The sequence below is a fragment of the Allobosea sp. UNC402CLCol genome (assembly GCF_000745475.1).
Lineage (GTDB): Bacteria > Pseudomonadota > Alphaproteobacteria > Rhizobiales > Beijerinckiaceae > Allobosea > Allobosea spartocytisi.
The window spans coordinates 1-54057 of record NZ_JQJJ01000004.1 but is presented as its reverse complement, the minus strand read 5'-3'; the positions used below and the strand labels follow the sequence as shown (position 1 = coordinate 54057).

The following is a 54057-nucleotide window of genomic DNA, read 5'->3' as shown; positions in this document are numbered from 1 at the left end:
CGAAAAGTGGAAACCACTTTTCGGAGGAATCCGATGCGATAACAAATGGATGGATCACGGTTATCGCGTCCGGCAGGACGCGCGGCGATCCAGGGAGAAGCAGAATGGCCGTCGTGCCGGACGCAAGCATGCGCATCGTCATCGCCGGTGGCGGCATCGCCGGATTGAGTCTGGCGCTCGCCTTGAAGCAGGCGCTCGGAGCGGGCTTCGCGGTGGTGCTGGCCGATCCGGGGTTGAACGCCGCTCCCAAGCCCGACAACCGCGCCTATGCGGTGGCGGCGGGCGCCCGCTCGATGCTGGAGACGCTCGGCGTCTGGGAAGCGGTCTCCGGCCACGCCCAGGCGATGATGGAGATGGTGATCTCGGACAGCCGGACGAACGATGCCGTCCGGCCCGTCTTCCTCACCTTCGACGGCGAGGTCGAGCCCGGCCAGCCTTTCGCTCATATGGTCGAGAATGCCGCGCTGGTGGCGGAGCTGAAGGCCGCCTGCGAGCGGGCCGGGGTCGATCTGAGGCCGGTCGGCGTGCGCGGTTTCGCCGTCGAGGACGAGGCTGTCGCGATCACCTTCGCCGATGGTGCCGAGGACAAGGCGGCGCTGCTGGTTGCGGCCGATGGCGCCCGCTCGCGGCTGCGCGAGCAGGCCGGGATCGGCTGGGTCGGCTGGAATTATCCGCAATCCGGCATCGTCGCGACGATCGGCCATGAGCGGCCGCATCACGGCAGGGCGGTCGAGCACTTCCTGCCTTCGGGGCCCTTCGCCATCCTGCCACTCACGGACGGCGGCAGGCTCGGCCACCGCTCCTCGATCGTCTGGACGGAAAGGACCGGGAACGTCGCGCCGCTGCTGTCGCTCGATGCGCAGGACATGTTGGCCGAGATCGAGATGCGCTTCGGGCTCGAGCTCGGCGAGATCACGCTGGAGAGCCCGGTGAGCGCTCATCCGCTCGGCTTCGGCGTGGCGCGGCGCTTCGTCGACCGGCGGTTCGCGCTGCTGGGCGATGCCGCCCATCTCATCCACCCGATCGCGGGACAGGGGCTCAATCTCGGGCTGAAGGATGTCGCGGCGCTGGCAGAGGTCATCGTCGATGCCGCGCGCCTCGGGCTCGATGCCGGCGCGCTCGACGTGCTCGAGGATTACGAGACGGCGCGCCGCTTCGACACGGTCGCGATGGGTGCGGTGACGGACGGGCTCAACCGGCTGTTTTCGAACGATGCGACGCCGCTGCGGCTGGCGCGCGATCTCGGGCTCGGGCTGGTCGATCGGCTGCCGGGGCTGAAGCGCTTCTTCATCCGCGAGGCCGCCGGTGTCGCCGGTGCGCCGCCGCGGCTGTTGCGGGGCGAGACGCTCTGAGCGCGCCCGCTCAGCCTGGCCAGCCCTCATCAGGCCAGTCGCGCGCGGTGTGAATGACGCGCAGGATCGCGACGACCTCGCGGCCGCGCTGGAGCGCGAGCGAATAGGCCAGGATGTAGGGCAGGCGGGGAACCAGTTTCTCGTAGACGCCACTCACGCGTCCCGGCCGTCCGGTCGCGAAATCACCGAGCTCGTTCCCGGCCTGCTCGATTGCATCGACGACCCGCTCAGCCGCGTCGGGGTTGTCTTCGGCGATGTATCGAAGGATATCGAGGTAGTCGCGTCTGGCATCGTCCGACCAGATGACGGGCCTCATCCTCGGCCGGCCTTCCTCAGCCTCGCATCCGCGACGATTTGGCGAGCGTCGGCGGTGACCTGGTCGTGCGCGACGACCCGTCCGGCCTCGACGTCGCCCAAGCCCCGTTTGATCCCCTCGATGATCTCAAGCTCGCGGTCGACATAGGCTGACACCGCCTCGCCCGCGAGGAAGGATTTGCTGCGCCGGGTGTCGGTCGCGATTCGCTCCAGCTTGCGCTTCGTCTCGGCCGAAACCCGAATCGTCATCGTTTCCGTCGCGGCCATCGTTCCTACTCCTGTGTTGTCGTGTGTACATCTTAACACAAGGGAGAGGAGCTAGCGACACAGCTTCAATCCTCCAGCGGGCGAGCCTCTTCCGGCAGCATGATCGGGATGCCGTCGCGGATCGGGTAGGCGAGCTTCGCGGCGCGGCTGATCAGTTCTTGCCTCGCCGCGTCGTATTCCAGCGTGCTCTTGGTCAGCGGGCAGACCAGGATCTCGAGCAGCTTGGGATCGACGCGGGTGGTCGTGTCGGTTTCGTTGGTCATGCGGCTTCCTTAGCTCTTGCGCGGCAGATCGGCCAGCATCCCGGCCGCGACCATCAGCTTCGGCAGGGTGAGGCCCGAGGTGGCGATGGCGTTGATCGTGCTGCGGGTGCGCTCGACATCCTGGCCGCGCTCGGCGAGCCAGCTTTCGAGCGAGCCCTTGCCGCCATCCGAGGAGGCGATCTCCTGCGTCATCTGCGCATGGGCGTCGTCGAGCGTCTCCACGGCCCGTTCGCGGGCGAGACGCTCATAGTCGTCCGTCGCCGGCACCGCCGCCGCGGCCGCCTCGAGATTCGAGAGGCCGAAGAAGGCATCGACGCCGAAATGGATGCGGGCGACATCGCCGATCTTGCGCTTGCTGCGTTCGGCGATGTCGACGATATCCGTCGCCTGGGCGAGCGAGGGCAGGCTGGCGACACGGGTGGCGAGCGCCTCGGGCACGCCCTCGGAGGAGAGGACGGCGATGCGGGCGAGCCGCGCCTGGGCGGCGGCTTCCGGCAGCAGCGCATCGAGCTCGGCCGAGAGATCGGTAACACCCCTGGCGTAATGCGCGATGGTCTGCTCGATCGTGCCGGGCTTGGCCGCGCCGCGCCGCAGGAACCAGCCCATGCGGTCGATGACGAGCTCCTGCGCGGCGGCATAGAGGCCGAGCTGGGTCTTTCCGGGAATCTTCGCATCGAGCGTGTCGATCTCGCTGTTGAGGCCGATGAGATCGAACGAATCGCGCGCGATCGCGTAGGCGGCGGCGATGGCCGGGACCTCCGAACGGGTCAGCGCCGCCAGGATCGGGACCAGCGCCGGCCCGCCGCGATTGACGATGGCGTTGGCGAGCTGGGTCGCGACGATCTCGCGGCGCAGCCTGTGGCCGGCGATCTCGTCCGGATAGGCGTCGCGCAGCGCCTTCGGGAAATAGCGGACCAGTTCGGTGGCGAGATAGGGGTCATCAGGCACGCTCGATTCGAGCAGCGCGTCGTGCAGCGCGAGCTTGGCATAGGCCAGCAGCACGGAGAGTTCCGGCCGCGTCAGCCCCTCGCCGCGCTTCTCGCGCTCGACGAGTTGGGCGTCGCTCGGCAGGAACTCGACGCCGCGGTCGAGCCGGCCGTCCTGCTCCAGCGTCTGCATCAGGAAGCGCAGGCCGGGCGTCGCAGCCACGCCCTTGGCCTCGGTGAGCGAGAGCGCCAGCGTCTGCAGGTAGTTGTTGCGCAGGACGAGCAATCCGACCTCGTCGGTCATCGCGGCGAGCAGCTCGTTGCGCTTCTCCTCCTTGAGGCGGCCGTCCTTCACCGGGTTGGCGAGCGCGATCTTGATGTTGACCTCGACGTCCGAGGTGTTGACGCCGGCGGAGTTGTCGATCGCGTCGGTGTTGAGCTTCACGCCCTTGCGCGCCGCCTCGATGCGGCCGCGCTGGGTCACGCCGAGATTGGCGCCCTCGCCGATGACGCGGGCCCGGAGATCGTTGCCGGCGATGCGGATCGCGTCGTTGGCGCGGTCGCCGACCTGGGCGTCACTCTCGTCCGTGGCGCGGATATAGGTGCCGATGCCGCCGAACCAGAGCAGGTCGACGCGGCTTTTCAGGATCGCGGTCATCAGCTCGGGCGGCGAGACCTCCTTCTTGTCGAGGTCGAGCAGCGCCCGGATCTCGGCCGAGAGAGGGATGCTCTTGGCCTGGCGCGAGAAGATGCCGCCGCCCTTCGAGATCAGGCTCTTGTCGTAGTCCTGCCAGGACGAGCGCGGCAGGGCGAAGAGGCGCTGGCGCTCGGCCAGCGAGCTGGCCGGATCGGGATCGGGATCAAGGAAGATGTCGCGGTGGTCGAAGGCAGCGACGAGCTTGATCTCGGGGGAGAGCAGCATGCCGTTGCCGAAGACGTCGCCCGACATGTCGCCGACGCCGGCGACGGTGAAGGGCGTGGTCTGGATGTCGACATCGACCTCGCGGAAATGGCGCTTGACCGCTTCCCAGGCGCCGCGCGCCGTGATGCCCATGCCCTTGTGGTCATAGCCTTGAGAGCCGCCGGAGGCGAAGGCGTCGCCGAGCCAGTGATGCTTCTCCAGCGAGATCGCGTTGGCGGTGTCGGAGAAGGTCGCCGTGCCCTTGTCGGCGGCGACGACGAGATAGGGGTCGTCGCCGTCATGGCGCACCGTGTCCGGCGGCGGCACGATGGTCTCGCCGTCGAGATTGTCGGTGAGCTCGAGCAGGTTGCGGACGAAGATGCGGTAGCTCTCGGTGCCCTCGGCCAGCCAGGCGGCGCGGTCGGACGCCGGCGGGAGCTGCTTCGGCACGAAGCCGCCCTTGGCGCCGACCGGGACGATCACCGCGTTCTTGACCTGCTGCGCCTTGACCAGGCCGAGCACCTCGGTGCGGAAATCCTGCGGCCGGTCGGACCAGCGCAGGCCGCCGCGCGCGACCTTGCCGAAGCGCAGATGAATGCCCTCGACGCGCGGCGAATAGACGAAGATCTCGTAGAGCGGGCGCGGCAGCGGCAGGCCGTCGACCTGAGCGCAGTCGAATTTGAAGGTGATGGTGCCGCGTGGCTGGCCGTCCGGACCGATCTGGAAGAAGTTGGTGCGCAGCGCGGCATCGACCAGATTGACCAGACGGCGCAGGATGCGGTCCTCGTCGAGGCTGGTGACGGCGTCGAGCGCGCCCTCGATTTCGGCGCGCTTCTGCGCCATGCGCTGCTCGCGCTCCTCCGGCTTGATGCGCGGATCGAACTTAGCGGTGAAATAGCCGACGAGATCGGCGGCGATGCCGGGGTGGCGCGTCAGCGCATCGGCGATGTAGCCCTGCGCATAGGGCGCGCCGACCTGCCGGAGATAGCGCCCGAAGGCGCGCAGCAGCGCGGCTTCCCGCCAGCCGAGGCCGGCGGCGAGCACGAGCTGGTCGAAGCGGTCCGATTCGGCCAGTCCACGGAACTGCGCCATCAGCGCGGCTTCGATGGTCGGGTCGAGATGCTCGATGTCGATCTCGCCGTCGTCGGCGCGCTCCAGCGTCATGTCGTGGAGCCAGACGCGGACGTCCTCGCCCGCGCCGCCATTGCCCTGTGGCAGGACGTTGTAGGTCCGCTCGTTGACGACGCGGAAGCCCATATTCTCCAGCAGCGGGACGCGAGCCGAAAGCGAGATCGCGCCCCCGCGCGAGAACACCTTGAGATTGGCGCGCGTCGCCGCGTCACCCTCGCGGCGGTAGAGATTGACGGCGCGCGGACGCTCGGCCGAGAGCTGCTGCAGCATCTCGATGTCGATCAGTGCATCTGTGGCGGAGAAGCGCTCGCGATAGGCGGCGCCGAAGGCGGCGGCGTAGCGCTCGGCGAGCGCGCGGGCGGCGGGCCCGGCCTTCTCCTGGTCGAGGACGTCCTTCAGCCCGTCGCTCCAGGTGCGGACGATCGCGCCGATGCCGGCTTCGAGCGTGGCGCGGTCGATCCGGGGCGTTTTCCCCTCGTCGCGGCCGATGATGTAATGGGTGCGCGAGAGCGGCCCTTCCGGATAGGCGGGATAGGCGGCCGAGATCCGCCCGTTATAGACGCGGGCGAGGAACTCGCCGACGCGCAGGCGGACATTGGTGTCGTAGCGGTCCTTCGGGATGAAGACGAGGATCGAGACGAAGCGGTCGAACTCATCGACACGGGCGAGCGCCCGGATGCGCGGCCGCTCGGTGAGCTGCAGGATGTCGAGCGCGAACTGCTCCAGCGTCGGCACGTCGATCTGGAAGAGCTCGTCGCGCGGATAGGCATCGAGCACATTGAGCAGGGCGCGGCCGGAATAGCTCGCCGGGTCGAAGCCGATATTCTTGGCGACGCGGGCGACTTTGAGGCGCAGATAGGGGATGGCGCGGGCCGAACCGGTATAGGCGTTCGAGGTCAGCAGGCCGACGATGCGCAATTCGCCATCGAGCCGCCCTTCCGGCGTGAAAAGCTTGACGCCGACATAGTCGAGATGGACGCGCCGGTGGACGCGGCTCTTGACGTTGGCCTTGGTGATGATGAGCGCTTGCGGCCGGGCCAGGAAGGCGCGGATCTCGGGCGTGGTCGTCACCAGCTCGCGGCCGCGGCGCAGCACCTTGACGGCGGGGTCGCGCAGGATGCCGAGGCCGGAGCCCTCGATTGGGTCGGCGGCGACGTCGCCGCCGGGGAAACGATAGGCCCGCGCGCCGAGCAGGGTGAAATTGTCGCCGGCGATCCATTCGAGGAATTGCAGCGCCTCGGCGATTTCGTCCTCGGGCAGCGGCGGCGGATTCGCGCGATAGGCCTGGATGACCTCGGTGATGCGCCCGCGCATCGCCGCCCAGTCGTCGACCGCGAGGCCGACATCGGCATAGACCTGGCCGAGCCCATGCTCGAGACGCTGGCGCGCCTCCGCCGAATCGATCCGATCGAGATGGATATGGATCAGGCTCTCGCGACGGGTTCCTTCCGGCGCCCTGCCTGCCGCCTCGCCGGCGAGCGAGACGAATCGGCCCTTGGCGTCGCGGGCCACGGCCAGGATCGGGTGGGCGACGAGGCGCGGCTCGTAGCCCTGGTCCTGCAATTCCGCCAGCGTCGAATCGAGCAGGAACGGCTTGTTGTCGTTGACGACCTCGAGGATCGTGATCTGGTGCTTGCGGCCATCCGCCTCGAACTCGTCGTCGCGGAAGCGCAGATTGATCGTCTCGGGCTCGCGCGGTTCGGTGAGGTGCTCATAGGCAGCCGCTGCCGCGCGGGCGAGCAGCTCCGGCGGCAGGATTTCGAGATCCTCGGCGACGGAACGGCCGTAGAGCAACCTTGGAAATTCGGCGGGCATGGGCGATTTCAGCCCGGCGGCAGCAGCTTCAATGGCGGCAACCGCCGCGGCCGTGGCATTCGTGACCCGCTTGCCCATGCTCAACCCCCGTTGTTTTGCCGCAGCGATGACATAGGCTGCACGGCCTTTCAACTTTGCCTTGCCCAACAAAGCGGCAAAATTGCTGTTCCCGGACCAAGACAGGACGCACCATGGCGACGAAGCATGACAAACCAAAGGTCGGAGAGGAACCTGCGAAGCAGGATGCTCCGCCGGCCGTGATGGCGCTCTCTCTCGATCCGGGCGCGCTTTCGGCGGAGAATCAAGCTTATTTCGAGAAATGCCAGGAAAAGCTCGGCTTCGTGCCGAATGTGCTGGCGTCCTATGCCCATGACGACGCCAAGCTCTCGGCCTTCGCCGCCTTCTACAACGACCTGATGCTGGCGCCCTCGGGGCTCTCGAAGCTGGAGCGCGAGATGATCGCGGTGGCGGTGTCGAGCGTGAACCGCTGCTATTACTGCCTCACCGCCCATGGTGCCGCGGTGCGCCAGCTCTCGGGCGACCCCGTGCTCGGCGAGCTGATGGTGATGAACTACCGCGCGGCCGCGCTTTCCAGGCGCCATCGCGCCATGCTGGATTTCGCGGTGAAGCTGACCGAGACGCCACATCTGATCGGCGAGGAGGATCGCGCAGGGCTGCGCGAAGCCGGCTTCAGCGAGCGCGACATCTGGGACATCGGCGCGGTGGCGGCCTTCTACAACATGTCGAACCGGATGGCCTCGGCGGTCGATATGCGCCCGAATGCGGACTATCACCGGCAGGCGCGCTGAGGCCCAAAAGAAAACGGCCGGCGCAATGCCAGCCGCTAGTTGGCCTCGACCCGATGGCCCGGCTCCACCGGAACTCCGGGGGGCTGGGGGCTGACAAGCCGGGGCTCAGCAGAACCGGGCCGTCGAGGCAACGACCGTAATTGAGCGGCGCAACTTGGCGGGTCGTTGGCGCGTTGACGGCGAAATTGCGGCATTGCTGACGAAGCCGCGAGGAGCGGCGGCGGGCGATCTCCGCTGCCGGTGCGGTGTCCCTTGCCAGCTCGCTATCGCGGGCGCATCATCGCGGCATGTCGAGTTCGCGTTTCATCCACCGGAGCGGGGAGGCGCCATGAGCGAAAGCGAAACGCCACAATCGCGGCCGGCCGACGCCGTCGTGACTTTTCCGGCGCCGGCACGGCCCACCACCGTCACCTTCGATCGACGCGAGCTTTCCGAACTGCTCAATCTCTATGGCCGCATGGTCGCGGCCGGTGAGTGGCGCGACTACGCCATCGATTTCCTGAAAGATAAGGCGCAGTTCTCGGTCTTCCGCCGTTCCTCCGAAATGCCGCTCTACCGCATCGTGAAGGACCCGGCGCTGGCGCGCCGGCAGGGAGCCTATTCGGTGGTGGCGGCGACGGGGCTGATCCTGAAGCGCGGCTCGGAATTGTCGCGCGTGCTCAGGGTGCTCGACAGGCAGCTCAGCATCGTGAACTGAGGTCAGAAGCCCGGCGGCGAGCGGTCGGCCTCGCCGAGCTCCTTCTGCATCAGCATCTGGTCGAGCCAGCGGCCATGCTTGAAGCCGACCTTCTCGGCGACCCCGATCAGCCGGAAACCCGCCTTCTCATGCAGGCGCCGCGAGCCGATCGAGGCGCCGGTGCCGTCGCCGATGACGGCGATCATCTGGCGGAAGCCACGCTGCGTGCATTCGGCGATCAACGCATCGAGCAGCAGGCTGCCGATCCCGAGCCCCTGCGCGGCGGGCGCGAGGTAGATCGAGTTCTCGACAGTGGCGCGATAGGCCGGGCGGGGGCGGTAGGCCCCGGCATAGGCATAGCCGAGCAGGGCGCCATCGCGCTCGGCGGCGAGATAGGGATAACCGCCGGCCAGGGTCGCTTCGAGGCGGCGCAGCATCTCGGCCTCGCCCGGCGGGTCGAGCTCCCAGGAGGCGGTGCCGTTGCACACCGCATGGGCGTAGATGGCCGCGATGGCGGGAATGTCGACAGGGGCGGCGGGGCGGATCGAAGGCAGTGTCATGCCTGCAGATTGAGCAACGGCCGTGCCAAAACAAATGCCCCGGCCTTGCGGCCGGGGCATGTCGGCTCCGTGGAAGGAGCAGGTCCGTCTCGCTCGCTTACTCGCGGTTGCCGAGCAGCGAGAGCAGGAACTGGAACATGTTGACGAAGTTCAGGTACAGCGACAGCGCGCCGTTGACCGAAAGCTTCGCGGCTTCCTCGGGGTTCATGTCCGAGGAGAGGTACATCTCCTTCAGACGCTGGGTGTCCCAGGCGGTGAGGCCGGCGAAGATGCCGACGCCGACCAGCGAGATCACGAAGCCGAGCCCGCTCGAGGCGAGGAAGATGTTCACGAGCGAGGCCAGGATCAGGCCAATCAGGCCCATGACCAGGAACGAGCCCATGCCCGACAGCGACTTGCTGGTGGTGTAGCCGTAGAGGCTGAGGCCGCCGAAGGCCGCCGCCGTGATGAAGAACACCTGCACCACCGAGGCGCCTGTGTAGCGGATCAGCAGCGTCGACATCGAGATGCCCATGACCGCCGCGAAGGCGAAGAACATGGAACGGGCCGAGGAGGCCGACATCCGGTCGATCCGGAACGAGAAGAAGAAGATGAAGGCCAGCGGCGCGAGCGCGAACACCCACATCAGCGGCGTGCCGTACATCAGCTGGCCGAAGGAGGTGAGATAGGTGTTGCCGATACGCGCGACGGCGTTGGCCTGGTCGGTGACGGCCATCTTGTTGACGCCCAGCGCGAACAGCGCCGAGATCGCCAGACCGATCACCATGTTGTTGTAGACGCCGAGCATGAACGAGCGCAGGCCCTGATCCATCTCGACGGCGCTGGTCTGCTGTGCGCGGCCGGCACCCCAGACTGGAGCATTGCGGTCGAAGTTGCTCATCGAGCGAGTTTCCCCTGACGTAGTTTCGGACGACGGAAGGCACGCAATGCCACCCGTCCTCGCGCACAATCATCGCGATGGAGGGAATATGAGGGGGTTTCGCCTTCCTTACAAGAGCCGGCCATGGTTAAGGCCGGTTCGAGCATAGAAGTTCGGCCGGCGCCGCATGCAGAATTACAGGATTTTAATGTCTATCCCGGTGATGGTTCGGTCAGTCATCATAAATTCCTGAGATGAGAAGCCGGCGCTTTCGACAGTATTTTTATCGTACCGACGAGCCCGAACAGGACGGTAACCACGATGGCGGCAGTCGCAGCCAGTAAAGCACCGGTCGGATCACTGACGAATTCGATGCGCATCACTTGCGTGACGACACCCCAGCCGGCCGCAGTACCCGCGACAACGCCGAACAGCGCCGCGACCAGTCCGATGGCGGCGTATTCAAGGGCGTACGACGAAAGTATAAAGCGACGGGTCGCGCCGAGGGTCTTCAGGATCATCGCGTCATAGAGCCGCGCCCTCTGTCCGGCCGCCAGCGCGCCACCCAGAACCAGCAGGCTGGCGGCGATGGCGAGGCCCGAGGCGCCGCGGATCGCGGTGGCGAGCTGTTCGACGATGGTGTTGACCGCCTCCAGCGCATCCTTGACCCGGACGGCGGTGACGGCCGGGAACTCGGTTGCGAGCCGGCGCATCAGAGCGGGGTCGCCGGAGCCGTTGCCATTCGGGGCCGCGGTGATGGTGGCGAGATCGGTATGCGGAGCGCCCGCGAAGGTGTTGGGCGAGAACACCATGACGAAATTGATGCCGAAGGAACGCCAGTCGATGCTGCGGAAGTTGGCGACGCGGGCGGTGATGCTGCGCCCGAGCACGTTGACGGTGAGCCGGTCACCGATCTTGAGGCCGATGCCGGCGGCGTTCTGCGCGTCGAAGGACACCAGCGGCTCGCCCTTGTAGTCGGCCGGCCACCATTCTCCCGCTGCGATCTTCGAGCCCTCGGGAAGGCCCGCCGCATAGGTAATGCCGCGGTCGCCATCGAGCACCCAGGCGGATTGCTCGCTCGCCTTGACGTCCTCGGCGCGGGTGTCGTTCACCGCCAGGATGCGCCCGCGCATCATCGGCACGCGCTCGACGGTGGCGCCGGGTCTTTCCTGTGCGAGGAAGGCGTCGAAGCGGGTGGAATCGCGGCTGGGGATGTCGAGGAAGAAGAAGCTCGGCGCCTTGGCCGGCAGCGCGCCGGTGAGCTGGCGCGTCAGGCTGACATCGATGAAGGCGAGGGCCGAGAGCAGGGCGACGCCGAGGCCGAGCGAAAGCACCAGCGACGGGGTCAGGGCGCCCGGGCGATGGCTGTTGGCGAGCGCCATCCGGAGCGACGGGCTGCGCGGACGGGGCAGGCGGCGGGCGAGCGCCATCAGTCCGACCGAGACTCCGCGCAAGAGCACGAAGACGCCGAACATGACGCCGATATAGATCAGCGCGATGCGCCGGTCATAGGCAAAGCCGAGCGCGACGCCGACCAATCCGGCCAGCGCCAGCAGGCAGAGAACAAGGTAGATCGCGCGCGGACGACGCGGATCGGGCTCGACCTGGTCGCGGAACAGGGCCGAGACCGGCACGTCATGGGCGCGGCCGAGCGGGATGATGGCGAAGACCAGGGCCGTCAGCAGGCCGTAAAGCGCGGCGATGGCGAGCTCTCCAGGCGCCAGCGTCGGCTCGAAGGGCACGGGCAGGATGCTTTGCAGCAGGGCGCCGAGCGCGAAGGGGGCGGCAGCGCCGAGCACGAGGCCGATCGCCGTGCCGATGGCCGCGACGAGCATCACCTCGGTCAGATGGATCGCGACGACGCGTCCGCCGGTGGCGCCGACGGCTTTCATGGTGGCGAAGTCGAGCTTCTTGGCCTCGACGAAGCGGCGCACCGCATTGGCGACGCCGACGCCGCCGACCAAGAGGGCGGTGAGGCCGACCAGCGTCAGAAACTGGGTGAAGCGTTCGAGGTTGCGCTGGAAGCTCGGCGCGGCATTGGCGCGGGAACGGATCTCCCAGCCGGCGTCGCGCTGCTGCGTGCCGGCATCCGCGATCAGCCTGTCGAGATCGGCGTCGCCCGATGCCGCTTCGGGCAACTGGAGGCGGTAGGTCCAGCGGATCAGGCTGCCGGGCTGGATCAGGCCGGTGGCGCGCAGCGCGTCCTGCGAGATGAGGAGGCGCGGGCCGAAACCGACGCCAGCGGCGATCTTGTCGGGTTCGGAGACGAGATTGGCGCGGAGCTGGATCTTCGCGCCGCCGACCGTGACGGTGTCGCCGGGCTTGAGGTCGAGCCGGCCGAACAGGATGGGGTCGGCGACTGCGCCATAGGTGCCGTCGCGCTCGCCGAGCAGGCCGGCGATCGGCTGCCGAGGGTCGGTCTCGACCGTGCCGATGCTGGGATAACCGGCATCGACGGCCTTGATCTCGACAAGGGCCGCGCCCTTCTCGCCGGCATTGGCCATGGCGCGCATGGTGGCGATGGTCGAGACCGTGCCGCGCGCCGTCAGGAAGGCGAGCTCCTGCGGTGTCGCCTCGCGCTGGATCAGGCTGAAGGAGGCGTCGCCGCCGAGGATGCGCCTTCCCTCGCGCGCCAGCCCCTCGGTGAGGCCGCGCGAGGCGGAGGCGACGGCGGCGATGGTCATGACGCCCAGCGCCAGGCAGGCGATGAAGACGCCGAAGCCGCGCAGGCCGGCGCGCAGATCGCGCAGGGCCAGGCGCAGCGACAGGCCGAAGCCGAGGGAGGAGCGGGCGGGCGGGCCGCCGAGCGGCTTGACGGGCGCGTGCATCGTCAGATGTCCGCCATCGCGTCTTCTTGCTCGATCACGCCGGAGCGCAGGCGGACGGTGTGGTCGCAAAGCGCCGCGAGCGAGAGGTCATGGGTGACGAGCACGAGGGTGGCGCCGCGCTCGCGCTTCAGGGCGAAGATCAGGTCGACGATGGAGCGGCCGGTCGCCTCGTCCAGATTGCCGGTCGGTTCGTCGGCGACGAGGATCGCCGGATCGGGCGCGACGGCCCGCGCGATGGCGACGCGCTGCTGCTCGCCACCGGAAAGCTGCGCCGGATAATGGTCCATGCGGTGGCCGAGGCCGACATTGCGGAGTTCGGCCTCGGCGCGGGCGAAGGCGTCGGGGGTGCCGGCAAGCTCGAGCGGCAGCGCCACGTTCTCACGCGCCGTCATGGTCGGGACGAGATGGAAGGACTGGAAGACGATGCCGATGCGCCGGCCGCGGAAGACCGCGAGCCCGTCCTCGTCGAGCTGGCCGAGATCCTGCCCGGCGACCTTGACGATGCCGGAATCGGGGCGCTCCAGCCCGGCCATGGTCATCAGCAGGGTCGACTTGCCGGAGCCGGAAGGGCCGACGAGGCCGGACGCCTCGCCATCGGGCAGCGACACCGAGACGCCTTTCAGGATATGGACGCGAGCGGCTCCGCGCCCCAAACTTAAATGCACATCCTGCAACTCGATCGCCGGGGCGGCCTTTTCGCTCATCACGCCATGATCCTGACTTACGCTTCCATCGCCGTCCCGGCCGGGACCTCGTCGCGGCCCCTGCGGAGCCGTGAGGTGCCGAGGCGGGGCTTGCGCCGATATGGGCGCGGTTTCGCAGTTGTCCAATCGCTTGCGGCGATTTTCACGCTGATCGCCCTCACCTTGATGGTGGCTGCTCCGATGGCCTTCGCCCAGACCGCGACCCCGGTTCCTCCGGCCGGAAAGACGCTCAAGCTCGTTGCGTTCGGCGATTCGCTCTCGGCCGGCTACAACCTGCCGGGCAGCGCCGCCTTCCCTGCCGTTCTGGAGCAAGCGCTGCGCCAGAAGGGCATCGCTGTCGAAATCGTGAATGCCGGCGTTTCCGGCGACACGACGCAGGGCGGGTTGGAGCGGCTCGACTGGTCGGTGCCCGATGGGACCGATGGCGTCATCCTCGAACTGGGCGCCAACGATGCCCTGCGCGGTGTCGATCCGGCCCAGACGCGGCAAGCGCTGGAGGCGATGATCGCGCGCTTGAAGGAGCGTGGCATCCCCGTGATGCTCGCTGGCATGTATGCGCCGCGCAATCTCGGCACGGATTATGCCAAGCGCTTCGATGCGATCTATCCGGAGCTTGCGGAAAAGCACGCTCTGGTGCTTTACCCCTTCTTCCTGGAGGGCATCGCGGGCGACCGCGCGCTGAACCAGGCGGACGGGCTCCATCCCACGGTCGAAGGCGTCAAGGTCATCGTCCGCAACATCCTGCCGACGGTCGAGCGCTTCATCGCGACGCTGCCGGCCAGATCCTGATCCGTTCCCGGTTCCAGCGGGACGAATCCCCAAGCCTTTTTCCACGCCGCCCGCCGGCACCGTTTCCGGAGTTGCTTTGCCATGGACTACCGCCGCCTCGGACGCACCGATCTCAAGGTCTCGGTGATCTGCCTGGGAACCATGACCTGGGGGGAGCAGAATACGGAGGCCGAAGGCCACGCCCAGATGGACTACGCTGTCGAGCAGGGCGTCAATTTCTTCGATACCGCCGAGCTCTATTCGATACCGCCGAAACCGGAAACGCAGGGCTCGACCGAGCGGATCATCGGCAGCTGGTTCAAGGCGCGCGGGAACCGCGACAAGATCATCCTGGCCTCGAAGATCTGCGGGCGCGGCGGCAATAGCTGGTTCCGCGACGACCAGAGCCCGACACGCGTCACCCGCAAGCAGATCATGGAGGCGGTCGACAAGAGCCTCGCGCGGCTGCAGACCGATTATATCGACCTCTACCAGATCCATTTTCCCGAGCGGCCGATGCCCTGGGGCTCGAACCCGACGCGCTTCTCGCATGCGGCCTATGAGAAGCCGGCCGACGAGACCTCGATTCCCGAGCAGCTCGACGCCTTCGCCGAGGTGGTGAAGGCCGGCAAGATCCGCCATCTCGGCCTCTCCAACGAGAGCGCCTGGGGCACCATGCGCTTCGTCGCCGATTCGGAGGTTCGCGGCACGCCGCGCGTCCATTCGATCCAGAACGCCTACAACCTGCTCAACCGCACCTTCGAGACGGCGCTGGCCGAGGTCGCGATCCGCGAGGATGTCGGGCTGCTCGCCTATTCGCCGCTGGCGCAGGGCTACCTCACCGGCAAATATCTCGACGGCGCCCGCCCGGCCGGGGCGCGCACGACGCTGTTCAACCGTGGCCAGCGCTATGAGGGGGCCGGCGCCGAGGATGCGATCAAGCGCTACATCGCGCTGGCGCGCGAAGCCGGACTCGATCCGGCGCAGATGGCGCTCGCCTTCGTCAATTCGCGCGATTTCGTGACGGCGAACATTATCGGCGCGACCTCGATGGAGCAGCTCAGGACCGACATCGCCTCGATCGACGTCAAGCTGACGCCCGAGATCGAAGCGAAGATCGACGCGATCCACCAGCTCGTCGGCAATCCCTGCCCCTGATTTTCAAAATATCGCGTCATTCCGGGCGAAGCGTAGACCCGGAATCCATCGTAGGGCGTGACACCCTCCGATGGATTCCGGATGGGCGCCGCTGACGCGGCTTGTCCGGAATGACGGTGCGCGGGAACGGCTTGCGCGATGCAGGTGAAAAGCGGTTCCCTTGAGCCGGCTTCCCGCCTACCGTCTCGCCAGAGTCACAATCGCTTGGCAGGAATCGACTCATGCCGAGGCTGTTCATCGCTCTGGAAATCCCCGCCGATGTCGCATCCGAGCTGACGCTGCATCGCGGCGGCCTGTCGGGCGCGCGCTGGATCGAGCCGCCCGACTACCATGTCACGCTGCGTTTCCTCGGCGATGTCGACCGGCGCATGGCGAATGATGTCGACCATATGCTGCCCGATCTCGGCGCCTATCCCTTCGAGGTGACGCTCGATGCGCTCGGCTCTTTCGGCGGCGACAAGCCGCGGGCGGTCTTCGCCCGGGTGGTGCCGACCAAGGCGTTGACCGAGCTCCAGGGCGATGTCGAGCGGCAGATGCGCCGGCTCGGCATGCCCGCCGAGGGGCGCAAATTCGTGCCGCATGTCACGCTGGCGCGGCTGCGCGATACATCACCGGTCGAACTTGCGCATTATCTCAGCCTGCATCCGATCATCAGGCCGATCAGCTTTACGGCGCGCCGCGTCGCGCTGATGTCCTCGCGCGATTCGACCGGTGGCGGGCCCTATGTGCTGGAGGCCGCCTATCCGCTCGGCCCGTCCTATCCCAATCGCCTGCCGAGGGAGGTCCAGCGGCGATGACGAGACCGAAACGACTGAGTCCCGAGGCTCAGGCGGAGGCGCTGGCGACCCTGACCGGCTGGAAGCTGGCGCAGGGACGCGAGGCGATCAGCAAGCGCTTCGTCTTTCGCGATTTCAGCGAGGCCTTCGGCTGGATGACGCGGGTCGCGCTGCTGGCCGAGGCGGCGAATCACCATCCCGAATGGTCGAATGTCTACCGGACGGTGGACGTGACGCTCGCGACGCATGATGCCGGCGGCCTGACCGAGCTCGACGTCAAGCTGGCGCGGGCCATCGACGCGCTGGGGAATTGAGCGGGCTCAGCCACTCCAACCGCAAGCCTTCAGCGCCGCCAGCATATGCGGCGGTGGCGGCGCCTCGACATGGATGGGCTCGCGCTTGCGGTAGAGCGGCACGGTGATCGCGCGGGCGTGGAGCTGAAGGCCGGGCCCGCCCTCGCGCGGCGCGCTGCCGTAGATTTCATCGCCGAGCATCGGCCAGCCGGAAGCCTGGCAGTGGACGCGCAGCTGATGGGTGCGTCCGGTCAGCGGCTCCATGGCGAGCCAGGCCAGCGGACCGCCTTCGCCTTGCCCACGCCCGAGCACGCGATAGCGCGTCTGCGAGGGCAGGCCGGCGGGATCGACCTTCATCCACCAGCCACGCTCGGGCGAGCGACGGGCCAGCGGCAAATCGATCAGCCCTTCGTCAGCCTTCGGCTCGCCCTGCACGATCGCCCAATAGGTCTTGTCGATCCGGCCGTCGCGAAACATCTGGTTGAGCTCGGCCATGGCGCGGGGATGGCGGCCGAGGACGAGGCAACCGGAGGTGTCCTTGTCGAGCCGATGCGCCGCTTCCGGTTTGCGCGGCAGACCGAAGCGGAGCTGGTCGAGATAATCGGTCAGCACGGGTATGATGCGGCGCTTCGCTTGCGGGCCGCGATGCGAAGGCAGCCCGGCAGGCTTGTCGATGACGAGCATCATGGCGTCGCGATAGAGCAGCGGCACCGGTAGCGCGGCGGCGTCCTGCCCCGAGGCTTGCGAATTTTCTGGTTGAAGCGGCTGCGCCATGGCATTGCGCTAGCGAAGCCGGCCCGGCGGCGCAACTGAAGATGCCCGCCGAACCGTAGACAGGATGGCGATGAGCGAGACTGAGCCCAAGAAACGCGGCTTCTTTTCGAGGCTGTTCGGACGCGAGGAAGAGCAGGCCGCCCCGGGACCGACCTCCGAGCCGGTGATCGAGCGGATTGTTGAGCCGATCGAGGAATCGAAGCCGGACGTCGAAGAGGTTGCTCCCACGACGGCTGTCGAGGCGGAAGCGCTTGTCGCCGATGCGCCGGCCCCTGAGCCTGTCGCACCGCCTGGTCCGGTTGAGGAGGTTACGCCTGTCGAGCCGGAGCCGGAACCCGTCGCTATCGTTGTTCCGCCGTCCGAGCCCGTTGCCGCTCCCGAACCTGCTCCCATCCCGGTGCAGCCACCGAAGCGGAGCTGGTGGCGGCGGCTGACGGAGGGGCTGTCGCGCACCTCCTCGGCACTGACGACGGGGATCACCGACCTCTTCACCAAGCGTAAGCTCGATGCCGGCACGCTCGAGGATCTCGAGGACATCCTGATCCAGGCCGATCTCGGCCTCGCCACCTCCGGGCGGATCGCGAAAGCCGTCGGCGAAGGCCGCTACGACAAGCAGATCGATCCGGCCGAGGTGAAGGCGATCCTGGCGCGCGAGGTCGAGGCGATCCTGATGCCGGTCGCCCATCCGCTGGCGGTCGACGCCACGAAAAAGCCGTTCGTGATCCTGATGGTCGGCGTGAATGGCTCGGGCAAGACCACCACGATCGGCAAGCTCGCGGCGAAATTCCGCACGGAGGGCAAATCCGTGATGCTGGCGGCCGGAGATACCTTCCGCGCGGCCGCGATCGAGCAATTGCGCGTCTGGGGTGAACGCACCGGGGCCGAGGTCGTGTTCGGCCAGCAGGGGGCGGATGCGTCGGGCCTCGCCTTCGAGGCGCTGCAGAAGGCGAAAGCCAACGGCACCGATGTGCTCCTCGTCGACACCGCCGGGCGATTGCAGAACAAGCAGGGGCTGATGGACGAGCTCGCCAAGGTCGTGCGCGTCATTCGCAAGCAGGATGCGAACGCGCCGCATGCGGCACTGCTCGTGCTCGACGCCACGGTTGGCCAGAACGCGATTTCGCAGGTGGAAGCTTTCCGCGAGACGGCCGGCGTGACCGGCCTCGTCATGACCAAGCTCGACGGTACGGCGCGCGGCGGCATCCTGGTGGCGTTGGCGGCGCAGTTCGGCCTGCCGGTGCATTTCATCGGCGTCGGCGAAGGCGTCGAGGATCTGGAGCCGTTTTCGGCGCGCGATTTCGCCCGCGCCGTGGCGGGATTGGGAGAAGCGGCGTGAGCGATGGCGCAAGCGAAACCACCCGGCCGATTCCGGTGGAGGCCAAGGGCAGGCCGGTCAGCCCGCTTCTGAAGCTCGCGCTGGAGTTCGGGCCGCTCGCGATCTTCTTCTTCGCGAATTCCTATGGCGACCGGCTGTTCCATGTCGCCGAGGACCGGCGCATCTTCGTTGCGACCGGCATCTTCATCGTCGCGTCGCTGGTGGCGCTGGTGCTGTCGCGGGTGCTGATGGGCTATCTGCCGCGCATGGCGATCGTGAACGCGATCGTCGTCACCGTCTTCGGCGGGCTGACGCTGGCGCTGGACGACGCCTTCTTCATCAAGGTCAAGCCGACCATCGTGAACGCGCTGTTCGGCTGCGTGCTGCTCGGCGGCCTCTTTTTCGGCAAGTCGCTCCTGTCGCTGGTGCTGGAGACGGTGTTGCAGCTCGACGCGGAGGGCTGGCGCAAGCTGACCTTCCGCTGGGGCCTGTTCTTCTTCGTGCTGGCCGCGCTGAACGAGGCGGTCTGGCGCACGCAGACCCAGGATTTCTGGGTCGCCTTCAAGGTCTGGGGCGTGATGCCGCTGACCATGATCTTCGCGCTGGCGCAGACGCCCTTGATCCTGAAGCACGAGATCAAGCCGGCGAAGACCGAGGAATAGGCCGGATTTCGCTTGCTCTCACGCGAGTCATCCCAGGCGGAGCGAAGCGCAGACCCGGGATCGATTCCGGAACGGTTCAGGCATGGATCCCAGATCGGCGCCGCTTCGCGGCTTGTCCGGGATGACGGCGGCGTTTTTGAGAGGTACTTGCCATTTGGCAAAATTCTCTCCATTTTATGCCAAATGGAGAGAGATGCCATGAGCGCCCTGCTGCGCATCGAGACCGCCCAGCGCGATTTCGTTCCTGACCCGATCAGCGATGACGAGGCGGGCGCGATGTTCCGCGCCGCCGTCAACCTGTTCCGGCTCTGGCGGATCACCGACGACGAGGCGGCCGTTCTGATCGACCTGCCGGTGCGGACCTATGCCCGCTGGAAAGCCGGCGGCGTGGGCCGCATCTCGCGTGATGGCAAGGCGCGGCTCTCGAACCTGATGGGCATCCACAAGGCGCTCCGGCTGATCTTCGCCGAGCCGCAGCGCGGCTATGACTGGATCAAGCGCCCCAACCGCGATTTCGGCGGAAAATCGGCGCTCGACATCATGCTGGGCGGAGAACTGACCGACCTGATGCGGGTGCGCCGCCTGCTCGATGCCGAGCGGGGCGGCTGGTGATCGATCCGGCTGATCTGCCGGTCGCGCAGGTTGAATGGCGCGGTGCGGTCCGGATCATCCGCAGCATCTTCCCGCCGATCGACCTGTTCGAGGATATCGCCGATCCCGCCGACTGGCCGCTGCTGATCGCGGCCGAGCAGAAGACCAATCCGCGCCTGATGGAGACGATCGGCAATCTCGATCTCGTGCCGCCCGAACGGCGCATCTCCGGGCCGGGGGCGAGCTGGCTGATGGCGCCCTTCACCCATGTCAGCCCGGACCGGCCGAGCCGCTTCAGCGCTGGCGGCTTCGGCGTGCTCTATGCCGGCGACCGCTTCGAGGTCGCTTTGCTGGAAACGGTGCATCATCACGCCCGCTTCATGCTGGCGACAGCGCAGCCGCCGGGCTGGACCTCGCAGTTCCGCGAGATCGTGCTCGATATCGATGCCGGATTGCATGATCTGCGCGGGCTGGGCGAGGCGGCGGCGGCGCTGCTCGATCCGGCCGATTATGCGCAGAGCCAGTTGCTCGGCGAACGCCTGAGGGATGCCGGCTCGGAAGGGGTGGTCTATCCGAGCGTGCGCTGTCCGGGCGGCGAATGCGCCGGCCTGTTCTATCCCGATGGCGCGAGCCATCCGGTGCAGGGCCGGCATCTCGACTATCACTGGAATGGCGAGCGGGTGGACCTCTACCGGGACCGCGGCGCCGGCGAGGTCTACCGCATCGTTTGAGGCCTATTTCGGCGCGAGCCGGATCGCGCCGTCGAGGCGGATCGCGGTGCCGTTCAGCATGTCGTTCTCGACGATGCTGCGGGCGAGCGCGGCGTATTCCTCCGGCTTGCCGAGGCGCGAGGGATGCGGCACCGAAACGGCGAGCGAGGCCTTGGCCTCCTCGGGGAGCCCCGCGAACATCGGCGTCTCGAACAGGCCGGGCATGATGGTGACGATGCGGATGCCGACCGAGGCGAGGTCGCGTGCGATCGGCAGCGTCATGCCGGCGACGCCGGCCTTCGAGGCGGCATAGGCGGCCTGGCCGATCTGGCCATCCTCCGCCGCGACGGAGGCCGTGCAGATGATGACGCCGCGTCCGCCATCGGCCGTGATCGGCTCGAGCGCGGCCAGCGCCGCGGCGGATTTGGCGATGACCCGGAAGGTGCCGACGAGGTTGATCGCGACCGCCTTCTCGAAGGTCGCGGTGTCGTGGGCGACGAGCTCGCCGGTGTCGCGCTTCTTCGAGACGACGCGGCGGCCGGGCGCGATGCCGGCGCAATTGACGATGATGCGGGCGACGCCATGGGCGGCGCGGGCCTTGGCCAGCGCCTCGTCGACCGAAGCCTCGCTGGTGACGTCGCAGGGGCAGAAGACCCCGCCGATCTCCTTCGCGACCGCCTCGCCGCGCTCGGCGTTGAGGTCGAGCAACGCGACCTTGACGCCCTGGCCCGCCAGCATGCGCGCGGTCGCCTCGCCGAGGCCGGAGGCGCCGCCGGTGACGATGGCGGCGAGGGAGGAATCGAGTTTCATGGCGCGTTTCCCATCAATCCTGGTTCTGGAGCCGGTTTAGAGGGCGTTTCCTCCTGTTCCAAGCGGGTTTTCCGGCAGGCCTCTTGTGCAGGATTGCGACGGGGCCATCTTTCGACATGGCGCGCCGGTTGGGAGCGCGCGATCATCGGCGTCATCCGACGCCAAGGAGAAAGACAGGGATGAGCGAGGGGTTCAGCGCAAGCTTCAGCCGCGAGGAGATGGAGGCGATCCGCAAGAGCCTGCGTGACGAAGCGAGGTTCGGCGCCGATTTCATGGCCCGCCTCAAGCGCGTCGCGAAGCGTATTCCGTTCACCGAGGATCTGCTGGCGGCGTGGTTCTGCACACGCGATCCGCAGACGCCGCGGCGTGTCAAGCTGACGCTGCTCGCAGCGCTCGGCTATTTCGTGCTGCCGCTGGATGCGATTCCCGACTTCATGCCGCTGATCGGCTTCACCGACGATGCGGCGGTGATCGCCGCGGCCATCGCGGCCGTGGCGGGCTCGATCAAGCCCGAGCATCGCGAGAGGGCGAAAACGGCGATGGCTGATCTCTGAGCGCTTCAGAACGTCAGCACGACCTTGCCCTTGGCCTGGCGGTTGCCGATCAGCGCATAGGCTTCCGTCCAGCGCTCAACGGGAATCGCGGCATGGACATGGGCGCGGATATGGCCGGCTGCCGCCCAGTCCAGCAGGCGCTCCATGTTGCGGCGATGCGCGGCCGGTTCGCGGGTGACGAATTCGCCCCAGAAGACGCCGCGCAGGTCGCAGCCCTTCAGCAGCAGCAGGTTGAGCGGGATTTTGGGAATCGTACCCCCGGCGAAGCCGACGACGAGATAGCGACCCTCCCAGGCCATCGACCGCAGCGCCGGCTCGGCCAGATCGCCGCCGACCGTGTCGTAGAGCACGTCGACGCCGCGTCCCGCCGTCACCCGCTTCAGGGCGGCGCGGATGTCGTTCGTGCCGTAGTCGATCTCTTCCTGCGCGCCGTGTTCGCGGGCGAGCGCGAGCTTGTCGGCCGATGAGGCGCAGGCGATGACATGGGCGCCGAGCAGCGCCCCGATCTCGACGGCGGCGAGGCCGGCGCCGCCGGAGGCGCCGAGGATCGCCAGCGTCTCGCCTGCCTTCAGCCCGGCGCGCTGGATCAGCCCGTGCATCGCCGTGCCATAGGTGACGAAGAGGCCGGCGGCCTGTGCGTCGGAGAGCTTCTCCGGTACGCGAATCAGCGCTTCGGCCGACACCGCGACCTTCTCACGTGCCGCGCCATGGCCCAGCCAGGCCGCGACGCGCTCGCCGATTTGCCAACCGGTGACGCCCTCGCCGATGGCGGCGATGGTGCCGGCGCATTCCGCCGAGGGGGAGAAGGGCAGGGCCAGCTTGGTCTGGTAGCGGTTCTGGATGATCAGCGTGTCGAAGAAGTTCAGCGCCGCCGCCGTGACGGCGACGACGACCTCTCCGGGAGCGGGTATCGGCTCCGGCAGGTCGCGGATCGCCAGTTCCTCGGCCGGGCCGTGATGTTCGCAGAGCAGGGCTTTCATCGTCTGTCCGTCGCCGTCCTTCGGGAGGCGCGATGGTGCCATGGCGCGCTGCCCGGCGGAACAGATCGGCGCCTCCGGTCCATTCGCATTTTCGCCAGGATCGTGACACTCTATGCCGCCAGCGACCGCGAGGCCGCCTGATCAGCAGGTGGTAAACGCGGTATTAAGAATTTTAGTGACTGATGGCGGTCCATGATCAGCTTGCTCCCTTCCTCCCGCGCTCGTGGCCGTCTTCGTCTCGCAATCATGCTTCCGCTCGTCGGAAGCATGACGCTGATGGCCGGGTCAGTGCTGGCCCAGCCGGCAAAGCCGAAGCCGGCCACTCCGAAGCCAGCCGCGGCGGCGGCCGCGGCCGCTCCGGCCAGTGCCGGCCAGGGCCAGGCCATGCTGCTCGAAACCGCCGGAAAATGGCAGGCCTTCTCCTCGCAGCAGGGCCGCACCAAGGTCTGCTACGCCCTCTCCAAGGCCGAGAGCCGCATGCCGGCCAATCTCAAGGATGTCGAGGGGCTCCTCTTCGTCTCCAGCCGCCCGGCCGAGGGCGTGCGCAACGAGATCAGCTTCGTCATGAATTTCGACGTCAAGGAAGGCGTCGAGCATCAGGCGATCATCGGCAATGAGCGTTTCGCTTTGGTGGCCAAGGGCAAGAACATGTGGCTGAAAAATCCGGCGGAGGAGCCGCGGATGCTCGATGCGCTGCGCCGTGGCGCGGGCCTCGAGATCAAGGCTACGTCCAAGCGTGGCAATCCGACCGCCGACAAGTACTCGCTCTCGGGCATGTCCCAGGCGGTGAAGCGGGCCGAGGACGCCTGCAAGTAAGGCGCGCGGCGGGAGATTTCCGCTTTTCGCGCATCTGTGCTAGGGAGCGGCGAAATTCCGCGCCTTCACTCATGGGCGACGACAGAGCTCCGATGACCGTGTCCGTTCCTGAAACTGCCGCCCCGGCGGCCGAACCTGTTTTGCGGCGCCCCTCGCTGGTGGGGCGCACGCGCGCCGGCCTGGCCGAGGCGCTGTCCGAGATCGGCGTTCCCGAGAAGGAGCGGCGCATGCGCGTCGGCCAGCTCTGGAACTGGATCTACCATTACGGCGTGCGCGATTTCGACGCGATGACGACGATCGGCAAGGGGCTGCGGGCCGAACTCGCCCAGCACTTCTCGCTCGATCTGCCGGAGGTCACCGCCGAGCAGGTCTCGACCGACGGCACCCGCAAATGGCTGCTGCGCATGCCCTCCACCGGCCCGCGCGACCGCGGCGCCGAGATCGAATGCGTCTATATCCCCGAGGTCGACCGCGGCACGCTCTGCGTTTCCAGCCAGGTCGGCTGCACGCTGACCTGCACCTTCTGCCATACCGGTACGCAGCGTCTGGTGCGCAATCTGACGACCGAGGAGATCGTGGCGCAGCTCATGGTGGCGCGCGACCGGCTCGGCGATTTCCCGAATCGCAAGCCGCCGGAGGGCGCCTTCGTCCCGAACGATGGCGGGCGCTTCATCTCCAACATCGTCTTCATGGGCATGGGCGAGCCGCTCTATAATTTCGACGGGGTGCGCGACGCCATCGACGTGATCTCGGACGATCAGGGGCTTTCGCTCGGGCGCCGGCGCATCACCGTCTCGACCTCGGGCGTGGTGCCGCAGATCGGCCCGCTCGGCGACGAGATGGGCACGATGCTGGCGATCTCGCTGCATGCGGTACGCGACGAATTGCGCAACGAGCTGGTGCCGCTCAACAAGAAATACCCGATCAAGGATCTGCTCGAGGCCTGCCGGAACTATCCCGGCCTGTCGAACGCGAAGCGGATCACCTTCGAATACGTCATGCTCAAGGGCGTGAACGATTCCGATGCCGAGGCGCGCGAACTGGTGCGGCTGCTCAAGGGCATCCCGGCCAAGATCAACCTGATCCCGTTCAATCCCTGGCCCGGCACCAAATACGAATGCTCGGACTGGGACCGGATCGAGCGCTTTTCGGAGATCGTCTTCCGCGCCGGCTATGCCTCGCCGGTGCGCACGCCGCGTGGGCGCGACATCCTCGCCGCCTGCGGCCAGCTCAAGAGCGAGACCGAGAAGCTCTCCGCCCGCGCCCGGCTGATGCTGGAGCAGGACGAGGCCAACGTCGCCGCGCCGGCCGTGGCTGCGGAATAGGCCGGCTTGATGCTGCGCTGGCTGCTGCTGATCCCCTTCGCCTGCCTCGTCGCCATGGGGGCGGGGCTGTTCTTCCTGACGGCGGCCAGCGTCGCATCGCCGGCCGTGGCGCTGCTGATCGGCGGTGGCATCGAACGCCTGCTCGACATCCTATTCGGCCTGGCGGAAAGCGGCGTCGATCCGACACCGGCGGCGCAGGCGGCGTTTGCCCTGATCGCGCGGCTGGGCCTTGCGATCATCGTCGCGCCGGTCGTGCTGGTGGCGGTCGGTTCGGAGCTGTTCAGATTGCGCAGCCTGCTGGTTCAGAGCGGGCTCACCGGCCTGCTCGCGGCGCTCTTGCCGCTGGCCATGCTGAGGCTTTCGCGCACGCCGAGCCCGGCCGAGCTGCAGATCATCTCCGGGCTCTTCCTGGTCGGTGCAGCGACGGGCTTCATCTACTGGCTGATCGCCGGGCGCGAGGCCGGCGGCGACAGGCGCCCCGCCGACCCCGTATCTCGGTAATCGTCAGAGGCCGAGGGCCTTGCGCAGCTCGGCCTTGGCGGCGGCGAATTCGGTCTGGAAGTCCTGCTGTTCCATGATCCGCGCCGCGATGACCGAACCGGCGATGCGGCCGGCCTCGATGTCCGAGCGGTAGTGGATGCCGCCGATGATGCGGTTCTCGCCATAGAACCAGGCGCGGTTCATGATCTCCACGCGCTTCTCCGGCACCATGTTCGACAGGACGATGCCCATCAGCGTGCCGACCGTGGTGTGACCGGACGGATAGGCGCCGGAGTTCGAGATCTTCACCACCGGCTTGACCAGCGGGCTGAGCTGATGCGGGCGCGGGCGCTTCCACGAGTCCTTGGCCGGATCGACGACGGCGCCTTCGGTCGCGACGACGCGATCGAAGAAGGCCGAGAAGACCGGCAGCGCTTCCGGCTTGAAGGCGGGGCCCATCACGTCGGCGAAGCGCCAGACATTCTCCTCGGCGTCGGCCTTGGCCTTGGCCTCCATCTCCGGCGTGCGGGTGACCTGCAGCGTCAGCACCTCGCCGAGCTCGGCCTTGGTCTGCACGGAATCATCGGCCGGCGGCGGCTTGAGGAACAGCTGGAGATCGACGGATTTGGCGGATGTGAACGGCGCGGCGTCCTCGGCCTGGGCCGGCGAGAAGGCGAGCGTGGCGGCAGTCAGAAGGGCGAGTGCGAAATGGCGCATGGTGGCGGTCCCTGGTTGGCTGGGGAGGGACGCGCCGAGAATATGACAGCGTGATGAACCCGCTCAGTCTCCGATCGCCACGCCCTCGCGCCGGCCGTCGGCACCGCCGACGAACCCTTCCGGCGTCTTGACGATCACCTGCGTGCCGGAGGTCATCTCCATGAGCTGGACCTTGTGGCCTTTCGCCTCCAGAGCCGCCTTCCAGGCTTCCGCCTCGGTGCCCGCCTCCAGCTCGGTCGGGCCGTTGCGGCTGCCGAAATTGCCGAAATCGGCGGCAGCTTGAGGGTCCATGCGCCAGTCGAGCAAGGCGACCAACGTCTTGGCGACGAATTCGATGATCTGGCTGCCGCCGGGAGAACCCGCGACCGCGTAAAGCCGGCCGAAGGCGTCGAAGACCAGGGTGGGCGCCATGGAGGAACGTGGGCGCTTGCCGGGCTCGACCCGGTTGGCGACCGGCTTGCCGTCCTCGTCCGGCGCGAAGTTGAAATCGGTCAGTTCGTTGTTGAGCAGGAAGCCGGCCTTCGTCATCAGATGCGAGCCGAAGCCGCCCTCGATGGTCGTCGTCATCGCGACGGCGTTGCCGGCCGCATCCACCACCGAGATATGGCTGGTGCCATGCTCGATGCCCTCGGAGGGGGCGAGCAAGCCGGCGCGCCGATGCGGCGGATCGCCAGCCTGCGCCCGGCCCAGGGAACGCTCCGGGCTGATCAGGGCAGCGCGCGAGCGGATATAGTCGCGGTCGATCAGGCCGCGCACCGGCACGGCGAGAAAAGCGGGGTCGGCGAGATAGAGGTTGCGATCGGCGAAGGCGAGCCGGCTCGCCTCGCTCAGCCAATGGGCGGCCTCGGGGCCCGGCCCCATCCGCCTGAGATCGACGCGCTCGAGCATGCCGAGGATCTGCTGGACGGCGACGGCGCCCGAGCTCGGCGGCCCCATGCCGCAGAGCCGCCAGACGCGGTAGGCACCGCAGACCGGCTCGCGCTCCTCGACCTTGTAGGCCGTGAGATCCGCAAGCGTCATGTCGCCGGGATTGCCCGGATGCTCCGCTATGGTGGCGACGATGTCCTCGGCGATCGGGCCCTTGTAGAGCGCATCCGCGCCCTGCGCCGCGATGGCGCGCAATGTTTCGGCGAAGGCCGGGTTCTTCAGGATCGTGCCGACGGCTTTGGGCTGTCCGTCCGCCTCGTAGAAATAGGCGGCGGCGCGCGGATTTTTGGGGAGATCCTTGTCGCCGGCGAGGAGGCCGTTGAGGCGCGGCGATATCGCAAAGCCCTCCTCCGCGAGCTTGAGTGCGGGAGCGACCAGATCGGCCCAGGGCAATTTGCCCCAGCGCCGATGCGCCTCCTCCAGCAGCCTGAGCGTGCCGGGCACGCCGACCGAGCGGCCGCCGATCACGGCCTCCCGAAACGGCATCGGCTTGCCGTCCTTCATGAAGCGGTCGGGCTTTGCGGCGGCGGGCGCCGTCTCGCGGCCGTCGAGCGTCGTCACCTTGCGGTCGAACTCGCCCCAATGAACGAAGAACGCGCCGCCGCCGATGCCTGAGCTCTGCGGCTCGACCAGATTGAGCACGAGCTGGATGGCGATGGCGGCGTCGGTGGCGCTGCCGCCGGCGCGCAGGATGTCGCGCCCGGCCGAAGCCGCGAGCGGATTGGCCGCGGCCGCCATGAACTGCCGCGCGGTCGTCTCGACCCTGGCGATCCGACCGGTCCCCGCCTCCGGCGCGGGGGCGAGAGGCTGCGCGATCGCGATCTGCGCGGCGAAAAGCGCGGCTGGCAAGACGGTCAGTCGGGCGAAGCGCATGCAAGCCTCCGGCGGGGTTCGGCCCAACATAGGCCATTCGCCGCGCCCTGGCAGCTTTGACCGGAGCGGCGCGACAGGTAAGGTCCGAATCGACACCATTGCAACGCTGCCAAAAGGGGTTTTCGGCATGACGTTCTCCGCCCAGCTTCGCCGTCCGCTGGCCTGGTTCGCGCTCGGCCTTCTCGGCATCGCGCTCGCCGGCTGCGGCTACAACAACGTGCCGACGCTGGAAGAGAAGGCGAAGGCCGCCTGGTCAGAGGTGCAGAACCAGTATCAGCGCCGCGCCGACCTGATTCCCAATCTCGTCGAGACGGTGAAGGGTTACGCCGCGCAGGAGCGCGAGGTGCTGACGGCCGTGATCGAGGCCCGCGCCAAGGCGACGCAGGTCAAGGTCGATGCCTCGACCATCAGCGACCCGGCCAAGTTCAAGGAATACCAGGACGCGCAGAACCAGCTCACCGGCGCGCTGGGGCGGCTGCTCGTCACGGTGGAGCGCTACCCGGACCTGAAGTCGAACCAGAACTTCCTGGCGCTGCAGTCGCAGCTCGAGGGGACGGAGAATCGCGTCGCCGTGGCGCGGCGCGACTACATCCAGGCCGTGCAGGACTTCAACACCGAGATCCGCACCTTCCCGGGCGTGATCTGGGCCAAGCTGTTCTGGGGCGCCAAGCCGATGGAAACCTTCACCGCCACGGCCGGTGCCGAGCGGCCGCCGGCGGTGAAGTTCTGAAGCTGTGACGGCCATGCCGCAAGCGGCGCGGGGAACCCCTCTCCCGAATGGGAGAGGGGTTCTGCGTCGTGTTTCCCTGCTCTTTGTCTTCCTGCTCTGCGCTCTGCCGTCATTCGCCGCCGATCCGACCTATCTGGCACTCACGGGCCGTGTCGTCGATGGCGCCAACATCATCGCCCCGGAGGCGCGCCAGCGCATCGAGGACAAGCTCAAGGCGCATGAGGACAAGACGTCGGACCAGGTCGTGGTCGCGACCGTGCCTTCGCTGCAGGGGCTGGAGATCGAGGATTTCGCCAACAGGCTCTACCGGCACTGGCAGCTCGGCCAGAAGGCGAAGAACAACGGCGTGCTGCTGATCGTGGCGCCCAACGAGCGCAAGGTCCGCATCGAGGTCGGCTACGGGCTCGAAGGTGCGCTGACCGACGCGCTCTCCAAGGTGATCATCACCACGGCGATCGCGCCTAAATTCAAGACGGGCGATTTCGCCGGGGGCATCGAGGCCGGGACCGACGCGATCCTGACCATCCTGGCGGGCGACGCCGAGGAATGGCAGCGCCGCGCCGAGGTTCGCTCGGACGAGAGCACGATTCAGGAGGACATCGCCGTCGTCGTCGCGATGGTCCTGATCTTCCTGTTCATCGTCGCCTTCCTGCGGGGCCTGAGCCAGCAGAGTGGCGGCGCGCGCCGATACCGGACCCGCGACGGCCGCTGGATCGTGCTGCCGCCGGGCAATTCGGGCTGGGGATCCGGCTCGGGCTGGAGCGGCGGCGGGGGCTGGAGTTCGGGCGGTGGCTTTTCCGGCGGAGGCGGCTTCTCGGGCGGCGGGGGCTCGTCAGGTGGCGGCGGCGCTTCGGGGAGCTGGTGATGGATACCTCCGACAGGGATGCGATCGCCGAGGCGGTGCGCCGCGCCGAGCTGAACACGGCCGGCGAGATCGTCGTCGTCATCGACCGGGCCGCGTCGAGCTATCGCAACGTTCCGGTAGTGATGGCGCTGGCGCTCGCGCTGCTGGTGCCCTGGCCGCTGATCTCGCTGACGGCGATGAGCGCGCAGCGCATCTTCATGATCCAGCTCTTCTGCGCCCTCATCCTGCTCGGCGTGCTGCTCTGGTACGGTCGCGGCGGGCGCTTCGTGCCGGGCTTCATCAAACGGCGCCGGGCCCATGACGCGGCGCTGCGCGAGTTCACGGCGCGGGGGCTGACGCGGACGAAGGGGCGCACCGGCGTGCTACTCTATGTGGCGCTGCAGGAGCGCTACGCCGAAGTCCTCGTCGATACCGGCATCGACGGGCGGGTCGATGAAAAGACCTGGGACGGCATCATCGAGCCCCTGCTCGCAGCGGCGCGTGATGACCGTCTGACCGAAGGGCTGATCGCGGCGGTGGATGCGGTCGGCGCGGTGCTGGCGCAGCACGTCCCGCCGGTTCCCGGTGACATCGACGAATTGCCGAACAAGGTGATCCTGCTCTGAGGCTGCGCTCCTGCGGAGCGAAGAGGTTGGCTCAGGGCGCCGTCTTGCCGCGCGCGGCGCCGAGGATCGGCCCCGGCATCATGCCGTATTTTCCCGGCTGGTCGGTCTGGACGATGACGACGTAGCCGTCCGCCTCCGGCGCCTGGGTGGCGCTCAGCGGGGCCGTGATGGTGGTTTCCTTGCCGTCCCAGTCGCCGACGCGGACCATGCCGCGTACCACATTCGCATAGGACAGGGTCTTGCCCTGGTTCTCGCCGCGCGTCACCGGCACCGAGGCCAGGCGCGTCGTCGGCAGGACCCAGACGCCGGCTGCTCGCTCGCTCGCCAGGCCCGAGGGCGTGAGCTTGATCTCGAGATTGCCGTTCTTCTCCTCGAGCCCGATCCGGACCGGGAAGCCGGAGGGGGCGAGCTGGCGGATCGTCTTCTGGATCTCGTCCTTGTCGGAGCCGACCAGATGGCCGGAGCCGTTGACGACGACCTGCGGAGTATAGACCTGCCCGTCGCCACGGGCCTTGGCATAGAATTTCTGGCGCTTGGCGAAGGAGTCCTTCCCCAGCGTGTCCTTCCAGCCGAGATAATCCCAGTAGGTCACCGGCAGCGTCAGGGCGATGAGGTCGGGATCCTTCGCGAGCTCGATCACCAGCGCATCGGCCGGCGGGCAGGAGGAGCAGCCCTGGCTGGTGAACAGCTCGAGCAGCGCCTTCGGCTGCTTGCCGGGCGCCTGCGCGTCAACGGTCGCGATGCCCATGGCGAGGGCCGCAATCGTCACAGCAATGAGGCGCTTGCCGGGGAACATCATCGAACTCTGCGGACAACTTCTTTTGACGAGGTTACCAAAGCCCTCATTCGCCTTCATTTGGAAATCACGTTGCCTTGAAAACAGGCGTCGTCGCGCGGGTGTGATCGAATTCCGCCAGCGCCGCGGCCGAAATCATGTTGGGCCGCCAGCGGCGGTGCATCCAGAGCCACTGCTCGGGATTTTCGCGCACCCAGCCTTCGACCACCGCCGTCATCATCGCCATGGCGCCCTGGACGTCGATCTCGCCCTGCGCATCGCGCGGCAGGTCGAGGGGTGGCGTCAATTCCAGGCGGAAGCGCTGCTTCGGCAGGCGGATGACGCGCACGCCATGCACCGGACATTCGAAGCGCTTGGCGAATTTGCCCATGATCGGGTTGGTCAGCGCCGGGCGGCCGAAGAACGGCACCACGACGCCACGGGTGAAATGCTGGTCGATCAGCATGCCCAGATGGCCGCCCTTCTCCAGCACGCCCTGCATGGCGAAGGCCGCGCCCTGCTTCGCCGCCGCGAGCCCACCCATGGCGCCGGAACGGATCTCGTGGACCACGGCTGCGATCGCGGGATCGTTGGGCGCGCGGAAGACGGCGGTGGTTTCGAGATCATAGGCCGCCGCGCAGATCGCCGGCAGCTCCCAATTGGCGAGATGGGCCGAGAAGATCAGGCCTGGCTTCTCGTCGTCCTTGAGCGCGATGAAATGCTCGATGCCGACGACCTCGACGCGCGAGTTGGGGTCGGGGTTATGGTAGTCGTAATCGAACAGCGTCTTGAGATGGGCGTATTCGGCGGCGGTGCGGCCGAGATTCTCCCAGGCGGCGCGGGCGATGCGCCTGATTTCGGCCTCGTCCTTCTCCGGGAAGGCGGCGCGGATATTGGCGAGCGCGACGCGGTTGACCGGGATGAGCGGGCTCGCGGTCCTGAGCAGCCAGCCGCCGAGGTCGCTGGAGCGCTCCGGCCCCAGCAGGCGCAAGCCCGCAAACAGCGTGCGGATCACGCCGATCATCACCGCTGCGCCGATTCGCGCGGCGAAAGCCTTGATCCGTCTCAATGTCCTGCCAGCCCTATCCCGCCCGTGCCGAGAGCAAGACCGGGCCTTGAAGGCGCGATCTGGGGCAGGAATGCGCCGGCGTCAAGTCTCCGGCGGGGCCGGGAGCCCTGCTCAGAAGGCGATGACGACCTTGCCGAAGACCTTGCGACCCTCGATCCGGTCGAGGCCTTTCTCGAATTCGGCGAGTGGGAAGACCGAGTCGATCACCGGTTTCATGCCGCCCGCCATCTTCTCCAGCGATTGCGCGATGTTCTCGATGCGGCAGCCGAAGGAGCCGGTGATGCGGTATTGCTGCTGGAAGAGCTGCATCAGGTTGATCGTCGCCGAGGGGCCGGAGGTCGCGCCGCAGGTGACGAGCCGGCCGCCGCGCTTCAGGCAGAGCAGCGAGCCGTTCCAGGTATCGGCTCCAACGTGCTCGAAGACGACATCGACGCCCTTGCGGCCGGTGAGCCTGCGGACCACGCCCTCGAAGCGATCCTCTCGATAATTGATGACGTGGTCGGCGCCGAGCGCCTTGGCCTTGGCGCCCTTCTCGTCGTCGCCGACCGTGGTGTAGACCGTGCAGCCGATCGCCTTCGCCATCAGGATCGCGGCGGTGCCGATGCCGGAGCCGCCGGCATGGACGAGCACGGATTCGCCGGGCTCCAGCTTCGCGTTGTCGAACAGCATGTGCTGGACCGTGCCGAAGCCGATCGGCGCGCAGGCCGCATCCTCGAAGGAGACGCCCTTCGGCGCCTTGATCGTCAGGCGCGCCGGGCGGTTCAGCACTTCGCGGGCGAAGCCGTCGATATGGAAGCCCATGATGCCGGCGACGCTCTCGCAGAGATTGTCGCGCCCCTCGCGGCAGGCCTTGCAGTGGCCGCAGGTGTCGGCGCCATAGGCGGTGACGGTGTCGCCGGGCGCGAAGCCGGTCACGCCCTCGCCGACGCAGACGATCTCGCCGGCGGCCTCGACGCCCGCCGCCTGCGGCATCTTGCGCTTGGCGAAGGCCATGCCGCGGAAGCCCCAGAGGTCGAGATAGTTCAAGCCCACCGCCTTGATGCGGATCTGCACCTCGCCGGGAGCGGGCGGCGGCGGCGGCTCGATCTCCTCGAGACGGAGATCGCGGTCGCCATGGAGCTGGAGGGAGCGCATGAGGATTCGACGTCTTTCAGATCTGGTCCGGCCATTGCCGGGAGGTGTGGAGGACCGCGAGGATTTCGACGCGGCCGTCGCTGACGCGGTAGGGGAGGATATAGGGCGTGCCAGTCACGATGAGTTCGCGGGTTCCATCGCTCCGTCCCGGCCGCCCGATCTCTGGATGGCTGGTCAGCATTGCGGAGCGCTGCTCAACGAGATCAACCAGTGCTGCAGCGGCGGAGCGGCTGTCCTTCGCGATGAAGGCAAAGATCTGGTCGAGCTCGCGCAGTGAGCGTTTCGTCCAGACGAGCCTCACTCCGCCACGGCCTTGTACTTGCGGAACACGGCCTCGACCTCTTCGTCCGTCGCGAACTCGCCGCGATCGGCTTCGGCGATCCCCTCCTTGATCCTCGCGATCTGCCAGGCGTTCAGCGCGACATAGTCCTCGATCGCCTTCGCTGCGATCCAGTTGCGGGAGCGGTCGGTATCGGCCGCCAACGCGTCGAGCTTGGCCAGCATCTCGTCGTCGAGGCGGATGGTGAAGGCTGCCGTCATGTCGGTTCACTCCGGTTCAGGATGAACCTTAACATGAACAGCCCTATCGGTCGATATCAGCGATGCACGCCGAGCTGGGCGGTCAACCCGCCGTCGATCGGCAGCACAGTGCCGCTGATATAGGCGGCGGGCTCGCTCATCAGGAAGGCGGCGAGGCCGGCGACCTCCTCCGGCCTGGCGAAGCGCCCGGCCGGGATCTGCGCCTGCATCTTGTCGCGATAGGCGGCGTAGGGCGCCATCATGTCGGTGTCGACGAAGCCCGGTGCGATCACGTTGACCGTGACGCCGCGTTTGCCGGTCTCGACAGCGAGCGTCTTGGCATAGGAGATCAAAGCGCCCTTGGAGGCGGCATAGGCGGCGTTGCCGGGATTGCCGCGCAGCGCCGCGACCGAGCCGATGGCGACGATGCGGCCGGCCTTGGCGCGGATCATGTTGCGCATCAGGCTCTTGGCGAGGCGGGTGAAGGCCCAGAAATTGACCTGCATCGCGGCTTCCGCCTTGTCCTGCACGATCATCGCGGCCAGCGAATCATAGGGCTGGCCGGCATTGTGGACGAGGCCGAAATAGCTCTCGCCCTCGCGCTCCTCGCAGAAGGCGTCGAGCGCGCCCTTGTCGGAGAGATCGAGCGGCAGGGCGCTGACCGCGCGGCCGGGATGGGCGGCGGCGATCTCCCCGGCCAGCGCCTTCGCCTGATCGGCGGAGGAGCGGAAGGTGAAATCGACATCGTGACCGGCCGCGACGAGCGCGCGCACGATCGCGGCGCCGACACCCTTGGCGCCGCCCGTTACCAGAATCTTGGTCATGCGGCCTCCGGAGGCGCCGTCAGCACGAGGCAGGTGTTCTGGCCGCCGAAGCCGAAGGAATTGGAGATGATGGTGCGCACCTTCGCGTCGCGAGCGGTGTTCGGCACGACATCGAGCGTGATCGCCGGGTCCGGATTGGCATAGTTGATCGTCGGCGGAATCTTGCCGTTGGCGATGGTCAGGAACGAGATCACCGCCTCGACGGCGCCGGCCGCCGTCAGCGTATGGCCGATCATCGACTTGTTCGAGGAGATCGGCAGGCTCGCCATGCGCTCGCCGAAGACGGCGGCGCAGCTCATCGCCTCCATCTTGTCGTTCTCCGGCGTCGAGGTGCCGTGGGCGTTGATGTAGTCGACGTCGTCGGGCGTCAGCCCGGCATCGGCCAGCGCGTCCTGCATGGCGAGGATCGCCGGCTTGCCGTCCGGGCTCGAGCGGGTGCGGTGGAAGCCGTCACCGCGCTCGCCGCAGCCGGCGACGATGCCGAGGATGGTCGCGCCGCGCGCCAGCGCGTGGTCGTAATCCTCCAGCACCAGCGCACCGGCGCCCTCGCCCATGACGAAGCCGTCCCGGTTCTTCGAGAAGGGCTTGGCCGCGCCTTCCGGCGGATCGTTCTGGGTCGAGAGGGCGGAGAGCAGCGAGAAGCGGATCAGCGCCTCGGCATGGATCGAGCCGTCGGTGCCGATGCAGAGCGCGGCCTCAGTGTCGCCGCGGCGGATCGCCTCGACGCCCATCTGGATCGCGGTCGCGCCCGACGAGCAGGCGGTCGAGAGGGAGATCGGCGAGCCCTTGGTCCCGAAGCGGTCGGCAATATGATCGGCGACGCCGCCGAAGACGAAAAGCTCGTGCATCGCGCGGAACTTGCCGGTCTCGGCCGCGCGCAGCAGCCCGTCGTAATCGACGTCGCCTTCGATGGCCTGAGCCATCTCCTGCTTCTGCGGCCATTCCATCTCGACCGGCGGGACGGCCATGAAGAGCTCGCCCGGAAAATCGCCGGAGGTGCCGAGCGCGCTCTGGGTGACGGCTTCTTCCGCCGCCAGCGTCGCCAGCTTCTCGGAGAGCTGGGGGGCGGTGAAGGGCTCGTCGAACAGGAAATCGACGGTGCCACCGATCGTGGTGCGCAAGCCCTCAGTCGGGAAGCGCTCGATGCGGTGGATGCCGGATTGGCCGGCCGTCAGCGCCTTCCAATTCGTCTCCTTGCCCTGGCCGAGCGAGGTGACGACGCCGAGCCCGGTGACGGCGACGATCGGGCGGCCCTTGGCATCACGATGCGTGGTCATGGCTTCAACCTCTCACGCTTGAACCAGATGCGCGGCGCCTTCGCCGCGCCAATGGCCGGCGCCGGTGACGACCGCTTGCTTCGCCTGCCCAGCCGACAAGGCGATGGCCGCGAGGGCCACGGAGACCGGAAATGCGGCCTCGACGCCATGGCCGACGAGATCGCCCGCCGCGATCCGCTTCGCCGATGGCGCGGCCTTCGCGAGCGCGTTGGCTTCTTCGGCCGTGATGCCGGCGCAGCCTGTCGCTGCCGAAATGGCGAGCGCGTCGGCGCCGAGCGGGCCGAAGCCACCCACGAGTCCGGCCAGGGCCGACTCGACCGTGCCGGGCGCACGGCGGCTGCGCGTCGCGCCGGCATGGCTGAGCTTGGCGTAGACCTTGGCGCCGCGTGCGGCGGCACGCTCGGCCGATTCGAGGACGAGGAAGGCGCCGGCGCTGCCGGTGATCAGGCCCGGAGCCTCTTCGCGCGCGAAGACGGGGGCGAAGCTGCCCTGGCGCAGATAGCCGCCGAGCTCGAAGAGCAGCAGCATGTCGCGGCGCTCGGCATTATAGGCGCCGCCGACCAACATCAGGTCGGACTGGCCCGAGGCGATGCGGGCGTGGGCGGTGCGGATGGCGTCGACGCCGGCCTGCTCCTCGCCCATGAAGGTGCGCGAGGGACCGGTGACGCCATGGACGATGGCGATGTTGCCGGCGAGCAGGTTGGAGAGCTGGGCGAGGAAGAGCGTGGGGCGCAGATCACCCATCAGGTGCTCGTTGAGATAGGTGCCGGGCTCGTTGGCGCCGCGCAATCCCGTGAGGATGGCGGAATCCACCGCATGGTCGCGCTCGCCGCCGCCGGCGGCGACGATGACCTGCAGCGCGCTCTTGGCCTCGGCATCCTCCTTGATCCCGGCGGAGTCGAGGGCGAGGCCGGCGGCATAGACGCCGAGGCGCTGCCAGGGCTCCATCTGGCGCTGGTCGGATTTCTTCGGGATCTGCCGGTCGAGCTCCAGCGCGAGGAGCGGATGGACCGGATAGGGCTTGAAGCTCTCGGTGTCGACGGTCGGCGGGCCGCCGGCGGCGAGTGCCGCGGCATGGACCTCGACGCCTTCGCCGAGGCTGGAGGCGATGCCGATACCGGTGATGACCACGTCCCGGCGGTTCATCGTCATATCGCTCATGGAGCAGGCTCCGGCTTCAGGCCGATGGCTTCGATGCGGCTCTGCATGAGGGCGCGCATATCGGCGGGGAAGGGCATCAGGCGGAAGCGCAGCTCCGCATCGCAGATCGGCTTGCCGTTGCTCGTCAGCTTCGCCTTCGTCGCGGCATAGCCGGAACCCTCGATCACGAGCTCGGCGCTGGCTTCCAGCTCGGCGTTGGGCTCGACGAAGCTGCGGAAGCGCGCCTTGTCCACGGTCATCAGGAAGGGCATCTGGCTGAGACCGTTGAGGCCGAGCAGCAGATAGCCCGAGGCCTGGGCCATGGTCTCGGTCAGCAGCACGCCAGGAACGAGCGGGTGGCCGGGGAAATGGCCCTCGAAGACCGGGCTTGCTGCCGGGACGGTGGAGCGCGTGACGATGCGCTGCAGCGACGGATCGAAGGAAACGACCCTGTCGATCATGTCGAAATATTCGAGGCGCATGCGATCCTTGACCAGCTGGGCACGCCAGAACGGCGCGCGGCCGCTGTGCGGATCGGTCTGATCCGTTCAGCGGCCTATGCTCTATCGGGAGCGGGGCGCCGGCTCAAGTCCGGCAGCCCCCGCGCAGGCGTTACGCCTTCTTGGCGGCGACGAGGTCGTCGATGCGCTTGCAGAGGTTCTCGAGCACGAAATACTGCTCTGCCGGGGCCTTGCCCTCATTGACCTCCTGCGTCCACTGCTCGAGCGGCAGCTTGATGCCGAAGGCCTTGTCGATCGCGAAGGCGATGTCGAGGAAGGCGAGCGAGTCGATGCCGAGATCGTCGATGGCATGGCTCTGCGGCGTGATCTTCTCACGCGGAATATCGCAGGTTTCCGAAATGATGCCGGCGACCGTCTCGAACGTGGCGGACATGCGGGTGCTCCCGTCTTGAAAGGATGTCGGCGGACGACGTCCGAGCGCGGGATGATCCCTGCGCCTGCCCCAAGTCTCCGCCGAGGATGACTGACCGGCCCCCTTACACCGCGCCGGGCGCGAGGACAACTGGGATGGGTCCCGATACGAGCACGGCCGGCTTGCGCCGGCCGCGTTGTGACGTTTTGGTCACCGAAGGCCGTGCCGGAAACACGACCTTCGCTGCCAGGATGCTTACGCGGCGAGCCCGCGCAGCACGTATTGCAGGATGCCGGCGTTCTTGAAGTAGTCGATCTCGTCCAGCGTATCGATGCGGCAGAGGATCGGCACCTTCTTCACCGTGCCGTCGGCATAGGTGATCTCGGCTTCCATCATCTGGCGCGGCTTGACGTTGGCCAGCCCGTGGATGGTGACCATCTCGTCGCCCTTCAGGTCGAGCGAGGCCCAGCTCGTGCCCTCCTGCAGGGTGAAGGGCACGACGCCCATGCCGACCAGGTTCGAGCGGTGGATGCGCTCGAAGCTCTGGGCGATCACCGCCTTGACGCCGAGGAGGTTGGTGCCCTTCGCCGCCCAGTCGCGCGAGGAGCCGTTGCCGTATTCGACGCCGGCGAAGATCACCAGCGGCACCTTCTCCTGCTTGTACTTCATCGCGGCGTCGTAGATCGGCAGCTCTTCCTTCGACGGGTAGTGGATGGTGTAGCCGCCCTCGCGCCCGTTCGGGCCGAGCATGTGGTTGCGGATGCGGATATTGGCGAAGGTGCCCCGCATCATCACCTCATGGTTGCCGCGGCGCGTGCCGTACTGGTTGAAGTCGGCGACCGCGACGCCATGCTCGGTCAGATAGGCGCCGGCCGGGGAGGCCGCCTTGATCGAACCGGCCGGGGAGATGTGGTCGGTGGTGATCTTGTCGCCGAAGAGGCCGAGGATGCGGGCGCCCTTGATGTCGCCGATCGCGTCCGGCTTCTGGTGCATGCCCTGGAAATAGGGCGGGTTCTGCACATAGGTCGAATCGTCGTCCCAGGCATAGGTCTCGCTCTGCGGGGCGTCGACCGCCTGCCAGTGCGCGTCGCCCTTGAAGACGTCGGCGTACTTCGCCTCGAAGATCGCGCGAGTGACGTTCTGCTGGATGAAGCTCTGGATCTCCTTGTTGGAGGGCCAGATGTCCTTGAGATAGACGTCCTTGCCGTCAGAGCCCTGGCCGAGCGGCTGCGTGGTCAGGTCCATCTGGACCGAGCCGGCCAGCGCATAGGCGACGACCAGCGGCGGCGAAGCCAGGTAGTTCGCCTGCACGTCCGGCGAGACGCGGCCTTCGAAGTTGCGGTTGCCGGAGATGACGGCGCCCGCGATCAGGCCCTTGTCGTTGATCGTCTTCGAGATCGGCGCCGGCAGCGGGCCGGAATTGCCGATGCAGGTGGTGCAGCCGAAGCCGACCAGGTTGAAGCCGAGCTTGTCGAGGTCGGTCTGCAGGCCGGACTTGGCCAGATATTCGGCGACGACCTGCGAGCCGGGCGCCAGCGAAGTCTTCACCCAGGGCTTGACCTTGAGGCCCTTGGCGACCGCATTGCGGGCGAGCAGGCCGGCCGCCATCAGCACCGAGGGGTTCGAGGTGTTGGTGCAGGAGGTGATGGCGGCGATGACGACGTCGCCATGGCCGAGATCGAAATCCTCGCCCTCGACCTCAACGCGGCGCGAAAGCTCGCCGCCCTTCTTGTAGTCGCTCTCCATGGCGGCGGCGAAGCCGGCCTTGACGGCGGAGAGGTCGACGCGGCCCTCGGGGCGCTTCGGGCCGGCCATCGAGGGCTGGACTGTCGAGAGATCGAGCTCCAGCGTGTCGGTGAAGACCGGATCGGCCGTCTCGCGGGTGGCGAAGAGCCCTTGAGCCTTGCTGTAGGCATCGACCAGCGCGATGCGCTCCGCCTTGCGGCCGGTGGTGGTGAGATAGTCCAGCGTTTCGGCATCGACCGGGAAGAAGCCGCAGGTCGCGCCGTATTCCGGGCCCATGTTCGCGATCGTCGCGCGGTCGGCCAGCGTCAGGTTGTAGAGACCGGGACCGAAGAACTCGACGAATTTGCCGACGACGCCCTTCTTGCGCAGCATCTGGGTGACGGTCAGCACGAGGTCGGTCGCGGTGATGCCTTCCTTGAGCGCGCCGGTCAGCTTGAAGCCGATGACCTCCGGCAGCAGCATCGACTGCGGCTGGCCGAGCATGGCGGCCTCCGCCTCGATGCCGCCGACACCCCAGCCGAGAACGGCGAGGCCGTTGACCATGGTGGTGTGCGAATCGGTGCCGACGACGGTGTCGGGATAGGCGACCTCGACCTCGGTGCCGTCGATGGTCTCGCTACGGGTCCAGACGGTCTGGGCGAGGTATTCGAGATTGACCTGGTGGCAGATGCCGGTGCCGGGCGGGACGACGCGGAAATTGTCGAAGGCGCCCTGGCCCCATTTGAGGAACTTGTAGCGCTCCGCATTGCGCTCGTATTCGAGCTCGACGTTCTGGGCGAGCGCCTTGGGCGTGCCGAACTCGTCGACGATCACCGAGTGGTCGATGACGAGATCGACGGGAACGAGCGGGTTGATCTTCTGGGCGTCGCCACCGAGCGCCTTGACGCCGTCGCGCATCGCGGCGAGGTCGACCACCGCCGGCACGCCGGTGAAGTCCTGCATCAGCACGCGGGCCGGGCGGAAGCCGATCTCCTTGCCGGCCTTGCCCTTGTCGTCGAGCCAGCCGACGAAGTTCTCGATATCGGCCTTCGTCACCGAGCGGCCGTCCTCGTTGCGCAGCAGGTTCTCGAGCAGCACCTTCATCGAGAAGGGCAGCTTCGAGATGCCGGGCAGGCCGTTCTTCTCGGCGTCGGGCAGGGAATAATAGGTGTAGCTCTTGCCGCCGACATCGAGTGTCTTGCGGGCCTTGAATGAATCGAGCGAAGCCATGCGGGCAATATCCTGATCAAGGGGTTGCGGTCGCGACCGGCAAGTCTCCAAGGGTTTCTGCCCTTGCGGACGCTGCCGTTCGAAGGCCTAATGCGCGTGGCGCGCGCGCCGCCCCGGGAGTGCCCGGGCCCCGCGCCGGATCGGCGTGCGGCGTAGCCGCGGGTTCTATAGAGCAATTCCAAGAAGCGCGCTACATGAACGAAATGTGGTCGAATGCATCGGCGGCATTGCTGCCTTGACGCAAACTCCGTTCCAGGATTCGCGCCTCCGCGTCGAGAATCTCGCCTGTCGCCGCGGCGGCAGGCTGATTTTCGATGGCGTGAGCCTGTCGCTCGGCAATGGCGAGGCGCTGGCGCTGACCGGCCGCAACGGCGCCGGTAAGTCGAGCCTCATCGCCATGCTGTGCGGACGGTTGCGGCCTGATGGCGGCAGCATCCGCATCGAGGGGGCGGATGAGGCGGAACTTCCCGAGCTCAGCCACCTCGTCGGCCATCGCGACGGGCTGAAGACGGCGCTGACGGCGCGGGAGAATCTCGCCTTCGCGCAGGATCTGCTCGGCAGTCCGGCGGCGTCGCCCGAGGCGGCGCTGGAGGCCGTCGGGCTCGCCCATGTCGCCACCTTGCCGGTCGGCTACCTCTCCGCCGGCCAGCGGCGCCGGGTGGCGCTGGCGCGGCTTCTGGTGTCGCGGCGCCCCTATTGGCTGCTCGACGAGCCGATGGCGGCGCTCGATACCGCCTCGCAGGCCATGCTCACCGGGCTGATGCGCGCGCATCTGCTGATGGGCGGCGCGATTCTCGCCGCGACGCATGGGCCGCTCGGGCTGGACGAAGCGCGCGAACTCAGGATCGGGCCGTGAGACGCGCCTTCATCGCCATCCTGAAACGCGATCTGGCGCTGGCGGCGCGTGCCGGCGGCGGCGGCGAACTCGCGCTCGTCTTCTTCCTGACGCTTGTCGTGCTGGTTCCCTTCGCGCTCGGGCCGGACCTCAACCTGCTGTCGCGGATCGGCCCGGCGATCCTGTGGCTCGGGGCGCTGCTTTCCGTGCTGATCGGGCTCGACCGGCTGTTCCAGAGCGACGAGGAGGACGGCTCGCTCGAGCTGATGCGGGCTTCATCGCTGCCGCTGGAAGGGGCGGTTCTGGCCAAGGGGCTGGCGCATTGGCTGACCACGGGCCTGCCGCTGGCGCTCGTCTCGCCGCTGCTCGGGCTCCTCGTCGCGCTGCCGGGCGAGGCGGTGCTGCCGCTCTTCGCCACGCTACTGGTCGGCACGCCGGCGCTCAGCTTCATCGGCGCGGCCGGTGCGGCGCTGGCGGCGAGCCTCAGGCGCGGCGGGCTGATCGTGCCGGTGCTGGTGGCGCCGCTGACGATCCCCGTGCTGATCTTCGGGGTCTCGGCCGCGAATGCGGCGCTCGGCGGAACGGTGCCGTTCCGCACGCCGTTCCTGATCCTGGTCGCGCTGTCGCTGGCGGCGATCGTGGTCGGCACGCTGGCGGCGGCAGCCGCGCTGCGTCAGCCGGAGTGAGCGGCGCCGCGGCCGTGGTGGTCGAGCTCCACGGCGCAGCCGCATTGCGCCGCAAGCCGCGCGACCGTGTCGGCGATGGCATCGAGGCCGATGCCGCCGACATCGTGCTCGCGCTGGATTTCCTCGGCCGTCGCGTAGACGTCTACGACGAGCGACTGGCTCGCTTTCGAGCGAATCGCAAGCTCGACCTCGCGCTGGACCGCGTCGGACAAACGCATTTCCATGGTGGTCCCCCCATCGGTTCCCGACGGTAGAATGCGAGCGCTCTCCCCGCAAGCGGAGAGTTCTGAATCTGTAATATATTCAATGTGATACCGTAGGGCACGCGGTTGACGCAACGGCGCCTCTCGAGCCAAAATCGGAAAAGATCAAGCCTTCGAAGGGCTTGCCTCGGGACTGCCTGATTCGTGCGCCAGCAGCTTCGTGATGTCGCAGCGAGGCTGCGGCGCATTGCCGTGACGGGGCCGGGATTGCTATTGCTGCGGCGCCCGTGCCCGATGGCACCGTTTGCAGATGACATGGCCAGCCTGATCGACCTCGCCAACCCGACGCGCTTCATGCGCTTGTCTTCCGCGCTCCTGCCGTGGCTCGCGGGCGTGTCGGCGCTGCTGCTGGTCGTCGGCTTTTATCTCGCCTGGTTCGTGGCGCCGCCCGATTACCAGCAGGGCGAGACCATCCGCATCATGTTCGTGCATGTGCCGGCGGCCTGGCTCGCCATGATGTTCTACGCGATGATGGCTGTCTCGGCGCTGGGCACGCTGGTCTGGCGCCACCCGCTCGCCGATGTCGCGCAGAAGGCGGCGGCGCCGATCGGCGCCTGCTTCGCGCTGGTTTGCCTGGTCACCGGGGCGCTCTGGGGCAAGCCGATGTGGGGCACCTACTGGGTCTGGGATGCCCGGCTGACCTCGGTCCTGATCCTGTTCCTGGTCTATCTCGGGATCATCGCGCTCTGGCGCGTGCTCGACGATCCCTCGCGGGCGGGGCGGGCGGTCGCGATCCTGACGCTGATCGGCTTCGTCAACGTGCCGATCATCAAGTTCTCGGTCGACTGGTGGAACACGCTGCACCAGCCGGCCTCGGTCTTCCGCATGGGCGGCTCGACCATCGATGGCTCCATGCTCTGGCCGCTGCTGATCCTGGCCTTGGGTTTCACGCTCTTCGCGCTGACGCTGCACATGCTGGCGATGCGCGCCGAGATCATGCGCCGGCGCGTGCGGACCCTGACGATCCTCGAGGCCGAGCGGCTCGACCGGCTGTCGGCGCAGGGAGCGCCGGCATGACCGCGCTGGCCACGAGCCTCGGGCCGCATGCCGGCTTCATCCTCGCCGCCTATGCGGCGGTCGCCGTCGTCCTCACCGGGCTGACGCTCTCGATCATCCGCGATCACCGTGCGCAGAAGCGGGCTCTCGCCGCGCTGGAGCAGCGCGGCGCCGGGCGCCGCCGCCAGGGTGGAGAGGCGGCATGAGTTCGGCGGGCACCGAACAGCAGGCGAAGACGACGATGGAAGGCGAGGCCGCGCCGCGCCGCCGTTCGCCGCTCCTGTTCCTGGTGCCGCTGATCCTGTTCGGCGGCCTCGCCATCGTCTTCGGGATCGGGCTGTTCTCCGGCGATGCGAGCCGCGTGCCCTCGGCACTGATCGGCAAGACCGCGCCGGCGATCGCGCTGACGCCGGTCGAGGGTCTGGCGCGGGGCGGCCAGCCGGTCCCGGCTTTCGGCAATGCCGATCTGGGCCAGGGCCGGGCGACGCTGGTCAACGTCTTCGCGAGCTGGTGCGCGCCCTGCAAGGTCGAGCATCCCGTGCTCGTCGGCCTGTCGCAGACGGATGCGGTGAAGCAGGGCAAGGTCGCGCTGGTCGGGATGAACTACAAGGACGAGGCCGAGAATGCCCGCCGCTTCCTCGGCGCGCTCGGCAACCCTTTTTCGGCGGTGGGCGCCGACAAGGGCGGCCGCGCCGCGATCGAATGGGGCGTCTACGGCGTGCCGGAGACTTTCCTGATCGGTCCGGACGGGCGCATCCTCGACAAGCATGTCGGCCCGCTGGATCAGGCGGCGGCGGCGAGGCTGCTCCAGCGCGCGCTGAAAGGAAGCTGACGAACAGCCGTCATGCTCGGGCTTGACCGAGCATCTCTTCAACCGGCGCCTTCTTGTCGTGAGATTCTCGGGTCTGCGCTTCGCTTCGCCCGAGAATGACGGCTTGTGGCGCTGGTTTCAGGCGGCCTTGGCCGCGACGAGGCTCTCGAACAGGCCGCGCCCATCGGTGCCGCCGACCAGCGAATCGATCAGGTTTTCCGGGTGCGGCATCAGGCCGAGCACGTTGAAGCCCTGCGAATAGATGCCGGCGATGTTGTTGAGCGAGCCGTTCGGGTTCGCCTCGGCCGTGACCTTGCCCTGCGCATCGGCATAGCGGAAGGCAATGAGGCCCTCGCCTTCGAGGCGGGCCAGTGTCTCGGGATCGGCGATGTAGTTGCCCTCGCCATGGGCGATGCAGACGTCGATGGCCTGACCCTTGGCATAGGCGCTTGTATAGGGCGTGTCGTTGCGCTCGACCGTGAGGTGCTGGCGCTTGCAGACGAATTTCAGATGGGCGTTGCGCACGAGGATACCGGGCAGCAGCCCCGCCTCGCAGGCGATCTGGAAGCCGTTGCAGATGCCCAGCACATAGCCGCCGCGCGCGGCATGGGCGCGGGTGGCGTCCATGATATGGGCGCGGCCGGCGATGGCGCCGGTGCGCAGATAGTCGCCATAGGAGAAGCCGCCCGGCAGCACGACGAGATCGGTCCCACCAGGCAGTTCGGTATCGGCATGCCAGACATGGCTGACGGTGGCACCGGCCTGCTTCAGCGCCTTGGCGACGTCGCCGTCACGGTTGGAGCCCGGAAAGGTGATGACGGCGGCTTTCATCGGTCAGGCTCCGATCTCGACGCGGTAGTTCTCGATCACGGTGTTGGCGAGGAGCTTTTCGCAGGCGGCCTTGAGTGCCGCCTCGGCGGCGGCCTTGTCTGCGGTCGCAAGCTCGATGTCAAAGACCTTGCCCTGACGCACCGAACCGACGCCGTCGATGCCGAGCGACTTCAGCGCGCCCTCGATCGCCTTGCCCTGCGGATCGAGCACGCCGGTCTTCAGGGTGACGGTGACGCGGGCTTTCATGGCATTCTCCGAGCGCGGGCTGTTTGCGGGTGCCTTAGAGCATGTTCCGCAAAAGTGGAAACCACTTTTGCGATCAGGGCATGCTCAGCTTGCTGGTTCTGTGCGAATCGGGGCGGGCTCAGCCGTTTCCGGCGGTTTCACGTGAATCAGCGGCTGCGCCAGGCGGCTTGCGCCTCGCGCTTGGCCGCCTCGGCCTCGTCGCTGACCGCGAGCGCGACGACGAGGCGGTCGTTCTCGCGGGCGTAGAGGATTGCCGTGACGCCTTGCCGGGAGGGCGCATCCTTGGCGCGGATCGTGACGAGGACGCCCTTGGCCTCGGGGGTATCGAAACGCGCATAGTCGGTCACGCTGCGTTCCGGTGCCGGCTTTTGAGGCTTCTTGCCGGATTTGCGCTGTTCGGCTGCCTTGGCAGCCGCCTTCTCCGCCTTGAGCCGCGCGAAGGAGCGGGCGAGTTCGGCCGGATTTTCCGAGAGCGCCTGCTCCATGCGGCGGGCCTCGGCGCCCTCGAAGGAAATGACGGCGGCAAAGCCCTGGCGGGGGCAGGCGTCGCGCGGGCAGAACACCATCGCGCGGGCTTCGAGCCTGTCATTCAGCACCCAGGAGCCGATCGGCAGACGGTGCCAGCCGGCCGATGCCGGCAATTCGGCGATGCCGGCGCCGTACTGGTCGGCGCAGCCGCCGAGCAGGAGGCTCGCCGCGAGGAACAGGGGCGCGACATGAAAACGGGAGCGCATGCGCTCCCGCTTCGTCTGCGATTGTGGCCGGGTGACGGCGCTCACTGCACGAGGCGCGGGCCGCTCTGGCCGGGGTTTTCGTTCTCGCCGAGAATGCCGAGGCGCCGGGCGACTTCCGAATAGGCTTCGATCAGGCCGCCCATGTCGCGGCGGAAGCGATCCTTGTCCATCTTGTCCTTCGACTTGATGTCCCAGAGCCGGCAGGAATCGGGGCTGATCTCGTCGGCGACGACGATGCGCATCATCTCGCCTTCCCAGAGGCGGCCCGTCTCCATCTTGAAGTCGACGAGGCGGATGCCGGCGCCGAGGAAGAGGCCGGAGAGGAAGTCGTTGACGCGGATGGCGAGCGCCATGATGTCGTCGATCTCCTGCGGCGTCGCCCAGCCGAAGGCGGTGATGTGCTCTTCCGAGACCATCGGATCGTTCAGCGCGTCGTTCTTGTAATAGAACTCGATGATCGAGCGCGGGAGCTGCGTGCCTTCCTCGAGGCCGAGGCGGGTCGAGAGAGAGCCGGCGGCGACATTGCGCACGCAGATCTCGAGCGGGATGATCTCGACCTCGCGGATGAGCTGCTCGCGCATGTTCAGCCGGCGGATGAAATGCGTGGGAACGCCGATGTCGTTGAGGTTCGAGAAGATGTGCTCGGAGATGCGGTTGTTGAGCACGCCCTTGCCGTCGATCACCTCGTGTTTCTTCGCATTGAAGGCGGTGGCGTCGTCCTTGAAATGTTGGATCAGCGTACCGGGCTCCGGCCCCTCATAGAGGACCTTCGCCTTGCCTTCGTAGATGCGACGGCGGCGATTCATGGGGATGTACCGTGGCTTGAGGAAATCCAAAGGTCGGCCCTTCACTGGACGCGATGACTGTCGCGGCGGGATCTTGGCCCCTGATCGTGTCGGCCGGTTCGCTCCGGTCCGGGCGATCCGTCGGGGATCGCGGACCGGCGTCGAGCCGGTTTCTCGCTTCGCGCCGAAGGGCGCCATGCGCCTGCTATATGGAGTGTCTCGCCCGCAAACGCAACAAATCGCCTCCGGCCCCGCTGCCGGATGGCTGAAAGCCCTTAAAAGCGTCCTCGCCCGCGGCCGAGACTGGCTCTTGCCGGGGCGCCGCCCTATATGAGGGACGACGACGCCATCTCAAGCCCCGCACAGGAGCCCGACGCCGCATGACGACCTTCGACCAGCGCAAGGACGCCTTCGAGAACAAGTTCGCCCATGACGAGGAGCTGCGCTTCAAGGCTACCGCACGGCGCAACAAGCTGCTCGGACTCTGGGCGGCGGAGAAGCTGGGCAAGAGCGGCGCTGAGGCGGACGCCTATGCCAAGGCGGTCGTCGTGGCCGATTTCGAGGAGGCCGGCGAGGAGGACGTGCTGCGCAAGGTGAAGAACGATTTCACGTTGGGCGATGTCGCCGTGCCGGAGACGGAGATCCGCCGGGTGATGGCCGAGCTGCTGATCCAGGCGGCCGAGGAGATCCAGGCCGGGCGCTAGAGCTCTTTGATCCTGCATCGGCTTTTTCCGAAAACCGCGTTCCGCTTTTCGGGCCGATGCCTGGCCGCCTCCCGGTTTACGCAAGGCGAGATTGAAGCGGGCGCATGGGCGCCCGTTTGCTTTTTGGGGTGCCGCCGGTTCAGGTTGCGGACGCCCGCCATTCGTCGAGAGCGGGCTTCCAAGCGGATCACCCCATCATGGCCAAGCCCACCGTCCTGTCCTCCCTCGCCGATCGCTTCGCGAAAGGCGGGACCGTCGTCTCGGCCTGGTGCGGCCTGCCCGATCCGTCGGTCTCCGCCATTCTCGCGCAGGAGGATTTCGATGCGGTCACGCTCGACATGCAGCATGGGCCGATCACGCTCGGCGAGGTCATCCGCGCGATCCCGCTGATCAATGCGGCCGGCAAGCCGGCGATCGCCCGCATCCCGGTCGGCGAGTTCCAGAACGTCTCGAAGCTGTTCGATTCCGGCGTCTCCGGGGTGATCGCGCCGATGATCAACACCATGGAGGATGCGCGCCGCTTCGCCGCCTACTCCAAATATCCGCCGCTCGGCGAGCGCAGCTGGGGCAGCTATGGCGGGCTTGGCGCCTCCGGCCTCGACCAGAACAGCTATCTCAGGCAGGCCAACGGCTTCTCCATGACCTTCGCCATGATCGAGACGCGCGAGGCGATGGCGATCGTCGACGATATCCTGGCGTTGGAGGGGATCGATGCGCTCTTCGTGGGCCCCTCGGACCTTTCGATCGCCCTGTTCGGCGGTGCGAAGGTCGACGCGGCCGCGCGCGAGGTGGACGAGGCGCTGAAGCATGTCGTGGCCCGGGCCTCGGCGGTGAACAAGCCGGTGGCGCTCTATGCCGGGACCGCCGAGCGCGCCAAGGCCGGCCTCGCCATGGGCGCGCGCATGGTCACGGTGATGAGCGACAGCGGGATGCTGCGCGCCGGGGCTCAGGCGGCGCTGAAGGTCGCGCGCAGCTGATCTTCAGGGCTTGTCGGTTTTCGACGGAACCAGGCTGTCATCCCGGGCTTGACCCGGGATCCATGCCGGAGCGCCTTCGATAGGGCGTCGGGCACGGGTCCTGGGTCTTCGCGGAGTTTATCCTTGAGCCGATCGAAGATCGGACCCAAGGGCTCTGTCCGGGGTGAACCGCGCTCCCCTTCGAAAAGCAGCATACCCTAAGCGTTGATGCCTTCGCGCCGCTTCAGCACGGCGTAATAGGCCCAGAGCAGGCGCGCGGCGACGCCGCGCCAGGGCCGCCAGGCCTCCGCCATCGCCGCGAGCTCGGCAGGTTTCGGCCTGGCCGTGAGGGCGAAGGCATGGCGGGCCGCCTCTTGGATCGCGAGGTCGCCGGCGGCGAAGCCGTCGCGATGGCCGAGGCAGAACAGCAGATAGACATCCGCCGTCCAGGGGCCGATGCCGGAGATCGCGGTCATCTCGGCATGGACCTCCTCGGGGCTCATGCCTTCGAGCGCCTCGAAGGTGAGACGCTTTTCGGCGAGCGCCGCCGCCAGCGCCAGCAGCGTGCGCTGCTTCGGCCGGGACAGCCCCGAGAGGCGCATGTCGTCATCGGTCGCGGCCAGCAGGCGCTCGGGCGTCAGCGGCACGAAGACGCTCTCGAAGCGGTTCCAGACCGCCCGCGCGCTCGCGACGGACAATTGCTGCGAGACGATGATGCCGGCAAGCCCGGTCAGCCCGCCCTCGCGCAGCCTGAGCGGCGGCAGGCCGGTACGATCGATGATGGCGCGCCAATGCGGATGCAGCGCGGCCAGCGCGGCCATGCCTTCTTCGAGATCGGCGTTGCAGGTGATTCGTTCGGTCATGGGCTTCAGGATGGCTGGCAGGCGGGACGCCTCCCGTCAGCAGCGCTTGGCCCCGGCGGATGGCTCTTCTAGAACGGCATAGCCTAAGATCGAACCGATGGCCGCATATCCACCCGATTCCCGGCAGCCCGTCTTCCGTTTCGCGCCGAGCCCGAACGGGCGATTGCATCTCGGCCATGCCCTGTCGGCCCTGAGCAATGAGGCGCTGGCGCGGCGTTTCGGCGGGCGGCTCCTGCTGCGGATCGAGGATATCGACCTGACCCGCTGCCGGCCGGAATTCGTCGATGGCATCCTCGCGGATCTGGATTGGCTCGGTATCTGCTTCGAAGGGTCGGTGCGACGACAATCCGGGCATTTCGACGATTACGGGCAGGCGCTTGCGTCTCTGCAGGCCCGAGGACTGGTGTACCCCTGTTTCTGCTCGCGGCAGGAGATCAGGGCGGCCGTCGCTGCACGGGAGGCCGAAAATGGGAAATCCTGGCCGGTCGATCCGGACGGCGCGCCGCTCTATCCCGGTCTTTGCAAGGGGCTCGACAAGGCCGAAGCGGAGCATCGGATCGCTGCCGGCGAGCCGCATGTGCTACGCCTCGACATGGCGCGCGCCTTGGCACAAGCCGGGGATGGCCTGGGCTATGCGCTGTTCGATGAGGAGGGCGGCCGCCGCTTCGTGCCGGTGCAGCCCGCTCGCTGGGGCGATGTCGTGCTCGCGCGCAAGGATGTGCCGACGAGCTATCATCTCGCGGTCGTCACCGACGATGCCTTGCAGGGCGTCAGCCATGTCGTGCGCGGCCAGGATCTCGAGGCTGCGACGGACGTTCATGTCATGCTGCAGCGCCTGCTCGGCCTGCCGACGCCGCTCTATCATTTCCACGCATTGTTGATCGACGCCGACGGCCGCAAGCTCGCCAAGAGTCGCGCCTCCGAAAGCCTGGCGGAGTTGCGGGCGCAAGGCGTCTCCGCCGCTGCGATCAGGCAGAGGCTAGGTTTTGCCTGAAGGTCGGAATGCGGGCGGGCTCGCCGCGTGGGGCTACCCGACGCCGAGAAACGTCAGCCAGGCGGCCGTGCTGAAGAGCGACAGCAAGGTGGACAGGGTGATCGCGCTCGAGGCGTCGGCCACGCCTTGCCGATAGCGCTCCGCGAAGAGATAGGCGTTGATCCCGCAGGGGCAGGCGGCAAAGAGCACGGCGACGCCGGACCAGTGCGCCGGCATCTCGAAGATCCGGGTCGCGAGCCAGTAGACCAGCAGCGGGTGGAGGCCGAGCTTGAGGCCGCTGAGCACGGTCGGCAAAGCGAGGCCCGATTCCAGCCCGTAGCGGCGCATGGCGATGCCGAGGCTGATCAGCGCGCAGGGCACGGCCGCACCAGCCAGCAGATCGACCAGCGTCCAGAAGGGCTCCGGTATCTGCGCCACGAAGGGGCGCACGATCGAGCCGAGGATGATGCCGATGATGATCGGATGGGTGAAGAGGCGCTTGATCAGGAGCGGAATCGAGGCCGTGCGTCCTTCGGCCAGCAGGGTCGCGACCGTCATCGTCACCGGCAGATGGACGGCCAGAAGCAGGCCGAGCGGCACGGCGCCGGCATCGCCATAGGCCTTCAGGATCATCGGGACGCCGACGAAGACCGTGTTCGACTGCGCGGCGGCGAAGCCGGACACGACCAGCTCAGGCCCTTTCCGGGCGAAGAAGCGGCTGGCGATCAGCATCGCCAGAGCCCAGACCACGGCGAGCCCGGCGAAATAGGCGATCCAGTAGCCCCAGGGCTGGGTCGCCGGGATATCCGCCTTAGCCAAGGTGCGGAAGAGCAGGCAGGGCACGGCGAGGACGAAGACGAAGTCGGAGAGGCCCTCGCCGGTCGTCTCGCGCAGGAGCTTCGTCCACCGGGCGAAATAGCCCAGTCCGATCAGCCCGAAGACGGGCAGGACGACAAGCAGGGAAGCGAGCATGGGTCAGGGTCACGCCGCGAGGACAGGAAGCCGTTTCGCGGTGTCGCCTTTATCGGCTCGTGTCAACTGGCGAAAGCAGAGCGCGCCGCGTTTTGCCGGCGCGCCATGCGTTCAGCGCAACTGTGCGACGGTGCCGCCCGCCTTCTCGATCAATCCGCGGACCTCGTCGCGCTGGCGCTTGAACTCGGCCAGCGTCGGGCCCTGCAGCTCGCGCCCGCGCGGCACGCGAATCTTGAGGGGGTTCACGAAATTGCCGTTGACCAGCACCTCGTAATGCAGATGCGGGCCGGTGGAGAGGCCGGTGGTGCCGATGTAGCCGATGACCTGGCCCTGGCGGACCTTGGCCCCCGGCACGATGCCGGGGGCGAAGTTCGACTGGTGCGAATAGGTCGTGACATAGCCGTTGGCGTGCTGGATCTCGGTGTGCTTGCCATAGCCCGAGGACCAGCCGGCTTTGAGTACCGTGCCGTTGCCGGCGGCGAGGATCGGCGTGCCGATGCGGTTGGCCCAGTCGATGCCGGTATGCATCTTCGAATAGCGCATGATCGGGTGGTAGCGCATGCCGAAGCCGGAGCGCAGCTCGCCTTCCGCGACCGGCTTGCGCAGCAGGAACTTCTTCAGCGATTTGCCGTCATCGTCGAAATAATCGATCAGCCCGTCTTCCGGCGACTGGTAGCGATAGACGCGGCGGGTCTCGCCGTTGACGGTGAGGCTGGCGGAGAGGATCTCGGACCGCTCGCCTTCCTCTTCCTCGGTGTAGATCACTTCCAGATTGTCGCCGCCATGGATGCGCTGCTGGAAATCGAGATCATAGGAGAAGATGCGCACGAGATCGTCGACGAGCGGCCGGGGCAGGTCGTGGCGGGCCGCCGTCTCGTAGAGGCTCTCATAGAGCCGGGCGCCGCCGGAATCCTCGTCTTCCTCCTCGCTCTCGACATTGCGCCGCTCGCCGCGCTGGGGCGTGGCCGCCTCCGGGATGTTGACGGCAACGAAGGCGCCCTTGTCGTTCATCGCGATGATGCCGTCCGGCTGGCCGTTGGTGAGCAGCGAGACGCGCATGATCTGGCGCGCGTCGCCCGCGCCCGGTCCCGGCGCATAGAGCACCTGGAGGACCTGCCCGTCGGGCAGGGGCGCGGTCTTCACCTTGCCGCCGAAGGCGGTGATCATGGTCCGGATCTGCTCCGGCTGGGCGCCGGCGCCGCGCATCACCTGCTCGAAATTCTCGCCGCGCTTGGCCATCACCAGCTTGTCCTCGACCTCCGGCTCGCGCGAGGCCGGGATCGGGGTCTTGGGCGCATTGGTGACGTTCTCGGGAACGACGCGGACCTCGATGCCCGAAAAGCGCGTATCGGTCGCGGGCGCATAGCCGAGGATGTCGCCATTGACGGGGGCCGCCCCGGTCAAGGTGCGGCTCAGCATGAGCTGCGGCGGGATCGGCAAGGCGCGCTGGCGGCCGGAGGCGACGTTGGCGCGCTCCTCCTCGATCTGCGACACGACCTCGCTGTCGCCGAGCTGCGGCTTGCCCGGCGGAATGACGATGTCGGCGAGGTCACGCTTGACGATGGTGACGTCGGCGTCGGCGGTGTCCTGGGCCGGCTCGGCATAGCGCTCGTCCGGCTGGCCGCCCTCGGCGAAGAGCCGCAACGGGTTGAAGGGCGGGATGTTGGTGGCATAGACGCCGGTGGTCAGCGACAGGTTGGTGGCGAGCCGCACGAAGGGCCTGACGCGGATGACCTCGCGGTCTCCGACACGTTGCGACATCGGCGCGCGCATCGTGTGGCGCGCCGCGAGAACCGGCTGATCGGCGACGAGCTTGTCGGCCTTGCGGGCGCCGCCGCCGTCCCCCGCCGCCGAGGAGGCACGTACCGCGACCATCTCGGGCTGCTCGGGATAGCTGGTGTCGCCGCGCATCGCGACCAGGATCGCCGCGCCGAGCAGCGCCGCGCCGCAGGAGCCGACGAGCGCGCAGGCGAAAAGCCAGCGCAGCGAGACGCCACGCCGGTCGAGCGGCTGCTGGCGCGAATCGACCGGGAGAATGGGCGGCTCGATCCCGAGATCGACCAGCAAAGCCGCTGCCTCGGGGGCAAGCGGCTCGACCGGTTGGGCGAACTCGGGATGGGCGTTCATCGTGTGCTGTCTTGACCTTGATCGCGAACCCCGCCGGAGCGAGGCGGTCTTGAGCGCGCTCTGAACGAAGGTGTCCCGAGAACATGCCCGTGTCGGCAGCCGGAATCAATCCGCCGTGCCGTGCGCCCCTGTGCCGGCGGAATGCGGCTGTTTTGCGAAACCAGAGGTCCTCGCGCGCGCATCGCGCTCACGCACAACGCGCGCGTACCAAACAAAAAAGATGCGCGGGGCCGGGAGGGGGCGTTCCGAGGAAATCGAACAGGTCCGTCAAAAAAAGTTCATCGAGCGTGTTGACATGTCTCGGGGGTCCCGCCTATAAACCGCCCATCGAGACGGCGCCGCCGCTGAGCGGCGCCTCTTCTGCGCTTCCTAAGGACGCTGGGGCTGAGGCCGGTTCGCCGGATGAAGTTCTGTCGGTTTTGTAGAAGCTGCCGCTGTTTGAAAATTGAAGATAGAAAGAGAAACGTGGACGGCGGGGTTCTTGCGGATCCGGGCTACGGCCTGGATCGAACGAGACTTCGGTGTGCTGCGTTTTAACAAGAACCATTTGCCTGGTTGGTTGAGCGAAAGCTTG

General features: G+C 67.6%; 59 protein-coding genes. 26 read left to right on the top strand and 33 right to left on the bottom strand.

The window, feature by feature from the left end; genetic code table 11:
* Positions 1 to 104: 104 nt before the first annotated feature.
* Positions 105 to 1352, top strand: coding sequence for a ubiquinone biosynthesis hydroxylase (locus GY40_RS01705; RefSeq protein WP_038358175.1), 1248 nt, complete (start codon positions 105 to 107; stop codon positions 1350 to 1352).
* 10 nt (positions 1353 to 1362) lie between these two features.
* On the opposite strand, the gene GY40_RS01700 is transcribed toward GY40_RS01705, so the two are convergent.
* From GY40_RS01700 to GY40_RS01685, 4 genes are all read right to left on the bottom strand, one after another.
* On the bottom strand, positions 1363 to 1668 hold the full coding sequence (locus tag GY40_RS01700) for a type II toxin-antitoxin system RelE/ParE family toxin (protein WP_038358173.1): 306 nt from the start codon (positions 1666 to 1668) through the stop codon (positions 1363 to 1365).
* Positions 1665 to 1934 (bottom strand): CopG family ribbon-helix-helix protein, encoded by a 270-nt coding sequence (locus GY40_RS01695; RefSeq protein WP_038358171.1) that lies wholly within the window; start codon positions 1932 to 1934, stop codon positions 1665 to 1667. The genes GY40_RS01700 and GY40_RS01695 overlap by 4 nt, the downstream gene beginning before the upstream one ends.
* Before the next feature lie 65 nt (positions 1935 to 1999).
* On the bottom strand, positions 2000 to 2197 hold the full coding sequence (locus GY40_RS01690; RefSeq protein WP_038358169.1) for a Trm112 family protein: 198 nt from the start codon (positions 2195 to 2197) through the stop codon (positions 2000 to 2002).
* A gap of 9 nt (positions 2198 to 2206) precedes the next feature.
* Positions 2207 to 6970, bottom strand: coding sequence for an NAD-glutamate dehydrogenase (locus GY40_RS01685; protein ID WP_248311073.1), 4764 nt, complete (start codon positions 6968 to 6970; stop codon positions 2207 to 2209).
* Between the two features lie 260 nt (positions 6971 to 7230).
* Between GY40_RS01685 and GY40_RS01680 the strand changes: the two genes are divergently transcribed.
* A complete protein-coding gene (locus tag GY40_RS01680) occupies positions 7231 to 7779 on the top strand; it encodes a peroxidase-related enzyme (protein ID WP_197062687.1) in 549 nt (182 codons plus the stop codon).
* A 328-nt stretch (positions 7780 to 8107) separates the two neighbouring features.
* Positions 8108 to 8476: a DUF2794 domain-containing protein gene (locus GY40_RS01675; protein WP_038358163.1), complete on the top strand. Its 369-nt coding sequence runs from the start codon at positions 8108 to 8110 to the stop codon at positions 8474 to 8476.
* A gap of 2 nt (positions 8477 to 8478) precedes the next feature.
* Here GY40_RS01675 and GY40_RS01670 read toward each other — a convergent pair whose 3' ends face one another.
* The 4 genes from GY40_RS01670 to GY40_RS01655 all read right to left on the bottom strand — a co-directional run bounded on the left by GY40_RS01670 (position 8479) and on the right by GY40_RS01655 (position 13406).
* Positions 8479 to 9015: a GNAT family N-acetyltransferase gene (locus GY40_RS01670; RefSeq protein WP_038358161.1), complete on the bottom strand. Its 537-nt coding sequence runs from the start codon at positions 9013 to 9015 to the stop codon at positions 8479 to 8481.
* A 97-nt stretch (positions 9016 to 9112) separates the two neighbouring features.
* Positions 9113 to 9895, bottom strand: coding sequence for a Bax inhibitor-1/YccA family protein (locus tag GY40_RS01665; protein ID WP_038358159.1), 783 nt, complete (start codon positions 9893 to 9895; stop codon positions 9113 to 9115).
* 218 nt (positions 9896 to 10113) lie between these two features.
* Positions 10114 to 12702, bottom strand: a complete 2589-nt coding sequence (locus GY40_RS01660; RefSeq protein WP_038358157.1) for an ABC transporter permease — start codon at positions 12700 to 12702, stop codon at positions 10114 to 10116.
* Positions 12703 to 12704: 2 nt separating this feature from the next.
* Entirely contained in the window at positions 12705 to 13406 is a 702-nt protein-coding gene (locus GY40_RS01655) for an ABC transporter ATP-binding protein (protein ID WP_038358155.1), read from the bottom strand.
* 180 nt (positions 13407 to 13586) lie between these two features.
* Between GY40_RS01655 and GY40_RS01650 the strand changes: the two genes are divergently transcribed.
* From GY40_RS01650 to GY40_RS01635, 4 genes are all read left to right on the top strand, one after another.
* Complete coding sequence (locus GY40_RS01650; protein ID WP_051987420.1) at positions 13587 to 14195, top strand: arylesterase; 609 nt, start codon at positions 13587 to 13589, stop codon at positions 14193 to 14195.
* Between the two features lie 81 nt (positions 14196 to 14276).
* On the top strand, positions 14277 to 15332 hold the full coding sequence (locus GY40_RS01645) for an aldo/keto reductase (RefSeq protein WP_038358153.1): 1056 nt from the start codon (positions 14277 to 14279) through the stop codon (positions 15330 to 15332).
* 221 nt (positions 15333 to 15553) lie between these two features.
* Positions 15554 to 16129 (top strand): RNA 2',3'-cyclic phosphodiesterase, encoded by a 576-nt coding sequence (gene thpR / locus GY40_RS01640; protein WP_038358151.1) that lies wholly within the window; start codon positions 15554 to 15556, stop codon positions 16127 to 16129.
* A complete protein-coding gene (locus GY40_RS01635) occupies positions 16126 to 16422 on the top strand; it encodes a 4a-hydroxytetrahydrobiopterin dehydratase (RefSeq protein ID WP_038358149.1) in 297 nt (98 codons plus the stop codon). Before thpR ends, GY40_RS01635 begins: the two co-directional genes overlap by 4 nt.
* 6 nt (positions 16423 to 16428) lie before the next feature.
* Here the strand turns inward: GY40_RS01635 and GY40_RS01630 are convergent, their stop codons facing one another.
* Positions 16429 to 17088: an RluA family pseudouridine synthase gene (locus GY40_RS01630; protein WP_051987419.1), complete on the bottom strand. Its 660-nt coding sequence runs from the start codon at positions 17086 to 17088 to the stop codon at positions 16429 to 16431.
* 157 nt (positions 17089 to 17245) lie between these two features.
* Between GY40_RS01630 and ftsY the strand changes: the two genes are divergently transcribed.
* The 4 genes from ftsY to GY40_RS01610 all read left to right on the top strand — a co-directional run bounded on the left by ftsY (position 17246) and on the right by GY40_RS01610 (position 20474).
* Positions 17246 to 18511 carry a signal recognition particle-docking protein FtsY gene (ftsY, locus tag GY40_RS01625; protein ID WP_038358200.1) on the top strand — a complete coding sequence of 422 codons (1266 nt, stop codon included), beginning with the start codon at positions 17246 to 17248 and terminating at the stop codon, positions 18509 to 18511.
* On the top strand, positions 18508 to 19152 hold the full coding sequence (locus GY40_RS01620; protein WP_142023453.1) for a septation protein A: 645 nt from the start codon (positions 18508 to 18510) through the stop codon (positions 19150 to 19152). The genes ftsY and GY40_RS01620 overlap by 4 nt, the downstream gene beginning before the upstream one ends.
* Before the next feature lie 198 nt (positions 19153 to 19350).
* On the top strand, positions 19351 to 19764 hold the full coding sequence (locus tag GY40_RS01615; protein ID WP_038358148.1) for an MbcA/ParS/Xre antitoxin family protein: 414 nt from the start codon (positions 19351 to 19353) through the stop codon (positions 19762 to 19764).
* Positions 19764 to 20474 carry an RES family NAD+ phosphorylase gene (locus GY40_RS01610; protein WP_197062686.1) on the top strand — a complete coding sequence of 237 codons (711 nt, stop codon included), beginning with the start codon at positions 19764 to 19766 and terminating at the stop codon, positions 20472 to 20474. Before GY40_RS01615 ends, GY40_RS01610 begins: the two co-directional genes overlap by 1 nt.
* 3 nt (positions 20475 to 20477) lie before the next feature.
* On the opposite strand, the gene GY40_RS01605 is transcribed toward GY40_RS01610, so the two are convergent.
* A complete protein-coding gene (locus tag GY40_RS01605) occupies positions 20478 to 21263 on the bottom strand; it encodes an SDR family NAD(P)-dependent oxidoreductase (RefSeq protein WP_038358145.1) in 786 nt (261 codons plus the stop codon).
* A gap of 179 nt (positions 21264 to 21442) precedes the next feature.
* On the opposite strand from GY40_RS01605, the gene GY40_RS01600 reads away from it, so the two are divergent.
* Positions 21443 to 21817, top strand: a complete 375-nt coding sequence (locus GY40_RS01600) for a YkvA family protein (RefSeq protein ID WP_038358143.1) — start codon at positions 21443 to 21445, stop codon at positions 21815 to 21817.
* A gap of 5 nt (positions 21818 to 21822) precedes the next feature.
* On the opposite strand, the gene GY40_RS01595 is transcribed toward GY40_RS01600, so the two are convergent.
* On the bottom strand, positions 21823 to 22797 hold the full coding sequence (locus tag GY40_RS01595) for an NADPH:quinone oxidoreductase family protein (RefSeq protein WP_038358198.1): 975 nt from the start codon (positions 22795 to 22797) through the stop codon (positions 21823 to 21825).
* Positions 22798 to 23073: 276 nt separating this feature from the next.
* Between GY40_RS01595 and GY40_RS01590 the strand changes: the two genes are divergently transcribed.
* From GY40_RS01590 to GY40_RS26350, 3 genes are all read left to right on the top strand, one after another.
* On the top strand, positions 23074 to 23613 hold the full coding sequence (locus tag GY40_RS01590; protein ID WP_051987418.1) for a hypothetical protein: 540 nt from the start codon (positions 23074 to 23076) through the stop codon (positions 23611 to 23613).
* A gap of 92 nt (positions 23614 to 23705) precedes the next feature.
* On the top strand, positions 23706 to 24938 hold the full coding sequence (gene rlmN, locus GY40_RS01585) for a dual-specificity RNA methyltransferase RlmN (RefSeq protein ID WP_051987417.1): 1233 nt from the start codon (positions 23706 to 23708) through the stop codon (positions 24936 to 24938).
* Between the two features lie 9 nt (positions 24939 to 24947).
* Entirely contained in the window at positions 24948 to 25439 is a 492-nt protein-coding gene (locus GY40_RS26350; protein ID WP_051987415.1) for a hypothetical protein, read from the top strand.
* 3 nt (positions 25440 to 25442) lie between these two features.
* Here GY40_RS26350 and GY40_RS01575 read toward each other — a convergent pair whose 3' ends face one another.
* On the bottom strand, positions 25443 to 26135 hold the full coding sequence (locus GY40_RS01575) for an acid phosphatase (RefSeq protein WP_038358141.1): 693 nt from the start codon (positions 26133 to 26135) through the stop codon (positions 25443 to 25445).
* 63 nt (positions 26136 to 26198) lie between these two features.
* Positions 26199 to 27935 carry a gamma-glutamyltransferase gene (gene ggt, locus GY40_RS01570; protein ID WP_038358139.1) on the bottom strand — a complete coding sequence of 579 codons (1737 nt, stop codon included), beginning with the start codon at positions 27933 to 27935 and terminating at the stop codon, positions 26199 to 26201.
* 127 nt (positions 27936 to 28062) lie between these two features.
* Here ggt and GY40_RS01565 point away from each other — a divergent pair, with 127 nt between their 5' ends.
* The 3 genes from GY40_RS01565 to GY40_RS01555 are packed head-to-tail and all read left to right on the top strand — an operon-like array spanning position 28063 to position 30135.
* Positions 28063 to 28665: a LemA family protein gene (locus GY40_RS01565; protein WP_051987414.1), complete on the top strand. Its 603-nt coding sequence runs from the start codon at positions 28063 to 28065 to the stop codon at positions 28663 to 28665.
* Between the two features lie 13 nt (positions 28666 to 28678).
* Positions 28679 to 29530, top strand: a complete 852-nt coding sequence (locus tag GY40_RS01560; RefSeq protein WP_038358137.1) for a TPM domain-containing protein — start codon at positions 28679 to 28681, stop codon at positions 29528 to 29530.
* Positions 29530 to 30135, top strand: coding sequence for a TPM domain-containing protein (locus GY40_RS01555; RefSeq protein ID WP_051987413.1), 606 nt, complete (start codon positions 29530 to 29532; stop codon positions 30133 to 30135). The genes GY40_RS01560 and GY40_RS01555 overlap by 1 nt, the downstream gene beginning before the upstream one ends.
* A gap of 31 nt (positions 30136 to 30166) precedes the next feature.
* Here GY40_RS01555 and GY40_RS01550 read toward each other — a convergent pair whose 3' ends face one another.
* From GY40_RS01550 to acnA, 11 genes are all read right to left on the bottom strand, one after another.
* Positions 30167 to 30934 carry a DUF1223 domain-containing protein gene (locus tag GY40_RS01550; RefSeq protein WP_051987412.1) on the bottom strand — a complete coding sequence of 256 codons (768 nt, stop codon included), beginning with the start codon at positions 30932 to 30934 and terminating at the stop codon, positions 30167 to 30169.
* 64 nt (positions 30935 to 30998) lie between these two features.
* Positions 30999 to 31979 carry a lipid A biosynthesis lauroyl acyltransferase gene (locus GY40_RS01545; RefSeq protein WP_081925056.1) on the bottom strand — a complete coding sequence of 327 codons (981 nt, stop codon included), beginning with the start codon at positions 31977 to 31979 and terminating at the stop codon, positions 30999 to 31001.
* Positions 31980 to 32090: 111 nt separating this feature from the next.
* Positions 32091 to 33113: a zinc-binding dehydrogenase gene (locus tag GY40_RS01540; protein WP_038358133.1), complete on the bottom strand. Its 1023-nt coding sequence runs from the start codon at positions 33111 to 33113 to the stop codon at positions 32091 to 32093.
* 16 nt (positions 33114 to 33129) lie between these two features.
* Entirely contained in the window at positions 33130 to 33414 is a 285-nt protein-coding gene (locus GY40_RS01535) for a type II toxin-antitoxin system RelE/ParE family toxin (RefSeq protein ID WP_038358131.1), read from the bottom strand.
* Entirely contained in the window at positions 33411 to 33653 is a 243-nt protein-coding gene (locus GY40_RS01530) for a CopG family ribbon-helix-helix protein (RefSeq protein ID WP_038358129.1), read from the bottom strand. Before GY40_RS01530 ends, GY40_RS01535 begins: the two co-directional genes overlap by 4 nt.
* A 56-nt stretch (positions 33654 to 33709) precedes the next feature.
* Positions 33710 to 34456, bottom strand: a complete 747-nt coding sequence (locus GY40_RS01525; RefSeq protein ID WP_038358127.1) for an SDR family NAD(P)-dependent oxidoreductase — start codon at positions 34454 to 34456, stop codon at positions 33710 to 33712.
* Positions 34453 to 35733, bottom strand: a complete 1281-nt coding sequence (locus GY40_RS01520; protein WP_038358126.1) for a beta-ketoacyl-ACP synthase — start codon at positions 35731 to 35733, stop codon at positions 34453 to 34455. The genes GY40_RS01525 and GY40_RS01520 overlap by 4 nt, the downstream gene beginning before the upstream one ends.
* A gap of 12 nt (positions 35734 to 35745) precedes the next feature.
* Positions 35746 to 36879 carry a beta-ketoacyl-ACP synthase gene (locus tag GY40_RS01515; RefSeq protein WP_038358185.1) on the bottom strand — a complete coding sequence of 378 codons (1134 nt, stop codon included), beginning with the start codon at positions 36877 to 36879 and terminating at the stop codon, positions 35746 to 35748.
* 11 nt (positions 36880 to 36890) lie between these two features.
* Complete coding sequence (locus GY40_RS01510) at positions 36891 to 37355, bottom strand: 3-hydroxyacyl-ACP dehydratase FabZ family protein (protein WP_038358124.1); 465 nt, start codon at positions 37353 to 37355, stop codon at positions 36891 to 36893.
* A gap of 130 nt (positions 37356 to 37485) precedes the next feature.
* Positions 37486 to 37767, bottom strand: coding sequence for an acyl carrier protein (locus GY40_RS01505; RefSeq protein WP_038358122.1), 282 nt, complete (start codon positions 37765 to 37767; stop codon positions 37486 to 37488).
* Between the two features lie 234 nt (positions 37768 to 38001).
* Positions 38002 to 40701: an aconitate hydratase AcnA gene (gene acnA, locus GY40_RS01500; RefSeq protein ID WP_038358120.1), complete on the bottom strand. Its 2700-nt coding sequence runs from the start codon at positions 40699 to 40701 to the stop codon at positions 38002 to 38004.
* 235 nt (positions 40702 to 40936) lie between these two features.
* Here acnA and ccmA point away from each other — a divergent pair, with 235 nt between their 5' ends.
* Positions 40937 to 41557: a heme ABC exporter ATP-binding protein CcmA gene (gene ccmA / locus GY40_RS01495; RefSeq protein ID WP_038358183.1), complete on the top strand. Its 621-nt coding sequence runs from the start codon at positions 40937 to 40939 to the stop codon at positions 41555 to 41557.
* Positions 41554 to 42222, top strand: coding sequence for a heme exporter protein CcmB (ccmB, locus tag GY40_RS01490; RefSeq protein WP_038358118.1), 669 nt, complete (start codon positions 41554 to 41556; stop codon positions 42220 to 42222). The genes ccmA and ccmB overlap by 4 nt, the downstream gene beginning before the upstream one ends.
* On the opposite strand, the gene GY40_RS01485 is transcribed toward ccmB, so the two are convergent.
* Positions 42210 to 42446, bottom strand: a complete 237-nt coding sequence (locus GY40_RS01485; RefSeq protein WP_113254767.1) for a hypothetical protein — start codon at positions 42444 to 42446, stop codon at positions 42210 to 42212. The two genes, ccmB and GY40_RS01485, sit on opposite strands and share 13 nt — an antisense overlap.
* Before the next feature lie 294 nt (positions 42447 to 42740).
* On the opposite strand from GY40_RS01485, the gene GY40_RS01480 reads away from it, so the two are divergent.
* The 3 genes from GY40_RS01480 to GY40_RS01470 are packed head-to-tail and all read left to right on the top strand — an operon-like array spanning position 42741 to position 44313.
* Positions 42741 to 43502: a heme ABC transporter permease gene (locus GY40_RS01480; RefSeq protein ID WP_038358114.1), complete on the top strand. Its 762-nt coding sequence runs from the start codon at positions 42741 to 42743 to the stop codon at positions 43500 to 43502.
* Positions 43499 to 43687, top strand: coding sequence for a heme exporter protein CcmD (ccmD, locus tag GY40_RS01475; RefSeq protein WP_038358112.1), 189 nt, complete (start codon positions 43499 to 43501; stop codon positions 43685 to 43687). Before GY40_RS01480 ends, ccmD begins: the two co-directional genes overlap by 4 nt.
* Positions 43684 to 44313 (top strand): DsbE family thiol:disulfide interchange protein, encoded by a 630-nt coding sequence (locus GY40_RS01470; RefSeq protein WP_081925055.1) that lies wholly within the window; start codon positions 43684 to 43686, stop codon positions 44311 to 44313. The genes ccmD and GY40_RS01470 overlap by 4 nt, the downstream gene beginning before the upstream one ends.
* A gap of 117 nt (positions 44314 to 44430) precedes the next feature.
* Here GY40_RS01470 and purQ read toward each other — a convergent pair whose 3' ends face one another.
* The 4 genes from purQ to purC all read right to left on the bottom strand — a co-directional run bounded on the left by purQ (position 44431) and on the right by purC (position 46939).
* Complete coding sequence (gene purQ, locus GY40_RS01465; protein WP_038358110.1) at positions 44431 to 45123, bottom strand: phosphoribosylformylglycinamidine synthase subunit PurQ; 693 nt, start codon at positions 45121 to 45123, stop codon at positions 44431 to 44433.
* A gap of 3 nt (positions 45124 to 45126) precedes the next feature.
* Complete coding sequence (gene purS / locus GY40_RS01460) at positions 45127 to 45369, bottom strand: phosphoribosylformylglycinamidine synthase subunit PurS (protein WP_038358108.1); 243 nt, start codon at positions 45367 to 45369, stop codon at positions 45127 to 45129.
* A 146-nt stretch (positions 45370 to 45515) separates the two neighbouring features.
* Positions 45516 to 46103, bottom strand: coding sequence for a hypothetical protein (locus GY40_RS01455; RefSeq protein ID WP_038358107.1), 588 nt, complete (start codon positions 46101 to 46103; stop codon positions 45516 to 45518).
* A 41-nt stretch (positions 46104 to 46144) separates the two neighbouring features.
* Positions 46145 to 46939 (bottom strand): phosphoribosylaminoimidazolesuccinocarboxamide synthase, encoded by a 795-nt coding sequence (gene purC, locus GY40_RS01450; RefSeq protein ID WP_038358105.1) that lies wholly within the window; start codon positions 46937 to 46939, stop codon positions 46145 to 46147.
* Positions 46940 to 47268: 329 nt separating this feature from the next.
* Between purC and GY40_RS01445 the strand changes: the two genes are divergently transcribed.
* Entirely contained in the window at positions 47269 to 47592 is a 324-nt protein-coding gene (locus GY40_RS01445) for a DUF1476 domain-containing protein (protein ID WP_038358103.1), read from the top strand.
* Between the two features lie 197 nt (positions 47593 to 47789).
* Positions 47790 to 48569 (top strand): HpcH/HpaI aldolase family protein, encoded by a 780-nt coding sequence (locus GY40_RS01440; protein WP_038358101.1) that lies wholly within the window; start codon positions 47790 to 47792, stop codon positions 48567 to 48569.
* A gap of 197 nt (positions 48570 to 48766) precedes the next feature.
* Here the strand turns inward: GY40_RS01440 and GY40_RS01435 are convergent, their stop codons facing one another.
* The gene (locus GY40_RS01435) at positions 48767 to 49411 is read right to left on the bottom strand and encodes a DNA-3-methyladenine glycosylase family protein (protein ID WP_038358099.1); all 645 of its coding nucleotides are present in this window, start codon (positions 49409 to 49411) and stop codon (positions 48767 to 48769) included.
* Between the two features lie 97 nt (positions 49412 to 49508).
* On the opposite strand from GY40_RS01435, the gene gluQRS reads away from it, so the two are divergent.
* A complete protein-coding gene (gene gluQRS, locus GY40_RS01430; protein ID WP_038358098.1) occupies positions 49509 to 50405 on the top strand; it encodes a tRNA glutamyl-Q(34) synthetase GluQRS in 897 nt (298 codons plus the stop codon).
* A gap of 33 nt (positions 50406 to 50438) precedes the next feature.
* Here the strand turns inward: gluQRS and GY40_RS01425 are convergent, their stop codons facing one another.
* From GY40_RS01425 to GY40_RS28105, 3 genes are all read right to left on the bottom strand, one after another.
* A complete protein-coding gene (locus tag GY40_RS01425; RefSeq protein ID WP_038358097.1) occupies positions 50439 to 51356 on the bottom strand; it encodes an AEC family transporter in 918 nt (305 codons plus the stop codon).
* A 111-nt stretch (positions 51357 to 51467) separates the two neighbouring features.
* A complete protein-coding gene (locus GY40_RS01420) occupies positions 51468 to 53483 on the bottom strand; it encodes a M23 family metallopeptidase (RefSeq protein ID WP_081925054.1) in 2016 nt (671 codons plus the stop codon).
* 313 nt (positions 53484 to 53796) lie between these two features.
* The coding region (locus GY40_RS28105; protein ID WP_210166036.1) for a hypothetical protein at positions 53797 to 54057 on the bottom strand (261 nt) is incomplete at its 5' end.

Bases quoted from the DNA above. Each gene is read 5' to 3' on its own strand.
- purQ (WP_038358110.1), bottom strand. From the start codon at position 45,123: ATGAAAGCCGCCGTCATCACCTTTCCGGGCTCCAACCGTGACGGCGAC.
- GY40_RS01455 (WP_038358107.1), bottom strand. From the start codon at position 46,103: ATGCGCTCCCGTTTTCATGTCGCGCCCCTGTTCCTCGCGGCGAGCCTC.
- acnA (WP_038358120.1), bottom strand. From the start codon at position 40,701: ATGGCTTCGCTCGATTCATTCAAGGCCCGCAAGACACTCGATGTCGGC.
- GY40_RS01485 (WP_113254767.1), bottom strand. From the start codon at position 42,446: ATGGAAATGCGTTTGTCCGACGCGGTCCAGCGCGAGGTCGAGCTTGCG.
- GY40_RS01635 (WP_038358149.1), top strand. From the start codon at position 16,126: ATGACGAGACCGAAACGACTGAGTCCCGAGGCTCAGGCGGAGGCGCTG.
- GY40_RS01600 (WP_038358143.1), top strand. From the start codon at position 21,443: ATGAGCGAGGGGTTCAGCGCAAGCTTCAGCCGCGAGGAGATGGAGGCG.
- GY40_RS01530 (WP_038358129.1), bottom strand. From the start codon at position 33,653: ATGACGGCAGCCTTCACCATCCGCCTCGACGACGAGATGCTGGCCAAG.
- GY40_RS01685 (WP_248311073.1), bottom strand. From the start codon at position 6,970: ATGCCCGCCGAATTTCCAAGGTTGCTCTACGGCCGTTCCGTCGCCGAG.
- ggt (WP_038358139.1), bottom strand. From the start codon at position 27,935: ATGCGCTTCGCCCGACTGACCGTCTTGCCAGCCGCGCTTTTCGCCGCG.
- ftsY (WP_038358200.1), top strand. From the start codon at position 17,246: ATGAGCGAGACTGAGCCCAAGAAACGCGGCTTCTTTTCGAGGCTGTTC.
- GY40_RS01665 (WP_038358159.1), bottom strand. From the start codon at position 9,895: ATGAGCAACTTCGACCGCAATGCTCCAGTCTGGGGTGCCGGCCGCGCA.
- GY40_RS01515 (WP_038358185.1), bottom strand. From the start codon at position 36,879: ATGAACCGCCGGGACGTGGTCATCACCGGTATCGGCATCGCCTCCAGC.
- GY40_RS01520 (WP_038358126.1), bottom strand. From the start codon at position 35,733: ATGACCACGCATCGTGATGCCAAGGGCCGCCCGATCGTCGCCGTCACC.
- GY40_RS01615 (WP_038358148.1), top strand. From the start codon at position 19,351: ATGAGCGCCCTGCTGCGCATCGAGACCGCCCAGCGCGATTTCGTTCCT.
- GY40_RS01420 (WP_081925054.1), bottom strand. From the start codon at position 53,483: ATGAACGCCCATCCCGAGTTCGCCCAACCGGTCGAGCCGCTTGCCCCC.
- GY40_RS01510 (WP_038358124.1), bottom strand. From the start codon at position 37,355: ATGCGCCTCGAATATTTCGACATGATCGACAGGGTCGTTTCCTTCGAT.
- GY40_RS01670 (WP_038358161.1), bottom strand. From the start codon at position 9,015: ATGACACTGCCTTCGATCCGCCCCGCCGCCCCTGTCGACATTCCCGCC.
- GY40_RS01650 (WP_051987420.1), top strand. From the start codon at position 13,587: ATGGCCTTCGCCCAGACCGCGACCCCGGTTCCTCCGGCCGGAAAGACG.
- GY40_RS01470 (WP_081925055.1), top strand. From the start codon at position 43,684: ATGAGTTCGGCGGGCACCGAACAGCAGGCGAAGACGACGATGGAAGGC.
- GY40_RS01605 (WP_038358145.1), bottom strand. From the start codon at position 21,263: ATGAAACTCGATTCCTCCCTCGCCGCCATCGTCACCGGCGGCGCCTCC.
- GY40_RS01680 (WP_197062687.1), top strand. From the start codon at position 7,231: ATGGCGCTCTCTCTCGATCCGGGCGCGCTTTCGGCGGAGAATCAAGCT.
- GY40_RS01595 (WP_038358198.1), bottom strand. From the start codon at position 22,797: ATGAAAGCCCTGCTCTGCGAACATCACGGCCCGGCCGAGGAACTGGCG.
- gluQRS (WP_038358098.1), top strand. From the start codon at position 49,509: ATGGCCGCATATCCACCCGATTCCCGGCAGCCCGTCTTCCGTTTCGCG.
- GY40_RS01445 (WP_038358103.1), top strand. From the start codon at position 47,269: ATGACGACCTTCGACCAGCGCAAGGACGCCTTCGAGAACAAGTTCGCC.
- GY40_RS01540 (WP_038358133.1), bottom strand. From the start codon at position 33,113: ATGCGCTCCCTCCAGCTCCATGGCGACCGCGATCTCCGTCTCGAGGAG.
- thpR (WP_038358151.1), top strand. From the start codon at position 15,554: ATGCCGAGGCTGTTCATCGCTCTGGAAATCCCCGCCGATGTCGCATCC.
- GY40_RS01555 (WP_051987413.1), top strand. From the start codon at position 29,530: ATGGATACCTCCGACAGGGATGCGATCGCCGAGGCGGTGCGCCGCGCC.
- GY40_RS01690 (WP_038358169.1), bottom strand. From the start codon at position 2,197: ATGACCAACGAAACCGACACGACCACCCGCGTCGATCCCAAGCTGCTC.
- GY40_RS01425 (WP_038358097.1), bottom strand. From the start codon at position 51,356: ATGCTCGCTTCCCTGCTTGTCGTCCTGCCCGTCTTCGGGCTGATCGGA.
- GY40_RS01525 (WP_038358127.1), bottom strand. From the start codon at position 34,456: ATGACCAAGATTCTGGTAACGGGCGGCGCCAAGGGTGTCGGCGCCGCG.
- GY40_RS01660 (WP_038358157.1), bottom strand. From the start codon at position 12,702: ATGCACGCGCCCGTCAAGCCGCTCGGCGGCCCGCCCGCCCGCTCCTCC.
- GY40_RS01705 (WP_038358175.1), top strand. From the start codon at position 105: ATGGCCGTCGTGCCGGACGCAAGCATGCGCATCGTCATCGCCGGTGGC.
- GY40_RS01695 (WP_038358171.1), bottom strand. From the start codon at position 1,934: ATGGCCGCGACGGAAACGATGACGATTCGGGTTTCGGCCGAGACGAAG.
- GY40_RS01480 (WP_038358114.1), top strand. From the start codon at position 42,741: ATGGCCAGCCTGATCGACCTCGCCAACCCGACGCGCTTCATGCGCTTG.
- GY40_RS01645 (WP_038358153.1), top strand. From the start codon at position 14,277: ATGGACTACCGCCGCCTCGGACGCACCGATCTCAAGGTCTCGGTGATC.
- ccmD (WP_038358112.1), top strand. From the start codon at position 43,499: ATGACCGCGCTGGCCACGAGCCTCGGGCCGCATGCCGGCTTCATCCTC.
- GY40_RS26350 (WP_051987415.1), top strand. From the start codon at position 24,948: ATGCTGCGCTGGCTGCTGCTGATCCCCTTCGCCTGCCTCGTCGCCATG.
- GY40_RS01590 (WP_051987418.1), top strand. From the start codon at position 23,074: ATGGCCGGGTCAGTGCTGGCCCAGCCGGCAAAGCCGAAGCCGGCCACT.
- rlmN (WP_051987417.1), top strand. From the start codon at position 23,706: ATGACCGTGTCCGTTCCTGAAACTGCCGCCCCGGCGGCCGAACCTGTT.
- GY40_RS01565 (WP_051987414.1), top strand. From the start codon at position 28,063: ATGACGTTCTCCGCCCAGCTTCGCCGTCCGCTGGCCTGGTTCGCGCTC.
- GY40_RS01560 (WP_038358137.1), top strand. From the start codon at position 28,679: ATGCCGCAAGCGGCGCGGGGAACCCCTCTCCCGAATGGGAGAGGGGTT.
- GY40_RS01505 (WP_038358122.1), bottom strand. From the start codon at position 37,767: ATGTCCGCCACGTTCGAGACGGTCGCCGGCATCATTTCGGAAACCTGC.
- GY40_RS01630 (WP_051987419.1), bottom strand. From the start codon at position 17,088: ATGATGCTCGTCATCGACAAGCCTGCCGGGCTGCCTTCGCATCGCGGC.
- GY40_RS01655 (WP_038358155.1), bottom strand. From the start codon at position 13,406: ATGAGCGAAAAGGCCGCCCCGGCGATCGAGTTGCAGGATGTGCATTTA.
- GY40_RS01575 (WP_038358141.1), bottom strand. From the start codon at position 26,135: ATGCGCCATTTCGCACTCGCCCTTCTGACTGCCGCCACGCTCGCCTTC.
- GY40_RS01700 (WP_038358173.1), bottom strand. From the start codon at position 1,668: ATGAGGCCCGTCATCTGGTCGGACGATGCCAGACGCGACTACCTCGAT.
- GY40_RS01550 (WP_051987412.1), bottom strand. From the start codon at position 30,934: ATGATGTTCCCCGGCAAGCGCCTCATTGCTGTGACGATTGCGGCCCTC.
- GY40_RS01435 (WP_038358099.1), bottom strand. From the start codon at position 49,411: ATGACCGAACGAATCACCTGCAACGCCGATCTCGAAGAAGGCATGGCC.
- purS (WP_038358108.1), bottom strand. From the start codon at position 45,369: ATGAAAGCCCGCGTCACCGTCACCCTGAAGACCGGCGTGCTCGATCCG.
- GY40_RS01675 (WP_038358163.1), top strand. From the start codon at position 8,108: ATGAGCGAAAGCGAAACGCCACAATCGCGGCCGGCCGACGCCGTCGTG.
- GY40_RS01440 (WP_038358101.1), top strand. From the start codon at position 47,790: ATGGCCAAGCCCACCGTCCTGTCCTCCCTCGCCGATCGCTTCGCGAAA.